Genomic DNA, 57,012 nt, shown 5'->3' with positions numbered 1-57,012 from the left:
CGCCGTCATCAAGTGGAACAGCGACGGACACGGACCCCTCGGCCTCCCCCACGAACAGCGCCGGGTCGTCCGTATCGGCCGGCCCGATGGCCTCGAACCCCAGCTGACCTGCCCCGCAGACCCACCCGTGGTCTCCGATCACCAGCTCGGGAAGGGGCCCGCCGGCCTCCGCGCAAGCGGCCAGTACGGTACGAACCGGGAGAGGTGAGTGCGTATGTGCGCCGGGCTCACAACCGGGGCGTTCCGCGCGGGGGGTCCGCACCAGCGCGACTCCTCGTACGTAGTCGAGGTTGTACGTGCGTAGGCCGAACCGGGTCGTTATGTCGACACGGCGACCCTGCGCGGGGGTGAGAACGTCACATCCCGCCGCCGACAGCGCGTCTGCCAGAGCGCCGTAGAAACCGAGCAGCCGGTGCGGGTGCCCGGTGCCGAGGAGCACGGGAGCCTTGCGCCGGGCGGCCTCGGCGAGGTGTTCCGCGAAGGCGTCCAGAGCCGCCAGGGTCCGCTCCGGATCGATCACGTCCTGGCCGGAAACCCGCCGGGAATCGGCCGAAACCCCACACCTGTCCGCCATCAGCTCGATCAACTCCCGCTGCCCCCAGGCACCTTCGGGATCGATACCGAGCAGCACCCGGGGGTCCCGGGCGGCGAAGAGCCGGTAACGGCGCAGGCTCTCCTCCCGCGAGGTCGCCACGGTCCCGGCGAGCCGCGCGCCCACCAGGTGCGCACGCAGGGCTTCGGTGGTCAGCACACGGAGATCGTGCGTGACCGGAACTCCCCCTGTCCCCAGAACCCGCGAACACCGCACGCTCGGCCTACACCCGGCGTCACTCCCTCACGCCGGCAGCCCTCGCAGCGGGAACACCGCCCGCCGCACCACGAACACCGCACCGCCCGCCCACACCCGCCGACACCCCCTCACGCCAGCCGCCCCCGCAGCGGGAACACCGCCCGCCGCACCACGAACACCGCACCGCCCGCCCACACCCGCCGCCCCCCCTCACGCCAGCAGCCCCCGCAGCGGGAACACCGCCCGCCGGGCCGCCAGCACCGCCTGGTCCAGCCGGTCCGCCGGGTCGTACCCCGCCTCCCAGCCGGACCACTCCACCGGCCAGCGCCCGTCCGTCATCCGCGCCGGAGCCAACTGCCGCGTCCTCGCGAACACTTCCTGCCGCCAGCCCTCGGGGATCATCGCCTCGGGCTCCACGGCCCGGCCCGCCGCGATCGCGACCAGATGCGTCCACGAGCGCGGCACGACATCGACCACCGCGTAGCCGCCCCCGCCCAGGGCCACCCACCGCCCGCCGGCGTGCTCGTGCGCCAGGTCGTGACAGGCCACCTGCACCGCCCGCTGCGCGTCCAGCGACACCGCCAGGTGCGCCAGCGGATCCTCGAAGTGCGTATCGGCCCCGTGCTGCGTCACCAGCACCTGCGGCCGGAAGTCCGCGATCAGCTCCGGCACGACCGCGTGGAACGCCCGCAGCCACCCCGCGTCCCCCGTCCCGGCCGGCAGCGCCACGTTCACCGCCGAGCCCTCCGCGCTGTCCGCCCCGGTCTCCTCCGGCCACCCGGTCTGCGGGAACAGCGTCCGGGGATGCTCGTGCAGCGAGATCGTCAGCACCCGCGGGTCCTCCCAGAACGCCGCCTGCACCCCGTCCCCGTGATGCACGTCGACGTCGATGTACGCGACCCGCTCCGCGCCGAGCTCCAGCAGCCGCGCGATCGCCAGCGACGCGTCGTTGTAGATGCAGAACCCGGACGCACCGCCCGGCATCGCGTGGTGCAGCCCGCCCGCGAAGTTCACCGCGTGCAGCGCCTCACCGCGCCACACCGCCTCCGCCGCCCCGACCGACTGCCCGGCGATCAGCGACGACACCTCGTGCATCCCGGCGAACGCCGGATCGTCCGTCGTCCCCAGCCCGTACGACTGGTCCGCCGCCGCCGGATCCGCCGACGCGGCCTTCACCGCCTCGATGTAGTCCTGCCGGTGGACGAGCCGCAGCGTCGACTCCCCGGCCGCCTTGGCGGCGACGACGTCCACCTCACGGTCCAGCCCGAAGGCGTCGACCAGTTTCCGGGTCAGGGCGAGCCGGACGGGGTCCATCGGATGCCCCGGACCGAAGTCATAGCCCGTTACTGCCTCGTCCCACATCAGCTGTGCGCGGCCGCTCATGCCCGCCACCGTATCGGTCCGGTTGAGGCGCGAACGACCGGGCGTACACCAGCGTCACCAGCACCAACACCATCGGCACCAGCATGGCCCCGCGATAACTCCACAGGTCCCCGAGCGCCCCGACCAGCGGCGAACCGATCAAAAACCCCACATAGTTGAAGACATTCAGCCGAGCGACGGCCGCGTCCGAGGCCCCCGGGAACAGCCGTCCGGCCGCCGCGAAGGTCTGCGGCACCAGCACGCACAGTCCCAGCCCCAGCAGCGTGAACCCCAGCATCCCGACCCACGCCCCCGGGGCCGCCGCCACCACGGCGAACCCGCCCGCCGCCACCAGCGCCCCGCCCCGCACCACCGCGACCGCCCCGAACCGCCGCACCCCGAGGTCCCCGAGCGCCCGACCCAGCAGCGTCGTGACCATGTACACGTTGTACGGCACCGTCGCCATCTGCTCCGAACTCCCGAGCACGTCCTGAAGGTACTTCGCACTCCAGTTGGAGACGGTCGAGTCCCCGATGTACGCGACCGTCATCACCAGACACAGCGGCAACAGCCACTTGAAGGCGACCGCCTGGCCCTCCCCGCCCTTCTCCTCCGCCACGGGTCCCGCATCCCGGTCGTCGACGTACCACCGGCTCCCCACCAGCACAGCCGGCAACAGCACCAGCACGACCGGCAGATACGACACCCACAACGCCAGATGCCAGTGCGCACCCACCCACGCCAACGAGGCCCCGACGATCCCGCCCAGGCTGTAGGCCGCGTGGAAACTGAGCATGATGCTGCGCCCGTACGACCGCTGCAGGCTCACCCCGAGCATGTTCATCGACGCGTCCAGCACCCCGACGGCGAGCCCGAACGCCGCCAGCGCGACCCCGAGCTCCACCATCCGCTCCCCGGCCCCGACCCCGAGCAGCGCCAGCAGCACCACGGGCTGGGACCACCGCAGCAGCCGGCTCGGCCGCACCCGCTTCACCAGCCGCTCGGTGGTCACGCTCCCGACCCCGGCGAGGATCGGCACGGCGGCCAGAAACGCCGGCAGCAGCGCGTCGGAGACCCCATACCGGTCCTGGATGGCCGGGATCCTCGTCACGAGCAGAGCGAAGGCGACACCCTGCACCAGGAAGCTGAACGCCAGCGAGCCCCTGCCGCGCCGCAGCACATGAGTCATGGCGGCGAGCGTAGGGCCCCTGCTTACCCGTGGGTAGATCCAGCCGAAGATGAATGTGATTCAGCTTCGGCCGGCCTTCGGGAGCGGCTCACACCAGCAGGTCGGCCAGCTCCCCCATATCGGAGAAGAGCCCGGTCGCCCCGGTGAGCTTCTCCGCCGGCGTCATGGCGGTGAACCCGTAGACGTCCATCCCCGCCGCGACGGCCGCCTGGACACCCAGCGGACTGTCCTCGACGACGACGCACCGCTCCGGCGAGACCCCCATCCGCTCGGCGGCGTACAGGAAGAGGTCGGGGGCCGGCTTACCCCGCCCGACGTCCTGTGAACTGAAGATCCGCCCCTGGTCGAACCACCGGTCGAGCCCGGTCGTCCGATGCCCCACCCGAATCCGCTCATGGCTCCCGGAGGACGCCACGCAGTACGGCACACCGTCCGCGGCCAGCTTCTCCAGGACTCCGGGCGCCCCGGCCACGGCCACCAGTTCCTGCTCGAACGCCGCGAACACCCGCGCGTGGAAGACGTCGTCGAAGCTCTCCGGCAACCGCTGCCCCGTCCGCTGGAGGACGAGCTCATGGATCCGGTGCATCGCCGATCCCATGTAGTCCCGAATGGACTCCTCGTACGAGGTGGGGTGCCCCAGTTCGGTGAGGTACGCCGCGAGCAGCCGGTTGGAGATGGGCTCACTGTCGACGAGCACACCGTCGTTGTCGAAGATCACGAGGTCATAGCGCATGGCTTTGAGCCTAAACGCAGAAAACCCCCGCATCCGAAGATGCGGGGGTTTCCCTAAGAATTGTTCGGCGGCGTCCTACTCTCCCACAGGGTCCCCCCTGCAGTACCATCGGCGCTGTAAGGCTTAGCTTCCGGGTTCGGAATGTAACCGGGCGTTTCCCCTACGCTATAACCACCGAAACACTATGAAACTGTCGAACCATGCCACACCATACCGTGACCATGGCATGGGGCTGTTCGTGGTTTCAGAACCAACACAGTGGACGCGAGCAACTGAGGACAAGCCCTCGGCCTATTAGTACCGGTCAACTCCACACGTTACCGTGCTTCCATATCCGGCCTATCAACCCAGTCGTCTACTGGGAGCCTTACCCTCTCAAGGAGGTGGGAATACTCATCTCGAAGCAGGCTTCCCGCTTAGATGCTTTCAGCGGTTATCCCTCCCGAACGTAGCCAACCAGCCATGCCCTTGGCAGGACAACTGGCACACCAGAGGTTCGTCCGTCCCGGTCCTCTCGTACTAGGGACAGCCCTTCTCAATATTCCTACGCGCACAGCGGATAGGGACCGAACTGTCTCACGACGTTCTAAACCCAGCTCGCGTACCGCTTTAATGGGCGAACAGCCCAACCCTTGGGACCGACTCCAGCCCCAGGATGCGACGAGCCGACATCGAGGTGCCAAACCATCCCGTCGATATGGACTCTTGGGGAAGATCAGCCTGTTATCCCCGGGGTACCTTTTATCCGTTGAGCGACGGCGCTTCCACAAGCCACCGCCGGATCACTAGTCCCGACTTTCGTCCCTGCTCGACCCGTCGGTCTCACAGTCAAGCTCCCTTGTGCACTTACACTCAACACCTGATTGCCAACCAGGCTGAGGGAACCTTTGGGCGCCTCCGTTACTCTTTAGGAGGCAACCGCCCCAGTTAAACTACCCATCAGACACTGTCCCTGATCCGGATCACGGACCCAGGTTAGACATCCAGCACGACCAGACTGGTATTTCAACGACGACTCCCCCTGAACTGGCGTCCAGAGTTCACAGTCTCCCAGCTATCCTACACAAGCCGAACCGAACACCAATATCAAACTGTAGTAAAGGTCCCGGGGTCTTTCCGTCCTGCTGCGCGAAACGAGCATCTTTACTCGTAGTGCAATTTCACCGGGCCTATGGTTGAGACAGTCGAGAAGTCGTTACGCCATTCGTGCAGGTCGGAACTTACCCGACAAGGAATTTCGCTACCTTAGGATGGTTATAGTTACCACCGCCGTTTACTGGCGCTTAAGTTCTCAGCTTCGCCCAGACGAATCTGAGCTAACCGGTCCCCTTAACGTTCCAGCACCGGGCAGGCGTCAGTCCGTATACATCGCCTTACGGCTTCGCACGGACCTGTGTTTTTAGTAAACAGTCGCTTCTCGCTGGTCTCTGCGGCCACCCCCAGCTCACCGTGTAAAACGGATCACCAGACGTGGCCCCCCTTCTCCCGAAGTTACGGGGGCATTTTGCCGAGTTCCTTAACCATAGTTCACCCGAACGCCTCGGTATTCTCTACCTGACCACCTGAGTCGGTTTAGGGTACGGGCCGCCATGAAACTCGCTAGAGGCTTTTCTCGACAGCATAGGATCATCCACTTCACCACAATCGGCTCGGCATCAGGTCTCAGCCTCATGTGATCCGGATTTACCTGGATCACGGCCTACACCCTTACCCCGGGACAACCACCGCCCGGGATGGACTACCTTCCTGCGTCACCCCATCACTCACCTACTAACCGCTTGGTTCAGCGGCTCCACCACTTTCCTTTCCCCGAAGGGTCCGGAACGGCTTCACGGCCTTAGCATCACGATGCTCGATGTTTGACGCTTCACAGCGGGTACCGGAATATCAACCGGTTATCCATCGACTACGCCTGTCGGCCTCGCCTTAGGTCCCGACTTACCCTGGGCAGATCAGCTTGACCCAGGAACCCTTAGTCAATCGGCGCACACGTTTCTCACGTGTGTATCGCTACTCATGCCTGCATTCTCACTCGTGAACCGTCCACAACTACCTTCCGGTGCTGCTTCACCCGGCACACGACGCTCCCCTACCCATCACGATCCCCGTTGGGGGTATATATCGCAATGACACGACTTCGGCGGTACGCTTGAGCCCCGCTACATTGTCGGCGCGGAATCACTAGACCAGTGAGCTATTACGCACTCTTTCAAGGGTGGCTGCTTCTAAGCCAACCTCCTGGTTGTCTCTGCGACTCCACATCCTTTCCCACTTAGCGTACGCTTAGGGGCCTTAGTCGATGCTCTGGGCTGTTTCCCTCTCGACCATGGAGCTTATCCCCCACAGTCTCACTGCCGCGCTCTCACTTACCGGCATTCGGAGTTTGGCTAAGGTCAGTAACCCGGTAGGGCCCATCGCCTATCCAGTGCTCTACCTCCGGCAAGAAACACACGACGCTGCACCTAAATGCATTTCGGGGAGAACCAGCTATCACGGAGTTTGATTGGCCTTTCACCCCTAACCACAGGTCATCCCCCAGGTTTTCAACCCTGGTGGGTTCGGTCCTCCACGAAGTCTTACCTCCGCTTCAACCTGCCCATGGCTAGATCACTCCGCTTCGGGTCTTGAGCGTGCTACTGAAACGCCCTATTCGGACTCGCTTTCGCTACGGCTTCCCCACACGGGTTAACCTCGCAACACACCGCAAACTCGCAGGCTCATTCTTCAAAAGGCACGCAGTCACGAGAACAAGGCAAGCCTTGTTCCGACGCTCCCACGGCTTGTAGGCACACGGTTTCAGGTACTATTTCACTCCGCTCCCGCGGTACTTTTCACCATTCCCTCACGGTACTATCCGCTATCGGTCACCAGGGAATATTTAGGCTTAGCGGGTGGTCCCGCCAGATTCACACGGGATTTCTCGGGCCCCGTGCTACTTGGGTGTCTCTCAAACGAGCCGCTGATGTTTCGACTACGGGGGTCTTACCCTCTACGCCGGACCTTTCGCATGTCCTTCGCCTACATCAACGGTTTCTGACTCGTCCTGTTGCCGGCAGACAACAGAAGAGAGATCCCACAACCCCGCATACGCAACCCCTGCCGGGTCTCACACGTAGACGGTTTAGCCTCATCCGGTTTCGCTCGCCACTACTCCCGGAATCACGGTTGTTTTCTCTTCCTGCGGGTACTGAGATGTTTCACTTCCCCGCGTTCCCTCCACACTGCCTATGTGTTCAGCAGCGGGTGACAGCCCATGACGACTGCCGGGTTTCCCCATTCGGAAACCCCCGGATCAAAGCCTGGTTGACGACTCCCCGGGGACTATCGTGGCCTCCCACGTCCTTCATCGGTTCCTGGTGCCAAGGCATCCACCGTGCGCCCTTAAAAACTTGGCCACAGATGCTCGCGTCCACTGTGCAGTTCTCAAACAACGACCAGCCACCCGTCACACACCACTTGCGCGATGCTTTACCGGGGCCGGCGACTGAGGAAGTTCATTCCCTCAGACACCCAACAGCGTGCCCGACACGATCAGCTGACCAGATCAGCGTTCCACACCCCGAAGAGCAGTACTAGCGCCTGGTCCATCCTGGACCGTGCCGAATAGTCAACGTTCCACCCATGAGCAACCAGCATCAGACATTCGCCGATGTACTGGCCTCTGACCTCACCCCGAAGGGATCGGTAAGAAGTGCTCCTTAGAAAGGAGGTGATCCAGCCGCACCTTCCGGTACGGCTACCTTGTTACGACTTCGTCCCAATCGCCAGTCCCACCTTCGACAGCTCCCTCCCACAAGGGGTTGGGCCACCGGCTTCGGGTGTTACCGACTTTCGTGACGTGACGGGCGGTGTGTACAAGGCCCGGGAACGTATTCACCGCAGCAATGCTGATCTGCGATTACTAGCAACTCCGACTTCATGGGGTCGAGTTGCAGACCCCAATCCGAACTGAGACCGGCTTTTTGAGATTCGCTCCACCTCGCGGTATCGCAGCTCATTGTACCGGCCATTGTAGCACGTGTGCAGCCCAAGACATAAGGGGCATGATGACTTGACGTCGTCCCCACCTTCCTCCGAGTTGACCCCGGCGGTCTCCTGTGAGTCCCCATCACCCCGAAGGGCATGCTGGCAACACAGAACAAGGGTTGCGCTCGTTGCGGGACTTAACCCAACATCTCACGACACGAGCTGACGACAGCCATGCACCACCTGTACACCGACCACAAGGGGGGCACTATCTCTAATGCTTTCCGGTGTATGTCAAGCCTTGGTAAGGTTCTTCGCGTTGCGTCGAATTAAGCCACATGCTCCGCTGCTTGTGCGGGCCCCCGTCAATTCCTTTGAGTTTTAGCCTTGCGGCCGTACTCCCCAGGCGGGGAACTTAATGCGTTAGCTGCGGCACCGACGACGTGGAATGTCGCCAACACCTAGTTCCCACCGTTTACGGCGTGGACTACCAGGGTATCTAATCCTGTTCGCTCCCCACGCTTTCGCTCCTCAGCGTCAGTAATGGCCCAGAGATCCGCCTTCGCCACCGGTGTTCCTCCTGATATCTGCGCATTTCACCGCTACACCAGGAATTCCGATCTCCCCTACCACACTCTAGCTAGCCCGTATCGAATGCAGACCCGGGGTTAAGCCCCGGGCTTTCACACCCGACGTGACAAGCCGCCTACGAGCTCTTTACGCCCAATAATTCCGGACAACGCTCGCGCCCTACGTATTACCGCGGCTGCTGGCACGTAGTTAGCCGGCGCTTCTTCTGCAGGTACCGTCACTTTCGCTTCTTCCCTGCTGAAAGAGGTTTACAACCCGAAGGCCGTCATCCCTCACGCGGCGTCGCTGCATCAGGCTTTCGCCCATTGTGCAATATTCCCCACTGCTGCCTCCCGTAGGAGTCTGGGCCGTGTCTCAGTCCCAGTGTGGCCGGTCGCCCTCTCAGGCCGGCTACCCGTCGTCGCCTTGGTGAGCCATTACCTCACCAACAAGCTGATAGGCCGCGGGCTCATCCTTCACCGCCGGAGCTTTTAACCTCCACCCAGGAGGATGGAAGTGTTATCCGGTATTAGACCCCGTTTCCAGGGCTTGTCCCAGAGTGAAGGGCAGATTGCCCACGTGTTACTCACCCGTTCGCCACTAATCCCCACCGAAGTGGTTCATCGTTCGACTTGCATGTGTTAAGCACGCCGCCAGCGTTCGTCCTGAGCCAGGATCAAACTCTCCGTGAATGTTTTCCCGTAATCGGGATGAACACCACGAGAGCGGAACAGTCAGGCGGAATAGGCCCGACCGTTCACAGCGTCCTCGCTGTGATTTCTTCAAAGGAACCTCGCCCCAGCCGTTATGGCCGGAGACGGGGTATCAACATATCTGGCGTTGACTTTTGGCACGCTGTTGAGTTCTCAAGGAACGGTCGCTTCCTTTGTACTCACCCTCTCGGGCTTTCCTCCGGGCGCTTCCCTTCGGTCTTGCGTTTCCGACTCTATCAGATCTTTCCGATCCGATTTCCTCGGTGCTTTCCAGGTTCCCGCTTCCGCGTTTCCCTTTCCGGCGGTTCCGACTCTATCAGATCCTTTCGGGCCTGATCCCCGGTCAGCGGGGGTTGTCTTTGCGGCTGTTGGGCCGTTCCGACGAGTGAGACTTTAGCGGATTCCCCGGCTCCCGAGCCAATCGGGCGCCTCGTCCATTCGAACGGGGATTCCTCATTCCGTAAATACACATACCAATGAAGCGACGACAGATGCACTGCACGTCGAATAGTGGTGAGTACCTGCGGATTGGCTGCCCGGGGACCGACCGGAGTCGGCGCTCACGTCGGGCAACTCGGAGAACACTACGTATGGGGGTAGGGCGTGTCAACTCGGGGGCGGGCCGCACTCCGGCGGCGTACTCTGAGCCGCATGACGACGCGTACGTGCACCCGACTGTGGTGGGCCGCCTGACGGCGGCCGTTCTCACGTATGCACTCAACGGCCGCCGCTTCGGCGGCCGTTTTCGTTTCTCCTCCCGGCACCACGGAGGGGCGGCCGCCGGGAGCGGCGGTCCCGACCAGGAGATGGAGGAGAGATGACACGGGTCTTCAGCGGGGTCAAGCCGACGGGGCATCTGACGCTGGGGAACTACCTGGGAGCCATGCGGCGGTGGGCCGCGGTCGACCAGCACGAGGCCGACGCCCTGTTCTGCGTCGTGGACCTGCATGCCCTGACCGTCGACCACGATCCCGCCCGGGTGCGCAGACTGAGCCGGCAGTCGGCGACGCTGCTGCTGGCGGCCGGGCTGGATCCGGAGCTCTGCACGGTGTTCGTGCAGAGCCACGTGGACGAGCACGCCCGGCTGTCGTACGTACTGGAGTGCGTGGCCACCGACGGTGAGATGCGGCGGATGATCCAGTACAAGGAGAAGGCCGCGCGGGAGCAGCGGCGGGGTGGGAGTGTGCGGCTGTCGCTGCTGACGTATCCGGTGCTGATGGCTGCGGACATCCTGGCGTACGGGGCCGGCGAGGTGCCGGTCGGGGACGATCAGCGGCAGCATGTGGAGCTGGCGCGGGATCTCGCCGTGCGGTTCAACCAGCGGTACGGGCACACGTTCGTGGTGCCCCGGGCGACGCGGCCGGGGGTCGCGGCTCGGGTGATGAATCTGCAGGATCCGGCGTCGAAGATGGGCAAGAGCGACGACGTCGGGCCGGGGATCGTCTATCTGCTGGACGAGCCGGACGTGGTGCGCAAGAAGATCATGCGGGCCGTGACCGACAGTGGGCGGGAGGTCGTGTACGACCCCGAGGCCCGGCCGGGGCTCGCCAATCTGCTGGAGATCCTCGCCGCGTGCACGGGTGGGGAGCCCGAGCTGTTGAGTGGTGCGTACACGTCGTACGGGGACGTGAAGAAGGACACCGCGGAGGCCGTGGTCGAGGTGCTCCGGCCCTTGTGGGAGAGGCACAAGGAGTTGTGTGCGGATCCCGCGTATGTGGAGGGGGTGCTGCGGGACGGGGCCGAGCGGGCTCGGGGGATGGCCCGGCCGACGGTGGATGCCGCGTATCGGGCGATCGGCTTGCTGCCGGCCGTGGCGGAGAAGGAACCGGCCGGGGCCGGGATGTGACGTGGCTGCGGGGGCGGGTGACGTGCCCGCCCCCGGTGGTCAGCTGTTGTTGCCGGAGGCCAGGGCGCGGCTGCGGTCGCGGGCGGCTTCGAGGGCGGCGATGAGGGCGGCCCGTACGCCGTGGTTCTCCAGTTCGCGGATGGCGTTGATCGTCGTGCCGGCGGGGGACGTGACGTTCTCGCGGAGCTTGACCGGGTGTTCGCCGCTGTCGCGGAGCATCGTCGCGGCGCCGATGGCGGACTGGACGATGAGGTCGTGGGCCTTGTCGCGGGGCAGGCCGAGGAGGATGCCGGCGTCGGTCATGGCTTCGACCAGGTAGAAGAAGTAGGCCGGGCCGGAGCCGGAGAGGGCGGTGCAGGCGTCCTGCTGGGACTCGGGGACGCGGAGCGTCTTGCCGACGGCGCCGAAGATCTCCTCGGTGTGGGCGAGGTGGTCGGAGGTGGCGTGGGTGCCGGCGGAGATGACGGACATCGCCTCGTCGACCAGGGCCGGGGTGTTCGTCATGACGCGGACGACCGGGGTGCCCGGGGCGAGGCGTTCCTCGAAGTAGGCCGTGGGGATGCCGGCGGCGCCGCTGATGACCAGGCGGTCGGCGGGGACGTGGGGGGCGAGCTCGTCGAGGAGGGTGCCCATGTCCTGCGGTTTGACCGTGAGGATCAGGGTGTCGGCGGTCTTGGCGGCTTCGGGGTTGGTGACCGGGGTGACGCCGTAGCGGGTGCGGAGCTCTTCGGCTCGGTCCTGGCGGCGGGCGGTGACCAGGAGGTCGGACGGGGTCCAGCCGGCGCGGATCATTCCGCTGAGCAGGGCTTCGCCGATCTTGCCGGTGCCGAGGACTGCGACTTTCTGGGTCATGGCGCGGGATGCCTCCGAAGGGTGCGTCGTCCGGGGTCCATCCTCGCACCGGGGAGTGCGGGACGGCTCGGGTGTCCGCTGGGCGGGATGTCGCACCGGGGTGGCCAGGCCCCTTCTGATGGATCTCCGCGGGAGAAGGAGCGGCGTTCGGTGCGTGCTCTCGGCGTGCCGCGTGGAAGCCCTCGATGGGGGCCCCGCTCGTGCGAAGCCGAGAGTGGGGGAGGAGACCTGGGCCTTCGCGCGGTGCGGCGAGAGTGCGTGCCGGGCGTCGCGACGCCGCGGAGATCCATCAGAAGGGGCTAGGACGTCCGGCGCCTGAGGGTCGCCGCGCCCAGGGTCAGGACGAGGAGTGCGCAGCCCGCGACGATGAGGACGTCACGGACGAACGTGGCCGTCATGTCCGTGTGGTGCAGGACCTCGTTCATGCCGTCGACGGCGTAGGACATGGGGAGGACGTCCGAGATGGCCTCCAGGGCGGGGTGCATGTCGTCGCGCGGGGTGAACAGGCCGCACAGGAGGAGCTGGGGGAAGATCACCGCCGGCATGAACTGGACCGCCTGGAATTCGGAGGCGGCGAAGGCCGAGACGAAGAGGCCGAGGGCGGTGCCGAGCAGGGCGTCGAGGAGGGCCACCAGGAGGAGGAGCCAGGGGCTGCCGGTGACGTCGAGGCCGAGGAACCAGAGCGCGAGGCCGGTGGCCAGGGCGGACTGGATGATCGCGAGGGTGCCGAAGGCGAGGGCGTAGCCGGCGATGAGGTCGCCCTTGCCGAGGGGCATGGCGAGGAGGCGTTCGAGGGTGCCGGAGGTGCGTTCGCGCAGGGTGGCGATGGACGTCACCAGGAACATCGTGATCAGCGGGAAGATCCCGAGGAGGGACGCGCCGATGCTGTCGAAGGTGCGCGGGCTGCCGTCGAAGACGTAGCGGAGCAGGAACAGCATCACGCAGGGGATCAGGATCAGCAGCGCGATGGTGCGGGGGTCGTGGGTGAGCTGGCGCAGGACCCGGGCTGCGGTGGCGGTGGTGCGGGAGGCGCTCAGGGCCCTCGGTGGGGTGGTCGGCCGGATGGCGGTGGTGGTCATCGGGTCGTCTCCTTCGCGCGGGCTGCCGCTTTCGCCTCGTCGACCAGGTGGAGGAAGGCCTCTTCGACCGTTTCCGCGCCGGTGCGGGTGCGCAGGGCGTCGGGTGTGTCTCCGCCGGCCTCCGGCCGGGAGGTGCCCCCAGCCAGGAGTTCGCCCTCGCGCATGAGGAGGAGGCGGTGGCAGCGCTCGGCTTCGTCCATGACGTGGGAGGAGACGAGGAGGGTGGCGCCGCGGCCGGTCGCGATGTCGTGGAAGAGGGCCCACAGGTCGCGGCGCAGGACCGGGTCGAGGCCGACGGTCGGTTCGTCGAGGACGAGGAGTTCCGGGGAGCCGAGGAGGGCGACGGCCAGGGAGACGCGGTTGCGCTGGCCGCCGGAGAGGTTGCCGGCGAGGGCGTCGGCGTGGGTGGTGAGGTCGACGTCGGCTATCGCGCGGGTGACGTCGGCGGCGCGGCGGTCGGCTGCCGGGCGGCCGGGGTCGAGGATCGCGGCGAAGTAGTCGAGGTTCTGGCGGACGGTCAGGTCGTCGTAGACGGACGGGGCCTGGGTGACGTAGCCGATGCGGGTGCGCAGGCTGGGGTGGCCGGCGGGGTGGCCGAGGACGTCGAGGGTGCCGGTGACCTTGGCCTGGGTGCCGACGAGGGCGCGCATGAGGGTCGACTTGCCGCAGCCGGAGGGGCCGAGGAGGCCGGTGATCTGTCCTCGGGGGACGGTGAAGCCGAGGTCGCGCAGGACGGTGCGGGGGCCGCGGGTGACGGTGAGGTTCTCGGCGTGGACGGCTGGGGCGGGCGGGTCCGGGAGGGGATCGGGGGCGGGTGCCGGGCCTGGGCGTGGAGACCCGGGAGCATTATTCATCACGTGATGAATAATGCTCCCGGGTGGGGGACGCGTCAAGCGGCCGGGGTGAGCGGGTGCGCGCGTCAGGCCGGGGTCCTGGCGAGGAGGAGGACCACCTCGTAGACCTCCTCCACGACGCCGTCCGGGAAGGCCCGGAGGAGGTGCTCGCGCTCTTCGGCCAGGAACGACGCGGTGCGGTCCGCGCCGCTTACGAGGAAGACGGAGTGGCTGCCGATGTTGGCGAGGTGGGTGTCGACCGGGACGCGGCGGCTCCAGCGGACCGTGCGGCGGGTGAAGTCGAGGCGGCCGCTGGGGTCGGCGGTGCGGTAGTCGACGTTGCGTTTCTCGGCGGAGACGTCGATGGCGAAGTGGCGCTCCATGCGGGCGGCGGCCTCGGCGATCCAGGGGACGTCGAGCGCGTCGGTGTTCCACCAGAGGGCGAGGGCGCCGCCGGGGCGCAGGACGCGCAGGACCTCCGGGACGGCGCGGGCGGGGTCGGTCCAGTGCCAGGCCTGGGCGTAGGTGACGAGGTCGACGGAGGCGTCGGAGAGGGGGAGGTCGTCGCCCGTGCCGCGGATGATCGGGATGCCGGGCAGGGTGCGGCGGAACTGGGCCGCCATGCCGTCGCCGGGTTCCACGGCGACGACGTCCGCGCCCCGGGCGTGCAGGAGGGCGGTGGCGATGCCGGTGCCGGCGCCGATGTCCGCGACGCGGGTGCCGGCGAGGGGGCGGCCCGTCAGGTCCTCCATCGCGACGAAGAGGGCCGGGGGGTAGGAGGGGCGGTTGGCGGCGTACTGGGCCGCGGCGGCGTTGAAGGAGTGGGCGCGTGCGGCTCGGGCGGGCCCGGCGGTGGGGTGTGCGGCTGGGGGGTCGGGGGTGAGGTCGGCTCCGGTGGGGTGGTGGGCGGAGGCAGGTGTGGTCATACCGCCATGGTGGCGGGGGGCGGGGTGGGGTGTGGTGAGAGTTCGGTGAGATCGGGTCGGGCCGGTGGCGGTGCGACGGCGGGCCTCAGCGGCGGGTGAGGTGCGTGAGGGTGACGCCGTTGGGGAAGGCGGTGCGCTCGGCGAGATCGAAGACGGTGGGGTCGAAGGCCCCGTCGAAGGCAGGGATACCGGCGCCGACGACCACCGGGTAGTGCTTGACGACCAGTTCGTCGATCTCGGGCAGGAGGGCACCGGCGAGCCTGCCGCCGCCGCAGAGCCAGATGTTCAAGCCGGCGTCCTGCTCCCGTTTCAGTTGGCGGACGAGGGCGAGCGGGTCGCCCGGAACGACGGTGACGGCCGGGTCGACGTCGTGCCCGAGCGTGCTCGACACCACGTACTGGCGCAGGTGTGCGTAGGGGCTGGTGACCCCCTGGTCGAGGGGGCCGCGGTAGGTGCCGGCGCCCATGACGACGGTGTCGAAGTACCGGTTGGGTGCGTCGGCGAGGCCCGCGGCGGCGCGGTAGGCGGTCGGGACGGTCTCGGGGTACAGGGTGTTGGCCCAGGCGCTGTAGGCGGCGCTCTGCTGTTCGGTACCGGTGGGGAAGAAGTCGTACTCGCCCTTGGGGCCGGCGATGCGGCCGTCGAGCGTGACTGCGATGTAGTACACGAGCTTTCGCATAGGAGACTCCAGACGTAGTACTCTCCTTGAAGTGGTTTGAAAGTAGTACTACAACTGGAGTGGTGTCAATGGTGAGACGGAACGACCAGCGCCGCGCCGCCCTCGTCGACGCGGCGATCGAGGTGCTGGCCAGGGAGGGTGCCCGGGGTATGACGTTCCGGGCGGTGGACGCCGAGGCCGCCGTACCGGTCGGGACCGCCTCGAACTACTTCGCCAGCCGGGACGATCTGTTCACCCAGGCCGGCGCCCGGGTCTATGAGCGGCTGCAACCCGACGAGGCGACGATCGCGCGCCGGCGGGCGGCGGGCCGCGACCGGGAGACGTACACGGCGCTGATGCGGGAACTCGTCGGTCGCGTCGCCGGTTTCCGCACCGGCTACCTGGCCCTGCTCGAACTGCGGCTGGAGGCCACCCGCCGACCGGACCTGCGCAAGGTCCTCACCGAGCGGGTCCGGGCCGATGTCGAGGCGAACGTCGCCCACCACGAAGCGTCCGGGCTCCCCGGCGACGCCATGGCCGTCAAGCTGCTGATGCTGACCCTGAACTGGCTGATCGTCGAGCAGCTCACGCTGCCGGACGTCTTCACCGAGGCCGAGCGCGAACAGCTGGTGACGGCTGCGGTCGAGCGCATCGTGGCGGCCGAGCAGGCGGCCGAGTAGGCGGCCGGGCTACGCGCGGCGGCGGTTCCTCGGGTTGCCGGAGCGGCGGGTCGTGCGGTTCTCGTACTGCTTGCGGGCCTCTTCGTACTCCTCGCGGTGGAGCCTCTCGCCGGGGGCCTCGGTGAGGGAGCGGAAGAAGTAGGCGAGCAGGGAGCCGACGAAGCCGACGGTCAGGAGGCCGCGCAGGGACGCCTGGCGGTCCGGGTCGTGGCGGCGGGTGAAGCCGTCCCAGGTGTGGCGGAAGGCGAGGGCGCTGCAGATCGCGAACATCGCGACCATGAGGACGGTGACGAAGTCGCCGATCGCGGCGATCCGGAGGCCCTGGTAGGCGAGGCGGAGCACGAGGCAGGAGGCGACGGCGGCGGTCAGGGAGCCGACGGTCACGGCTGCGCGGCGGGCCGCGTAGCCGTGGCCGTGGTCGACCCAAGTGGTGCCGAAGAGCAGGATCGGCTCTGGGCGGGGGCCGGTGGAGCCCGCGGGTGTCCTGTGGGTGCCGGTGTCGTCGCTCACGCGTCGATTATGGCTCCGGGGTGGCCGCGGGCTCCGGGCGGCTCAGCCGCAGCGCCGGCGACGTGGCCGTCGCTGCCGGTGTTCAGCAGGCATCCGAGACGTACGGGCATGTCCTGCGTGGTCCCGGCGTAATGGTGACCGGATCAGGAGCAGCGCGGGCGGATGTAGCCGTCGCTGCCGGTGTTCACATAGGCGTCCGAGACGTACTGGCCGGTGCTGATGCTGTCCCAGATGTTCGTCGTGCCGTACGGGCCCGTCACCGTGGTGCCCGGCGACTGGCAGTAGACGGGGACCTTCGCCCCCTCGGACAGGACCCGGACGACCGTGTAGTTGGTGCCGGGACCGCTGCGGACGTTGACACGGACGCCCGGGGCGACCGAGTAGTAGCGCACGGCCGTGGTGCCGGCCTCGGCGGTGACCGCTGCCGTCACCTGGCCGCCCACCGTCTCTTCGACACGGTCGACAGACATGAAAAACCTCCCCCGTTGAACCCCATGACCGGCATGGGGCCCCGTTGATTCCCCTGCATCACGCTGTGAAACACATGTGCGTGACTCGCACGCGGAGACTAGCAAGCCGCCTCTGTCCCGTACGACGCATCGACTAGGCTCCGTGCGTCGCGCGCGCGGACGAACAGCACGGGGGTGGTTCCATGGCGCCGCAGAGCAGCACCGGGGCTGGCGCGGAAGCGGAACTTCCCGAATACGCCGGTCACTACCGGCTGGATTCCTGCCTGGGCTCGGGCGGCATGGGCGTGGTGCACCTGGCCCGGAGCACCTCCGGGATGAAGCTCGCCGTGAAGGTCGTGCACGCGGAGTTCGCCAAGGACCCGGAGTTCAGGGGGCGTTTCCGGCAGGAGGTGGCAGCGGCCCGGCGGGTCAGCGGAGCCTTCACCGCGCCGGTCGTGGACGCTGATCCCGAGGCCGGGCGGCCCTGGATGGCCACGCTGTTCATCCCGGGTCCGACGCTCGCCCAGGAAGTGAAGCGGAACGGGCCGCTGGCCCCTGCCCAGTTGCGCCGGCTGATGGCCGGGCTCGCGGAGGCCCTCCGGGACATCCACCGGGTCGGGGTCGTGCACCGGGATCTGAAACCGAGCAACGTGCTGCTCGCCGAGGACGGGCCGAAGGTCATCGACTTCGGCATCTCCCGCCCGGCGGACAGCGAGTTGCGGACCGAGACCGGCAAGCTCATCGGTACCCCGCCCTTCATGGCGCCCGAGCAGTTCCGGCGGCCGAGGGAAGTGGGGCCCGCAGCCGACGTGTTCGCCCTCGGGTCCGTGATGGTGCACGCGGCGACCGGGCGGGGGCCGTTCGACTCCGACAGCCCGTACGTCGTCGCCTACCAGGTCGTGCACGACGAGCCCGAACTGACCGGCGTGCCGGAGGAGTTGGTGCCGCTCGTGCGGCGCTGTCTCGCCAAGGAGCCCGAGGACCGGCCTTCGCCCGACGCGTTGATGCGGAAACTGCGGTCGGTGGCCGCCTCGTACGACACACAGGCCTTCATACCGCAGCAGCGTGTGGAGGAGCAGCCGGTGGAGGAGGGGGCGGAGCGGGGCGGGTTGGCGGTGGCGGTGGCTGCCCCCGACGACACGGCTGAGGAGAAGCCCGCCCGGCGGTGGTTCGGCAGGCGAGGGGCTCTGGTCGCCGGGGCTGTCGGACTGGTCGTGGCCGGGGCGCTGGCGTCGGTGTCCCTGGCCGGGGGCGGCGGTCCGGCCCCGGTTACCTCGCCGCGGACGACGGCTGCCGCGTTCTCCGGCTGGGCGGCGGAGCCGGTGGGCCGGGAGGGCGTGCCGCAGTGCTCGTACGCGAAGGGCGCTCTGCTCTGCGCCCGGGACGGGGTGGTGTTCGCCCTCGATGCCGCGGACGGCCGGGTGCGGTGGCGGCACACGCTGGAGGGGGCCGCCGCCGTTGGGCCGCCGGCCGGTCCGCCGGTCGTGACGGACGGTCTGGTGCTGGCGGGGCTCGGGCAGGGGCGGGGGCTGACCGCCCTCGACATCGCCTCGGGCGACGTGGCCCGGGACGCGGAGCTGCCCGTCCACGGGGGGTTGCGGGCCGTGGACGGCATGGTGCTGCTCACCGCGTCCGACGGCACGGTCAGCGGGGTGGAGGCCGCCTCCGGTGAGGTGAAGTGGAGCCATCGTGTCGCGGGCCAGGACGTGCCGTACTTCGTGTCGTTCGCCGGTGATCCGCTGGCCTACGCGGCGAGTGTGTCCGGTGACGGAGGCAGCACCCGGGTCACGGCGGTGGATCCGCGTTCGGGCGACGTGCGGTGGGACGCGCGGCTCGACGGCGGTCTGGAACCGCTCGGAACGGTGGACGGGGCGGTCGTCTTCCTCTCGGTCGACGCGGTCACGCAGGAGGCCCGGGCGGTGGTGCGCTACGACCCGCGGAGCCGGAAGAGCACGCGGGTGCCGTTGCGGGTGCCGCTGCAGCAGGCGGTGGGCAGTGTGCGCGGGGACGTCGTGCACCTCATGGCGACGGGCGGTTCGCTGGTCGCGGTCGATCTGGCGGCGCGCGAGGAGCTCTGGCGGCTGGAGACGGGTGTGGTGCGGGGGTCCAGGCCGGTCACCGACGACCGGCATGTGTACGTCACCGCGCCGGACGGGCGGCTGCTCGGCGTCGACGCGCGGCGCGGAAAGCTCCTCGGGGTGACGCCGCCACGGCTGGGGACGCGGTCGGACCGGGTCCCGGCCGCCCTGCCCGAGCCGGTGGTGGTGGGTGACCGGGTCTACGGCAGCGCGCCCGACGGGACGGTCTTCGCCGTCAGCGGGCGCGCTCCGGCCGGCTGGTAGGACGTATGCGCGAGGGCCGACCCCCGGTGACGGGGACCGGCCCTCGGCCGTGCAGGGGATCAGCCCAGCTTCGACACGTCCCGCACCGCGCCCTTGTCCGCGCTGGTCGCCATCGCCGCGTAGGCCCGCAGCGCCGCCGAGACCTTGCGCTCGCGGTTCTTCGGGGCGTACACGCCGTTCAGCGCCTGGTCGCGGCGGGCCAGCTCGGCGTCGTCCACCAGCAGCTCGATGGAGCGGTTGGGGATGTCGATGCGGACGCGGTCGCCGTCCTCGACGAGGGCGATGGTGCCGCCCGCGGCCGCCTCGGGCGAGGCGTGGCCGATGGACAGGCCGGAGGTGCCGCCGGAGAAGCGGCCGTCCGTGACCAGCGCGCAGGTCTTCCCGAGGCCGCGGCCCTTGAGGTACGAGGTCGGGTAGAGCATCTCCTGCATGCCGGGGCCGCCCTTGGGGCCCTCGTAGCGGATGACGACGACGTCGCCGTCCTTGACCTGCTGGGTGAGGATCTTCTGGACGGCCTCCTCCTGCGACTCGCAGACGACCGCCGGGCCCTCGAAGGTCCAGATGGACTCGTCGACACCGGCCGTCTTCACGACGCAGCCGTCCACGGCCAGGTTGCCCTTGAGGACCGCGAGGCCGCCGTCCTTGGAGTAGGCGTGCTCGGCGGAGCGGATGCAGCCGCCCTCGGCGTCCTCGTCCAGGGCCTCCCAGCGCTCGGACTGGGAGAAGGCCTCGGCGGAGCGGACGCAGCCGGGAGCCGCGTGCCACATCTCGACGGCCTCGGCGGACGGGGAGCCGCCGCGCACGTCCCAGGTCTTCAGCCAGTCCCCGAGGGACGGGCTGTGCACCGAGTGCACGTCCTCGTTGAGCAGGCCCGCGCGGTGCAGCTCGCCGAGCAGGGCGGGGATGCCGCCGGCGCGGTGCACGTCCTCCATGTAGTACGTGCGGTCCTTGGCGACGTTCGGGGCGACCTTGGCCAGGCACGGCACCCGGCGCGAGACCGCGTTGATCTCGTCGAGGCCGAAGGGGACGCCCGCCTCCTGGGCGGCGGCCAGCAGGTGCAGGATCGTGTTGGTCGAGCCGCCCATGGCGATGTCGAGGGCCATGGCGTTCTCGAAGGCCGCGAAGGACGCCACGCTGCGGGGCAGGACCGTCTCGTCGTCCTGCTCGTAGTAGCGGCGGGTGATGTCCATGACCGTGTCGGCCGCGTTCACGTACAGCTGTTTGCGGGCCGTGTGGGTGGCGAGGACCGAGCCGTTGCCCGGGAGGGACAGGCCGATGGCCTCGGTCAGGCAGTTCATCGAGTTGGCGGTGAACATGCCGGAACAGGAGCCACAGGTCGGACAGGCGTTCTCCTCGATGCGGAGGATGTCCTCGTCCGAGATCTTGTCGTTCACGGCGTCGGAGATCGCGTCGACCAGGTCGAGGGTGCGGACCGTGCCGTCGACCAGGGTGGCGCGGCCGGACTCCATCGGGCCACCGGAGACGAAGACCGTCGGGATGTTCAGCCGCAGGGCGGCGTTCAGCATGCCCGGGGTGATCTTGTCGCAGTTGGAGATGCAGATCAGGGCGTCGGCGCAGTGCGCCTCGACCATGTACTCCACGCTGTCCGCGATCAGGTCGCGGGAGGGCAGGGAGTAGAGCATGCCGCCGTGGCCCATGGCGATGCCGTCGTCCACGGCGATCGTGTTGAACTCGCGCGGGATGCCGCCGGCCGCGACGACCGCCTCGCTGACGATCCGGCCGACCGGCGCCAGGTGCGTGTGCCCCGGCACGAACTCCGTGAAGCTGTTGGCGACCGCGATGATCGGCTTGCGGCCGATGTCCGCACCCGGTACACCGGAGGCGCGCATAAGGGCACGGGCGCCCGCCATGTTGCGGCCGTGGGTGACTGTGCGGGACCTCAGCTCGGGCATCGTCGCTCGCTCCTTCAGAGACGGCGTCAGAGGATTGGGGATTTCTGACTGCTACCGAGCGTACGCCGGTCATCCAGTGGGCGGGACGGTGCGTCCGGAATGCGGGACGCCTGTCTCGGGCGACGGCACCCGCAGCCCCTACGGTTGCGCCTCGCGGGCCCTTACGGCGGCGCCTCGCACGCCTTACGGATCGGTCAGATGTCCCTGTACGACGGGCGCGAGCCGTGCGATGACCTGCTCCGGGTCCGCCGAGGCCAGCGGCTCGATCTTGATGACGTAGCGCAGGACCGCGGTGCCGACGAGCTGGGCGGCGGCCAGTTCGGCGCGCAGCTCGGCGTCCGGCAGCTCCAGCCGTACGGCGATGCGACGCAGCACCTGGGTGGCGATGATCCGGCGGAAGACGGCGGCCGCGGTCTCGTTGGTGACGGCGGAGCGGACGACGGCGAGCAGGGGCGCGCGCGTCGCCGGGTTCTCCCAGACGCCGAAGAAGAAGCGGGCCAGGCGCTCCCCCACCCCGTCGAGCGGGCCCTCCTCGATGGCCTTCGGCGCTTGCAGGGCGGGTCCGAAGGACTGGGTGATCGCCGCCTCGAAGACCTGCTCCTTGGTGCCGAAGTAGTGGTGCACGAGGGCCGAGTCCACGCCGGCGGACTTGGCGATGCCGCGGACGGAGGTCTTCTCGTAGCCGTGCTCGGAGAACTCGTCGCGGGCGGCGGTCAGGATGCGGTCGCGGGTGTCCGCCGACTCCGTACGCGGCGGGCGGCCGCGGCGGCGGGCGGTGGTGCCGGACCCGCCGCCGGCCGGAGGCCCGCCGTTCATCGCCGCGGCACCTTCACCGCCGAGGCCAGATGGAGGCGGGTGAAGGCCAGGGCCTCCGCCAGATCGGCCTCGCGCTCCGCGCTCGACATGGCGCGGCGGGTGTTGACCTCGATGACGACGTGCCCGTCGAAGCCGGTCAGGGCGAGGCGCTCCAGCACCTCGGCGCAGGGCTGTGTGCCGCGGCCGGGCACCAGGTGCTCGTCCTTGGCGGAACCCCGGCCGTCGGCGAGGTGGACGTGGCCGAGCCGGTCCCCCATGCGGTCGACCATGTCCAGCGCGTCGGAGCGGGCCGTCGCGGTGTGGCTGAGATCGATCGTGAAGTGCCGGTAGTCGTCCTTCGTCACGTCCCAGTCGGGGGCGTACGCGAGCATCTCGCGGTCGCGGTAGCGCCAGGGGTACATGTTCTCGACGGCGAACCGCACGTCCGTCTCGTTCGCCATGCGCCAGATGCCGGAGACGAAGTCCCGGGCGTACTGGCGCTGCCAGCGGAACGGGGGGTGGACGACGACGGTGCTCGCGTCGAGCTTCTCGGCCGCCGCGCGGGCCCGCTGGAGCTTGGTCCACGGGTCGGTGGACCACACGCGCTGCGTGATGAGCAGGCAGGGGGCGTGGACGGCGAGGATCGGGATCCGGTGGTAGTCGCTGAGTCTGCGCAGGGCCTCGATGTCCTGGCTGACCGGGTCGGTCCAGACCATGACCTCGACTCCGTCGTAGCCGAGGCGCGCGGCGATCTCGAAGGCCGTGGCCGTCGACTCCGGGTAGACCGAGGCCGTCGACAGGGCGACCTTCGCGTCCGGGATCTTTACGGCTGGCTCTGCCATGCAGGACAGATTACGGGGTGTGGTCGGGGTGGGGTGGGGGGCCTCTTCGCCGTTGTGGTGTTTGCCATAGGCGGGCGGGCCCCTACACCGACTCCATGTGATCCAGGCGACGCAGGATCACGCCCTCGCGCAGCGCCCAGGGGCATATCTCCACGCGCTCCACGCCGAAGAGGTCCATCGCCGCCTCGGCCACCAGGGCGCCCGCCAGGAGCTGGCCGGCCCTGCCCTCCGAGACGCCCGGCAGCTCGGCGCGCTCCTGCTCGGTCATGGCGGCCAGGCGCGGGACCCAGCCCTCCAGGGACTCCCGCTTGAGCTCGCGCTGGACGTAGAGGCCCTCGGCGGAGCGGGCCGCACCGGCGATGCGGGCCAGCTGCTTGAAGGTCTTCGACGTGGCCACGACGTGGTCGGGGGTGCCGAAGCGGCTGAACTCCCCGACCGTGCGGGCGATCTCGGTCCGCACGTGACGGCGCAGGGCGCGGACGGCGTCCGGGTCGGGCGGGTCGCCGGGCAGCCAGCCGGCGGTGAGGCGGCCGGCGCCCAGTGGCAGCGAGGCGGCCGCGTCGGGCTCCTCGTCCATGCCGTAGGCGACCTCGAGGGAGCCGCCGCCGATGTCCAGGACCAGCAGCTTCCCGGCCGACCAGCCGAACCAGCGGCGGGCCGCGAGGAAGGTCAGCCGGGCCTCCTCGGCGCCGGTGAGGACCTGGAGCTCGACGCCGGTCTCGGCGCGCACGCGTTCGAGGACGTCATCGGCGTTGCGGGCCTCCCGTACGGCGGAGGTCGCGAACGGGAGGACCTCCTCGGCGCCCTTGTCCTCGGCGGCCTGGAGCGCCTCCTTGATGACCGAGACCAGCCGGTCGACGCCGTGGGGGCCGATCGCGCCGTCGTCGTCGAGGAGCTGGGCGAGGCGCAGTTCCGCCTTGTGCGAGTGGGCGGGGAGCGGGCACGCGCCGGGGTGCGCGTCCACCACGAGCAGATGCACCGTGTTCGATCCCACGTCGAGGACACCGAGTCTCATGTACCGAACGCTACTGCCCACCGGGCCGTCCGCCGTCCTCGGTGGGGGTACAAGGCCCGTACCGGGGCCCGTACCCTGGAGGCGTGCCAAAGACGAAAAAGGCGAAGCGCGACAAATCACCGGGCGTCGTGGAACCCGACGAGAAGGGCCTCGACTTCGCTCGCGCGTGGGTGGAGTTTCCCGATCCGGCGGACGACGAGCAGGTGTTCCGCTGCGATCTGACATGGCTGACCTCTCGCTGGAACTGCATCTTCGGCAGCGGCTGCCAGGGCATCCAGGCGGGCCGCGCGGATGACGGGTGCTGCACGTTGGGTGCCCACTTCTCCGACGAGGACGACGAGAAGCGTGTCGCCGAGCATGTGGCCAGGCTCACGCCGGACATCTGGCAGAACCATGCCGAGGGCACGCGGGGCGGCTGGGTCTCCGAGGACGAGGACGGGGAGCGGCAGACGCGGCCCTTCCAGGGCTCGTGCATCTTCCAGAACCGGCCCGGCTTCAAGGGCGGCATGGGCTGCTCGCTGCACATCCTCGCCGTGAAGGAGGGCCGCGAGCCGCTGGAGACCAAGCCGGACGTCTGCTGGCAGCTGCCGGTGCGGCGGACGTACGAGTGGATCGACCGGCCCGACGACACGCGCGTCCTGCAGGTGTCGATCGGTGAGTACGACCGCCGCGGCTGGGGCCCGGGCGGCCACGACCTGCACTGGTGGTGCACGTCGGCGACCTCGGCGCACGGCGCCGGCGATCCCGTGTACGTCTCCTACCGGCCCGAGCTGATCGAGCTGATGGGCAAGGCCGGCTACGACCGGCTGGTCGAGCTGTGCGAGGAGCGGCTGGCCTCGCAGTTGCCGCTGCTGGCACCGCATCCCGCGGACCCCGCGCCTCCGGTGGCCTGAGGCCGCTACGCCGTGGCCGGGCTCGGGTCACCGCTGTCGGAGGGCGGCGGCGTCGAGCCCGCCGGGTCGGTCGGGGCCGGGTCCGTGGGCGGGGGCGTGGGGTCCGGGTCCGTCGACGGGGGCGGGGTGGTGGGCGTCGGGTCCGGGTCCGGGGCGGAGGTCGTGGGCGTCGGGTCGGGCTGGGTCGGAGTCGGGTCGCCCGGACCGCCGGGCCGGGGGCCCGGGCCGGGGCCGGAGGGGCTGGGCGCGGCGCCGTAGCCCTCGATGTGCACGACGGCACCGACCGGTGCGACCGCCACCTGCGCGCGCCAGGGGCCGGCGGGCTCTCGCAGGTGGTCGACGTACACCTTGATCGTCAACGACTCGCCGGGCCGGAGCGTTCCCGAGGACTGGCTGAGGTAGAGCCAGTGGGCTCCCGTGGAAGCGGACCAGCGGACCGGGGCCGGGCCGGTGGCGGTGAGGGTGACGAGGGTGGTGTCGCCGCTGTTGTCGGCCGTGACCTCCAGGGCGGTCTCGCGGCCGGCGCCGGCGACGCCGATGACCTCGACGGAGACGTCGGCCTTGCCGTCCTTGCCGAAGCGGGGGCCGGGCCGGGTGCTCGCGTTGCCGGTGTTCTCGTAGCCGCCGCCCGCCATCTCGCCGTCCAGGCCGAACGGGTCGTCCGCCTCGCGCGCGGAGGCCGAGCGGCCGTCCTGGCCCTCGCCGACCGGGGTGCCGCGGTAGGCGGCCCACAGGGCCAGCACGGGGGCGGCCACGACGGTGGCGACGACGGTCGTGGTGACGGCACGCGCGCGCAGGCGGTCCCGGCGGGCGGCGTGGTCCTTGGGGTCCATCGGGAAGCCGCGCCGGTCGAAGCGGGGTGCGGCGCTCCGCGCGCGCGGGTGGTGGGTCATGGCGACGTACAGGGCCGCCCGGGGCGCCGGCAGGACGGGCAGTTCGGCGGGCGTGACGCTGGTGCCGGGCCAGCGGCCGGGGATGGCGCGCTCGGCGGTGCGGCGGCAGCGCGGGCAGTCGTCGACGTGCCGGACGAGTTCGGCCCGCAGGGCTGTGCCGAGCACGAGCCGGTCGTCGCCGGCGAGGTGCGCGACGCTCGGACACGCCCCGGTCTCCACCACGGCGAGGGCCGCACGCGTGCGTTCCACCTCGCAGGCGGCGGAGGCGAGCAGATCGCGGGCGGCGGCCGGGTCCATACCGAGGACGGCGGCGACCTCGGGGGCGGCGAGGTGGTGGCGCACCGCCAGTTCGAGCGCCTCCCGCTGCTCCGGAGTGGTCCCGGCGGCCTCCGGCCAGGCCAGCAGGGCCAGTTCGCGACGGCGCCGCTCCTGGACCTCCTCGGAGGGGGCCGGGGCGGCCGGACGGTCGGCGCGCTGCCGGTCGGCGCGGCCCGCGGCATGGCTGCTCTGACGTTTCTGCTTGGCCTCGGCCAGCTTGCGCAGGCACGCCCAGCGGGCCAGCGCGTACATCCAGGCTCTGCGGTCCGCTGGTGCCTGCGGGAGGTGCCGGCCACGGCGTTCGGCGAGGGCGAGGACGTCGCCCAGGGCGGCGGTCGCGGCCTCGTGGTCGCACAGCACGGACAGGCAGTAGGTGAACAGGCCGTCCAGGTAGGGCTCGTAGCGCGCGGGCGGCCGCTGCGCCAGCGTGCGCGCCGCCCCGCGGTCACGCGCTTCCCGGTGCGCCCGGTGCGCACCGGCCGTGCGGGTCGAGCGGGTCGAGATCTCCGGAGTACTGCTCATCATTCGGCGACCGTAGGGGGCCGGGAGTGGCACCTTCAGGCGGCTTGAGCACATTTAATCCGTACGGGTGAAACGATCCCTCAATCGGGGACATGAACCAGTGGTTCCGCCGCTGGCGCGGGGTGGCGGACCCCTGGCGCGCAGGTGGCCGCCGTCGGCCCGTCCGCGCGATGTCAGTGCCGGGGGCTACGGTTTCGTCCATGGCTGCCCGTACGAAGACCACCAAGGACCGCCCGTCCTACCGCTGCACTGAGTGCGGCTGGCAGACGGCGAAGTGGCTCGGCCGCTGCCCCGAGTGCCAGGCCTGGGGGACGGTCGAGGAGTACGGCGCGCCCGCGGTGCGGACGACGGCACCGGGCCGGGTCACGACCTCCGCCCTGCCCATCGGCCAGGTGGACGGCCGCCAGGCCACCGCCCGCCCCACCGGCGTGCCCGAGCTGGACCGCGTGCTCGGCGGCGGTCTGGTTCCCGGCGCGGTGGTGCTCGTCGCGGGCGAGCCGGGCGTCGGCAAGTCGACGCTCCTGCTCGACGTGGCGGCCAAGTCCGCGAGCGACGAACACCGCACCCTGTACGTCACGGGGGAGGAGTCGGCGAGCCAGGTCCGGCTGCGTGCCGACCGCATCGGCGCCATCGACGACCACCTGTACCTCGCGGCCGAGACGGATCTGGCCGCGGTGCTCGGCCACTTGGACGCGGTGAAGCCGTCGCTGCTGATCATGGACTCGGTGCAGACGGTGGCCTCCCCCGAGATCGACGGCGCACCCGGCGGCATGGCCCAGGTGCGGGAGGTCGCCGGGGCGCTCATCCGGGCCTCCAAGGAACGCGGCATGTCCACGCTGCTGGTGGGCCACGTCACCAAGGACGGCGCGATCGCGGGCCCGCGTCTGCTGGAGCACCTGGTGGACGTCGTCCTGAGCTTCGAGGGCGACCGGCACGCCCGCCTGCGCCTGGTGCGAGGCGTCAAGAACCGCTACGGCACCACCGACGAGGTCGGCTGCTTCGAACTGCACGACGAGGGCATCACGGGCCTCGCCGACCCGAGCGGACTCTTCCTGACCCGCCGGGCCGAACCGGTCCCGGGCACCTGCCTGACCGTCACCCTCGAAGGCCGCCGTCCGCTGGTCGCCGAGGTCCAGGCGCTCACGGTGGACTCGCAGATCCCCTCCCCTCGCCGCACCACCTCGGGGCTGGAGACCTCCCGCGTCTCGATGATGCTCGCGGTGCTGGAACAGCGCGGGCGGATCAGCGCCTTGGGCAAAAGGGACATCTACTCCGCGACGGTCGGCGGCGTGAAGCTCTCCGAGCCGGCCGCGGACCTGGCCGTCGCCCTCGCCCTGGCGAGCGCGGCGAGTGACACACCTCTCCCCAAGAACCTCGTCGCGATCGGCGAAGTGGGCCTGGCGGGCGAGGTGAGACGGGTCACCGGAGTGCAGCGCAGACTGGCCGAAGCCCACCGTCTGGGCTTCACACATGCCCTGGTGCCGGGCGACCCGGGCAAGGTCCCGGCGGGCATGAAGGTCCTGGAAGTCGCGGACATAGGGGACGCTCTGCGGGTCCTTCCCCGGTCCCGTCGCAGAGAGGCCCCACAGGACGAGGAGGGTCGCCGGTAGACTTTGCCCTGGTCTCGCCCGTCCGTGCGAACCGAGCGCGCGACACGGGGGCGCCCAGGACCTGCGACCGGAGGAGTGCAGTGGCAGCCAACGACCGGGCATCGGCTCCCGGAAAGTCCGGCGGGAGTGCCGGTACCGATGGCCTGATGCGCGCCTCCCTGAGCGCCGTGGCACCCGGCACCGCCCTGCGTGACGGCCTGGAGCGGGTGCTCCGCGGCAACACCGGCGGGCTCATCGTGCTCGGCTTCGACAAGACGGTCGAGACGCTGTGCAGCGGCGGATTCGTGCTGGACGTCGAGTTCACCGCGACCCGGCTGCGCGAGCTGTGCAAGCTGGACGGCGGCATCGTGCTGTCCTCGGACCTGTCGAAGATCCTGCGCGCCGGCGTGCAGCTGGTCCCGGACCCGACGATCCCGACGGAGGAGACGGGCACCCGGCACCGCACCGCGGACCGGGTCAGCAAGCAGGTCGGCTTCCCGGTGGTCTCCGTCTCCCAGTCGATGCGGCTGATCGCCCTGTACGTCGACGGCCAGCGCCGCGTCCTGGAGGACTCGGCGGCGATCCTGTCCCGCGCCAACCAGGCCCTCGCCACCCTGGAGCGCTACAAGCTCCGCCTCGACGAGGTCGCGGGTACGCTGTCGGCGCTGGAGATCGAGGACCTGGTGACCGTCCGGGACGTCTCGGCGGTCGCCCAGCGCCTGGAGATGGTGCGGCGCATCGCCACCGAGATCGCCGAATACGTGGTGGAGCTGGGCACGGACGGCCGGCTCCTGGCCCTCCAGCTCGACGAGCTGATCGCGGGCGTGGAGCCCGAGCGCGAGCTGGTCGTGCGGGACTACGTCCCCGAACCCACGGCCAAACGCTCCCGCACGGTCGACGAGGCCCTCGCCGAACTCGACGCCCTCACCCACGCCGAGCTCCTCGAACTGTCCACGGTGGCCCGGGCGTTGGGCTACACCGGCGCACCCGAGACGCTGGACTCGGCGGTCTCCCCGCGCGGTTTCCGCCTCCTCGCCAAGGTGCCCCGGCTCCCCGGCGCGATCATCGACCGCCTGGTCGAGCACTTCGGCGGACTGCAGAAGCTGCTCGCCGCGAGCGTCGACGACCTGCAGACGGTGGACGGCGTGGGCGAGGCCCGGGCGCGCAGCGTCCGCGAGGGGCTGTCGCGGCTGGCGGAGTCGTCGATCCTGGAGCGGTACGTCTAGCCTCCGGCATCCGCTCGACAGGGGTTGGGGGGTGTTCCCGGCCGGGAACACCCCCCAACCCCTGTCGATCCGTTCCCACCTGCGGAAACGGTCACCGTTCCCGTTCCGCAACACCCGTGCTTCGTGCAGCCTTGGTGCTCGTCCATCCGGAAGTGGAGGACAGCGACCGCGTTTCCTTCGGTCCCGTACCGGGCCGCGTCCCTCGGACACCCGGGGCACCACGGCCCTGGTCATGCTGTCCGTCGGCGCCGTCCGCCTCGGACCGGGGCAGGCCGGCTAGTCGGCCGAGAGCACGAACGACGTCTGCACCTTCGCGAAGCCCGGGGCCTTGGCCTCCACCAGGTAGGTGCCCGCCTTGGCCGAACCCGCCGGAGGGGTGGCGCACTCGGGGGCGCTCGGCTTGCGGTCCCACTTCACGGTGTAGGTGATGCCGCTGCCGGCGGCGACCCGGTACAGCTGGTGCGCGGCGGCCTTGGGGCAGTCCTCGGAGGACCAGTAGTCGTCGTCGCTGCTCGCCGGGGCGATCGTGAACACCGCGTTCTTCGGCCCGAGATCGATCTTGCAGTCGCTGCCGGAGACGTTCCGGGCGGTCAGCAGGAAGGTGGGCGTCTGCTCGGGGTCGTAGGTGTTGTGCCGGCTGCGCAGGCTGAACTTGACCGCGCTCGCGGTGCAGTTGGGCAGGGTGGAGCCGGCCGGCAGTGTGTCACCCGCGCCGACGCCGCCCGCGGTGGCACCGCTCCCCGAGCCGCCGGAGCCGCCCGAGCCCTCGGAACCGCCCGAGCCGGAACCGGTGCCGGAGCCCGAGCCGGAACCGTCTCCCGAGCCGTCACCCGATCCGTCGCCGGAGCCGTCACCGGACCCCGACGACGAGCCGCCGGACCCGCCGCCGCCCGACTCGTCGCGTCCGCCGGGCGCTTGGCTGATGGCCGGGCCCGAACTGGACGGGCCGGGCGTGATGGAGGGCGCGGGATTCTTGCCGTTGGCGCCGTTGTCGCGGTCCTTGCCGCCCCCGCCCATCGTCACGATCCAGGTGGTCAGGAGCGCCAACACGGCGACCACAGACACCAGTACGACCCTCCGACGCCAGTAGATGGAGGAGGGAAGCGGCCCGACCGGATTGCGCAGAGATCCCACGGCGCAAACCTTACGAGAGATCGGCGCGTTCGCCGGTCCCACCCGCCGCTCGGAGCCACAACTTTTCCGGATCATCATTCCGGAACCCCGGCCCCCACCCCTGTCTTTCGTCAGGTACGGAACCCGACGATCGCTGGGTGTGACGGTATGGGCCCGCCGCCTACCGTCTGTGACCATGAACTTCGAGGACACCGGGCTCTACCGCGACATCACCGACTTCGCCCACGACACCCCGAACTGGGTACAGCACGGCGCCGGGATATGGACGGAGGCCGGACTGCTGGTGTTCGCCGGGCTGTTCGCGACGGCCTGGTGGCGTGCCCGCCGGGGCAGCCCCCGAGCGTTCGCGATCGCGGCCCTTGCACCTCTGGCCACAGCAGTGGCGTACGTGTGCAGTGAGGTGCTCAAGTCCGCTGTCGCGGAGGAGCGTCCGTGCCGTGCGGTGGCCGGGGCGGCCGCGTCACTGGCCGCGTGCCCGCCGCACGGCGACTGGTCCTTTCCGTCCAACCACGCCACCATCGCGGGCGCCGCTGCGGTCTCCCTGGCCGTGGTGCGGCGCGCGCTGCTGTGGCTGACGGCCCCGCTCGCCCTGCTGATGGCGTTCTCCCGGGTCTTCGTCGGCGTGCACTATCCGCACGACGTCATAGCGGGGTTGGCGCTCGGTACGCTCGTCGCCCTCGTCGCCGCGCGGCTGGGCAGGAGCCCGATGACGCGGCTGGCAGGGGCGATGCGCACCTCGCCGGCACCGGCCGTGCGGTGGGTGCTGGGGCCGGGCCCAGCGTGCGTCCCGTCGTACGAGACGCACGCGCGCCGGTGAGCCGGGACGCGCGGCGCACCGCCGCGCTCAGCGCTCGTCCGCGGCGCACGGGCGCCGTCGCACCCTGCGGTCACGGCTCCACCAGCCCCGCCTCGTACGCGACGATCGCCGCCTGGACCCGGTTGCGGACGCCCAGCCGGTCCAGGACCGCGCTCACGTACGCCTTCACCGTGCCCTCGACGAGATGCAGGCGGGCGGCGATCTCCGGATTGGACAGGCCCGCGCCGACCAGGCCGAGCACCTCGCGCTCGCGGGGACTCAGGGCGGTCACCCGCGCGCGTGCCCGGGCCTCGCGGGTGAGGCGGCCACCGCCGAGGCCCTCGTCGATGACGTACCGGGCCACCTTGGGCGAGAGGAAGGCAGCGCCGGCGGCCACCGCCCGTACACCCGCGATGAGTTCGTACGGGTCCCCGGACTTCAGCAGGAACCCGGTGGCGCCGCCGCCCAGGGCGCGGGTCACATGGGCGCCCTCGGAGAAGGTGGTGAGCATCGCGACGGCCGTGCCGGGCACGGTCCGTACGATCTCCTCCGCCGCCGCGAGGCCGTCCAGGCGCGGCATGCGGATGTCCAGCAGGGCCACGTCCGGGCGGTGGGCGCGGCACAGTTCCACCGCCTCGCGCCCGTCCCCCGCCTCGGCGACGACCTCCGTCTCGCCGCCGCTGCCCAGGATGGCGCGCACCCCGGCGCGGACCATCGCCTCGTCGTCGGCCAGCAGCACGCGGATCGGAGCCCTGTTCGTATCCCCGGTACTCATCGTGTCCCCGGTACTCATCGTGTCCCCGGTACTCATCGTGCGAACTCCTCATACTCTTCCCGGCCTTCGCCGGACAGGCCGACGCCGGGGACCACGTCCTTGGCGACCAGCCGTCCGGCGTCGAAGCACAGTCTGAAGTGCGTGACGGAGACGAAGAGTTCGCCGCTCGCGCGGTAGTAGCGGCAGTCGGCTCCCTCGGGCGCGGCCGGAGCCCGCTCCTCGGGCGGGTCGTTCACGTCGCGTTCGGGCAGCACCCGCTCGACCTCGGCGGCCGGGGCGCCCAGGCGGAGCTTCGCGTACGCGGCGGGCCCGAGCACCGAGTGCGTCTCGGCATACGCGTACCAGCCGAAGGCGGCGCCGACGAGCACCACGCCCACGCCGGCCGCGGTGCCGAGGCCGGCGGCCACCCGGCGGCGGGCGAGCGTGAACGGGGCCCGCGCCGGGCGCGCGGACCTGACCGCGACCGGCTGCACCGGGACGGACGCCCGGACCCGGAAGCCCTCCCCGTGCGCACCGGCCTCGAACTCGCCGCCGACGGAGGTCACCGCCGCCCGCAGCCCGAGCAGGCCCGTACCGCCTCCCGAGGGCCGGGAGCCGTCCTGCGCCGGGCGGCCGTTGGTGACGGTGACGGAGGTGCCCGCCGCGCGTCCGGTGACCGCCACGACCACGGGGGCGCCCGGTGCGTGCCGTGCCGCGTTGGTCAGCGCCTCCCGGACCACGCGGTGCAGCAGCCGCTCGGCGACCTCGCCGGGACCGGCGGAGTGCGGATCCGCGGCCGGGTCCCGTTCCCCCGGCTCCCAGCGCACCGGGAGGCCCGACTCGGCGGCCCGGGCGACGAGTTGCTCCAGGGTCTCGTCGGCCGGGGACAGCGGCACCGGCTCGTCGTCGTCCTCGCGCAGGACGCCGATGATGCGGTGCAGCCGGTCCGTGGCGTCGGCGGCGGCCGCGCGCAGGTCGGCCGCCGCCGCCCGGTGTTCGTCGCCGAGGCCGGGAGCGACCTGGAGGGCGCCGGCGCGCAGGGCGATGAGGCTCAGCTCGTGGCCGAGGGAGTCGTGCATGTCCTGGGCGATCCGGGCGCGTTCGCGCAGCCGGGCGCGCTCCTCGGCGAGGCCGGCCTCGTCCTCCAGCCGGGCGGCGCGCAGCCATCCCGCCTCGGCCAGCTCGCGGCTCTGCCGCCAGTAGCGCCCGCCGAGCCAGGGGAAGACACAGCCGAAGAGCAGCGTGCCCGTCATGACGAGCCACTCGGGGGCCGGGTCGACGCCGGTGAGGACGATCCGTACGGTGCCCGCGCAGCCGACGGCGGCGAAGCACAGCACGGCGGGGCGCGCCCGGCCCGCCCGCAGCCCGAGCAGCAGCGCGCACATGCCGAGGGCGGGACCGTAGGAGACGGTGAACAGGGCCGGGGCGGCGGCCAGGCTCAGGGCTGCCACCAGCGCGAAGGCGACCGGCGGCAGCCGCCGGGACACGGCGACGGCCACGGCCAGCACGGCCACACCGGCCGCCTGCTGCCAGCCGGGCCGCGGCTCGTTCAACCCGATCCGGTCCGCCGTGAGCGCCGGGACGGCGAAGGCGGCCCAGAGGAGGGCGCCACGGGCGAGCGAGGCCGGGCCGGGAGGTTCCATGCGCCCGACGCTACAAGTGCCCGACCTGCCCGCACTGCTGTCGATCGTCAGGTACCCGCTCCGTTCAGGGGTGGCGGTGCGCCCGATCGGACGGCTCTGCGTGGCACCATCGATACGCCATGACTGCTCCCACGAAGCCCCCGCAGCCCATCCCCGCCCCCGCCGACACCCCATCCGGCCCGCCCCTCGGAGCGGACCTGCACTCCCCCGTCATCGACTGGTTCGGCGAACACGCCCGCGACCTGCCGTGGCGGCGCCCCGAGGCCGGGGCATGGGGGGTGATGGTCAGTGAGTTCATGCTGCAGCAGACGCCGGTGAGCCGCGTCCTGCCCGTCTACGAGCAGTGGCTGGAGCGCTGGCCGCGCCCCGCCGACCTGGCCAAGGAGGCGCCCGGCGAGGCCGTCCGCGCCTGGGGCCGGCTCGGCTACCCGCGCCGCGCGCTGCGGCTGCACGGAGCCGCCGTCGCCATAACGGAACGGCACGGCGGTGACGTGCCGGCCGACCACGCCCAGCTGCTGGCGCTGCCCGGCATCGGCGAGTACACGGCCGCCGCCGTCGCCTCCTTCGCCTACGGGCAGCGGCACCCGGTGCTGGACACCAACGTGCGCCGGGTCCTCGCCCGCGCGGTCACCGGCGTGCAGTACCCGCCGAACGCCACCACCGCCGCCGAGCGCAAGCTGGCCCGCGCGCTGCTGCCCGAGGACGAGCCGACGGCCGCCCGCTGGGCCGCCGCCTCCATGGAGCTGGGCGCGCTGGTGTGCACGGCGAAGAGCGAGTCGTGCCACCGCTGCCCGATCGCCGCGCAGTGCGCGTGGCGGCTGGCGGGCAAGCCGGAGCACGACGGTCCGCCGCGCAAGGGCCAGACCTACGCGGGCACCGACCGGCAGGTGCGCGGGCGGCTGCTCGCCGTGCTGCGGGAGGCGCACGGGCCCGTTCCGCAGGCGGCCCTGGACCGGGTGTGGCACGAGCCGGTGCAGCGGGCCCGTGCCCTCGACGGTCTCGTCTCCGATGGTCTGGTGGAGCCGATGGCGGGCGGTCTGTACCGGCTGCCGCTGACCTGACGTACAGGCACATCACAGCCGCGGGCCACCGTTCGTCACAGCAACCGGGGTGGACAAATCACCCCTAAACCGCATCAACACTCCCACGCCTCTACCCCGTTCGGATTTCCGTTACACAACCGACGGACAGCCGAGTGCTGGCCGCAGGCTGCCTCGGACAGCGCCGTGACAACGCCTCCGTACCTTCAGATGCGTTCCCGGAAGACACGGGACGACGGAAGACCACAGGCAGTGCACGGGCGGCGGGGAGCCGGCCCGAACGGGGACACGGGAGGCGGTTCACCATGGCGCAGGGCGAGGTGCTCGAGTTCGAGGAGTACGTCCGCACCCGGCAGGACGCGCTGCTGCGCAGTGCCCGCCGCCTGGTCCCGGACCCGACGGATGCGCAGGACCTGCTGCAGACGGCGCTGGTACGGACGTACGGCCGCTGGGAGACCATCGAGGACAAGCGGCTGGCCGACGCCTACCTGCGCCGGGTGATGATCAACACCCGCACGGAGTGGTGGCGGGCGCGGAAGCTGGAGGAGGTCCCGACCGAGCAGCTCCCGGACGCCTCGGTCGACGACGCCACCGAGCAGCACGCGGACCGCGCCCTGCTGATGGACATCCTGAAGGTGCTCGCCCCCAAGCAGCGCAGTGTCGTGGTGCTGCGACACTGGGAGCAGATGTCCACGGAGGAGACGGCCGCCGCCCTCGGCATGTCGGCCGGAACGGTCAAGAGCACGCTGCACCGGGCGCTCGCCCGGCTCCGCGAGGAGCTGGAGTCCCGCGATCTGGACGCACGCGCGCTGGAGCGTGAGGAGCGGGAGCGGTGCGCGGCCTGACCGGCGAGGGTTCTGCACGGACCCGGGGCAGTATCCAGGCGGTGAGCGCGGCACTGGCCGTGCCCACCGCCCTCGCCCTTTTGGTCTCCGGGTGCGGTGCCGGCGGGACCGGCGCCCGTGACGAGGGCCCGGCGCACGCCGACTCGGTGGCCGGCGCCGCCGCCACCCCGTCCGCCGCGCCGTCGAAGTCGCCCGACACCGTGAACGCGGTCAAGCTCATCAAGGACGACCCGAAGGTCGCGCCCGAGGTGAAGCGCGAGCTGAAGCCGTGCGTCGCCGACGAGTACCCGGTGGACGTCTCCTACGGCAACCTGACGAAGGGCTCGTCGGACGACGTCGTCGTCAACGTGCTGACCTGCGGTGACGCGGTGGGTGTGGGCAGTTACGTGTACCGCGAGCAGGACGGCTCGTACGAGAATGTGTTCAAGGCCGAGGAGCCGCCGGTCTACGCGGAGATCGACCGCGGGGACCTGGTGGTGACCAAGCAGGTGTACGAGAAGGGCGACCCGGTGTCGAGTCCCTCCGGGGAGAACGTGATCACGTACAGATGGACCTCCGGCCACTTCACCGAGAAGTACCGCACGCACAACGACTACGGGAAGGTCGCCGGCGACAGCGCGACGCCGGTGCCCGCCGGCTGACGCGGGCGGGCGGGCCGCGTGAACCGATCGGGCCGCTCGGACCGATCCCTCGGTGAACGCATCGCAGGGACCGTGCGTCCCAACAGGTGAACGCACCCCACGGACCACGAAGGACTGAGAGCACCGGGATGGCAGACCAGACCCATGTCCTGTTCGTCGAGGACGACGACGTCATCCGCGAGGCCACGCAGCTCGCCCTCGAACGGGACGGCTTCGCGGTCACCGCCATGCCCGACGGGCTCTCGGGCCTGGAGGCGTTCCGGGCGGACCGCCCCGACATCGCGCTGCTGGACGTCATGGTCCCCGGCCTCGACGGTGTCAGCCTGTGCCGCCGCATCCGCGACGAGTCGACCGTGCCGGTGATCATGCTGTCGGCGCGGGCCGACTCCATCGACGTCGTGCTGGGCCTGGAGGCGGGCGCCGACGACTATGTGACCAAGCCGTTCGACGGCGCGGTCCTGGTCGCCCGGATCCGCGCGGTGCTGCGGCGCTTCGGGCACGCGGGCGGCGGCCGGGGCGACGAGCCGGCCGCCCCGGCGAGCGGCGGGGTGCTGGCCTTCGGAGACCTGGAGGTCGACACCGAGGGCATGGAGGTCCGCCGCGCCGGACAGCCGGTGGCGCTGACACCGACCGAGATGCGGCTGCTGCTGGAGTTCTCCTCCGCGCCGGGCACGGTGCTCTCCCGCGACAAGCTGCTGGAGCGGGTCTGGGACTACGGCTGGGGCGGGGACACCCGCGTCGTCGACGTGCATGTGCAGCGGCTGCGGCAGAAGATCGGCCAGGACCGGATCGAGACGGTCCGCGGCTTCGGCTACAAGTTGAAGGCCTGAGCAGGGGCAGGGGTATGAGGGGGCACTTCCGGCGCCTGGTCGCCGCGGGCTTGGAGCGTGCGGGCATCCGTACGGGCCTCAGATGGAAGCTGAGCGCGGCCATCGCACTGGTGGGCGCACTGGTGGCGATCGCGCTGAGCCTCGTCGTGCACAACGCCGCCCGGGTCTCGATGCTGGACAACGCGCGCGACCTCGCCGACGAGCGGATCATGATCGCCCAGCGCAACTTCGAGCTGTCCGGGCGGATGAACTTCCCCAACACCAAGATCAACGACCCGGATCTGCCGCATGCGCTGCGGGAGCGGGTCGAGGCGGGCCAGCGGGCGACGTACGTGGCCGACCGGCCGGGTGCCGTGCCCGACATATGGGCCGCCGTGCCACTGAAGAACGGGCAGGTGATGTCCCTGCACTCGGGCTTCACCGACCGCAGCTCCGACATCCTCCAGGACCTCGACCAGGCTCTGCTCATCGGGTCCATCGCGGTCGTCCTCGGCGGCAGCGCGCTCGGGGTGCTCATCGGCGGGCATCTCTCGCGGCGGCTGCGCAAGGCGGCCGTCGCGGCGGGCCAGCTCGCGGGCGGCGAGACGGACGTGCGGGTGCGGGACGCCATGGGCGGGGTCGTGCGGGACGAGACGGACGACCTGGCGAGCGCGGTGGACGCCATGGCGGACGCGCTGCGGCAGCGCATCGAGGCCGAGCGGCGGGTCACCGCCGACATCGCGCACGAGCTGCGCACCCCGGTGACCGGGCTGCTCACCGCCGCGGAACTGCTGCCGCCCGGTCGCCCGACCGAGCTGGTGCTGGACCGGGCCAAGGCGATGCGCACGCTGGTCGAGGACGTGCTGGAGGTGGCCCGTCTCGACGGGGCTTCCGAGCGTGCGGAACTGCAGGACATCATGCTGGGCGAGTTCGTCGCCCGGCGGGTGGCGGCCAAGGATCGGGCCATCGAGGTGCGCATCGTGCACGAGTCGGAGGTCACCACCGACCCGCGCCGCCTGGAGCGCGTCCTGTTCAATCTCCTGGCCAACGCGGCCCGGCACGGCAAGCCGCCCGTCGAGGTCAGCGTCGAGGGCCGGGTCATCCGCGTGCGCGACCACGGCCCGGGCTTCCCCGAGGACCTGCTCGCCGAGGGGCCGAGCCGCTTCCGCACCGGCAGCAAGGACCGGGCCGGGCACGGCCACGGACTGGGCCTGACCATCGCGGCCGGGCAGGCCCGGGTGCTGGGCGCCCGGCTGACCTTCCGCAACGTCCGCACCCCGGGGGCACCCGAGCACCTGCCGGCCGAGGGCGCGGTCGCCGTGCTGTGGCTGCCGGAGCACGCACCGACGAACACGGGGAGCTACCCGATGCTGCCGGCGTCGTAGGGCCGGGGATCCCAGGTCCATGCGACCGATGGTGGCACGGGGGCCTGACAACGGCCCCCGGCTCGCGGCCCGGCCCGGACGCGACGGGCGGTGCGGCCTGCGGAGGCCGGGCACGACGAAGGCCCCCGGGCGGACACTCCCGGGGACCTCCTGCGGTGCGGTCAGACGGTCTCGGCCACGGGTGGCTGCGCCGCCGGGGCGTCCGGCTTGCCGTCCTCCTTCGGTCCCGCTCCCCGCAGCGGCACCTCCTTCACGAACACGGCCGCCGCGAGGGCGACCACCGCGACCACGGCGCCCAGCAGGAACGCCGAGTGGGTGCCGGAGGAGACCGCGTGCTGGTACGCCTCCCGGGCCAGCACCGGCAGCTTCTCCAAGCTCTTCGCGTCGAGCTGGGCCGACTGCTCGGTCACCTTGGAGCCCAGCGCCCCGGCCCGCTCGCTCATGACGTCCTGGACGCGGTTGTTGAACAGGGCGCCCATGATCGCGACGCCGAAGGAGGAGCCGAGCGTACGGAACAGAGTGGTCGACGAGGACGCGACGCCCATGTCCTTCATCTCCACGCTGTTCTGCGCGACCAGCATGGTGATCTGCATCAGGCAGCCCATGCCGAGCCCGACCACGGCCATGAAGACACCGGACGTCAGACGGGAGGTCCCGGTGTCCATCGTGGACAGCAGATAGAGCCCGACGATCATCAGCGCGCTGCCGAGGACCGGGAAGACCTTGTACTTGCCGGTGTTCGTGGTCACCCGCCCGGCGACCATCGAGGTCACCAGCATCGCGCCGAGCATCGGCAGGAGCAGCAGCCCGGAGTTCGTCGCGGAGGCCCCCTGCACGGACTGCTGGTACAGCGGCAGGAAGAGCGTGGCGCCGAACATCACGAAGCCGGTGATGAAGCCGATGACCGACATCAGCGTGAAGTTCAGGCTGCGGAAGATGTGCAGCGGAACCACCGGCTCGGCGGCCCTGGTCTGCCAGAACACGAATCCGACCAGGGCGGCGACCCCGATGCCGATCAGCTCCATGATCCGCGCGGAGCCCCAGGCGTACTCCGTGCCGCCCCAGGTCGTCACGAGCACGATCGCGGTGATGCCCACGGTCAGCAGCCCGGCGCCCAGGTAGTCGATCCGCGCCTTGGAACGCTTCTTCGGCAGGTGCAGCACGGCACTGACGGCGACCAGCGCGACCGCGCCGAGGGGGGGGTTGATGTAGAAGGCCCAGCGCCAGCCCCAGTTGTCGGTGATGGTGCCGCCGACCAGCGGACCGCCGATCATCGCCAGCGCCATGACGCCGGCCATCATGCCCTGGTACTTGCCGCGCTCCCGGGGCGGAATCAGGTCGCCGATGATCGCCATGACGCCGACCATCAGACCGCCGGCGCCGAGGCCCTGCACGGCGCGGAAGCCGATCAGTTCGCCCATGTTCTGGGCCATGCCGCTGAGCGCGGAGCCGATGAGGAAGAGGACGATGGACGACAGGAACGTGCCCTTGCGGCCGTACATGTCGCCGAGCTTGCCCCACAGCGGGGTGGAGGCCGCGGTCGCGAGCGTGTAGGCGGTGACGACCCAGGAGAGGTGTTCGAGCCCGCCCAGCTCACCGACGATCGTCGGCATCGCCGTACCGATGATCATGTTGTCGAGCATCGCGAGCATCATGGCGATCATCAGCGCGAGCAGGACCACCCGCACGCTCTTGGGCTGTTTCTCCCCGGCGTCGGCCGCCGGTGTGTCCGTCGTGTCCGTCATCGCTTCCCACTCCCCCACTACCGCTACTCACCACTGCTACTTACTTGCCGACCGGCTAGTGACTACACTCGGAAGCTAGACCTGGAACTAGCCGGGCGTCAAGTAAGTTTTATGGAAAGCGGGGGGGCGTAGGAGGATGGGCGGCACCATGGACGGCACCAGGCAGCGGCGCCGCGGGAACACCCGCCGGCGCATCCAGGACGTGGCCCTCGGACTCTTCGCGGAGCAGGGCTACGAGAAGACATCCCTGCGCGAGATCGCCGAGCACCTGGACGTCACCAAGGCGGCGCTCTACTACCACTTCAAGACGAAGGAAGAGATCCTCGTCAGCATCTTCGAGGACCTCACCCAGCCGATCGAGGACCTGATCGAGTGGGGCCGGCAGCAGCCGCACACCCTCGCGACCAAGCAGGAGATCATCCGCCGCTACGCCGACGCGCTCGCCGAGGCGGCGCCGCTGTTCCGCTTCATGCACGAGAACCAGGCGACGGTACGGGACCTGCGGATCGGCGACTCCTTCAAGGCGCGCATCCACAGCCTGCGCGACATCATCGTCGACCCGGACGCCGCCCTGGTAGACCAGGTCCGCTACGCCAGCGCGATCTTCACGCTGCACGCCGGCATGTTCCTGCTCCCGGACATGGGAGACGACCCCGAGGAGAAGAGCAAAGCCGTCCTCGAGGTCGCCACGGACCTGGTGACCCAGGCCCACCGGGGAGCCGGGGGCTCCTAGTGCCTGCCCCTCAAAGGCGGATCAGACCTTCACGCCCTTGGCGCGCAGGAACTTCACCGGGTCGACCGCCGAGCCGTAGTTCGGGGTCGTGCGGATCTCGAAGTGCAGGTGCGGACCGCTGGAGTTGCCGGTGTTGCCGGACTTGGCGATCTCCTGGCCGGTCTTGACGATCTGGCCGACCCGCACGGTGACCTTCGACAGGTGGGCGTACTGGGAGTACGTGCCGTTGCCGTGCTTGATCACGACGGCGTTGCCGTACGCGGGACCGTCACCGGCGCCGTTGCCGCCGGCCTTGACCACGGTGCCGCCGTGGGTGGCGACGACCTGGGTGCCGGTCGGCACGGCGAAGTCCTGACCGCTGTGGGTGGACTGCCACATGCCGCCGTTCTGGGCGAAGGACGCGGAGAGCTTGTACTTCTTCACCGGGTCGACCCAGGAGGGCGCGGCCTTCTTGGCGGCCGCCTTCGCGGCAGCGGCCTTCTTCGCGGCGGCCTTCTCGGCCTTCACGGCCTCGGCCTTGGCGGCCTTGGCCTGGGCGGCGGCCTGCGCCTGGACGGCACTGGCGGCACCGGACGCGGCCGTGGTGTCGGCGGCGGACGCGACCCCGGCTCCCAGTGCGACCGAGACACCAAGGCCGGCGGCCAGCACGGTCGCACGGGTGCGGAGCTGGGACGTACGGGAAGAACGGGACGTGACGCGCTGGGACATCGAAACCTCGTATGGAAGGGGACGGAGAAAACCACCCGGCGCACAGTCGCTCGCCGTGTGGCCATCCCTTGGTAACCCGGGGTCCGACAAACACCCAAAAGCGTGATCTACGACGCTAGTTAGTAATTTGGTTCAGTGTTCTACGTCTCTTGACACAGCAGTCATTCGGGACGAATCAGGGCATTAGCCCGCGCTTCGACACCTGCGATAGGGCAAGAATCCCTTTTCTCCCGTTCCGTTGTCCACTATTCCAGCTAGTAACGGACATATCGCCTGTGCGGCATGTCACCGGGGGCACTCTTCGGCCATTCCTGGAATGTGGCGCACGCCTCTAGGCACCTACCGTCCGGTAACCCTACGGTTCCCCTCACGCCACCCTCGCGCACAAGCATGCACACGACATGTTGGCAGCGTCACGGACGTGAGAGGACCCCCACGACATGCAGACCCGACGCCCCTGGTTGCGCCGCGCATCAGTGACCGCCGTATCGGCCGCAGCCCTCCTGGCGATGGCCGCACCGGCCGACGCCACCACCGCCACCCGGGCCTCCACGGCCGCCGCCGCAGCCGCAGACGTCGACTACGGCACCTGGCAGAAGGACTGCCAGGCTGTGATGGACCAGGCACTGCCCTATCTGAAGCAGCGGATCGCGGCCGCGAAGCCGGGCGAGAAGCAGGCGATCGTCCTCGACATCGACAACACCGCGCTGGAGACGGACTTCGGCTTCAGCTACCCGCAACCGGCCAACAAGCCGGTCCTGGCGGCCGCCAGATACGCGCAGGAACGCGGCGTCGCCCTCTTCTTCGTGACCGCCCGGCCGGACATCATCGCCTCGTTCACCCAGTACAACCTCAAGCAGACGGGCTACCAGGTCTCGGGGCTCTACGTCCGTAACTTCATCGACCTCTTCAAGAACGTCGCCGAGTACAAGACGGCCCAGCGCGTCGACATCGAGCGCAAGGGCTACACGATCATCGCGAACATCGGCAACAGCAGCACCGACCTCTCCGGCGGCCACGCCGAGAAGACGTACAAACTGCCCGACTACGACGGACAGCTGTCCTGACCCGCCTGGTCAACTGCTAGTAGTCTCACCCCCGTTCACGCGGTCACGGGGGTGAGGCGGTTGGATCCGACGGTACTCGGCGGCAAGCTGGCGTCCGCACTGGTGACCCCGCTGCTGAAGAAGCTCTTCCGCCCGGACGGACCGGGAGCGGGCCTGGTCGACAAGCCCGTGCGCCTGTCCGCTCTCGTGTCCTTCCGGGGCGAGAAACGCACCCTGGACGAGCGGGGCGTCCACAGGCTCGCCGCGCGACTCGTGGCGCAGGCGGTGGACTCCCCCGGCGAGCCGCCCTTCCCGCCCGACGAGCGGATCGCGGTCACCGACACCCTGGCCCGCAGGCTCCTCGCCCTCGGCGACCTCGACATGGACGACGTCCAGGCGGTCCGCCTGGGTCACCGCGAGCTGGCCATGAGACTGCACCGCGCAGGCCCCGCCCCCGACGGTCTGTCCACGGACGCCTGCCACTTCCTGGACTACGCGACCGAGTGGGCGTGCCTGAACATCCTGGAGTTCTTCACCCGCCGCTCCACGTTTGTCGCGCGCACCCTCATCGAACAGACCCGTGCCCAGGCGGAACTGATCGCCAAGGTCGACGAGCTGATCACCCGCACGCCCCGCCCGGACGGCCGGGACGCCGCCTTCGAACGCCGGTATCTGCCCTACGTCGCCGAACGCCACAACCACATCACCATCTACGGCATCGACCTGCGCGACTCCCCCGACCGCTGGCCCCTGGAGGTCGCCTACCTCAGCCTGGAGGCGACGAGCGGCGAGCAGACCGGCGTGTCCGACACGCCGCCGGGCGAGCACACGGGCGCCGCCACCGCCGCCGCCCGGCTGCCCGCCGAGGAGGCCCTCAGCAGCCACGACCTCGTCATGCTGCGCGGCGACGCCGGCTCCGGCAAAACCACGCTCGTCCAGTGGCTGGCGGTGACCGCCGCCCGGGACGCGACCCGCGTCCCGTTCGTCCTCCCCCTGCGCACCCTGGTCCGCTCGGGCGCGCTCCCCGCGCCAGCGGCCTTCCTCACGGCGGCGGGCTGCCCCCTCACCCCGCCGGAGGGCTGGGCGGATCGCGTCCTGACGGCCGGGCGCGGGCTGGTCCTGGTCGACGGCCTGGACGAGATCCCCGCCGCCGACCGGCACCGCACCCGCGACTGGCTGCTCGCCCTGATCCACGCCTTCCCCGGCAACCACTGGCTGCTGACCTCACGCCCCACCGCCGTACGCCCGGACTGGCTGGCCACCGAGGGCTTCAGCGAACTGACCCTCACCCCGATGCGCCGCGCCGACGTGGCCACGTTCGTGCACCGCTGGCACGCGGCCGCGCAGGCGCCCGAGTACGAGACACAGCTCCTGGACTCCCTGCGCACCAAACGGGACCTGGCCCGCCTCGCCACCAACCCCCTGATGTGCGGCCTGATCTGCGCCCTCCACCGGGAGCGGCGGGGCTACCTGCCCACCGGCCGCAAGGAGCTGTACGACGCCGCCCTCGCCATGCTGCTCGCACGCCGTGACCGGGAGCGGGGCATGGGCGCGGTGGACGGCGTCGAGCTGGGCGAGGAGGCCCAGCTGGAGGTGCTCCAGCGCCTGGCCTACGCGCTGGTGCTGAGCGGCAACACGGAGATGGACCTGGAGACGGCCGAGGGCATCGTGGCCCGCTGTCTGCCGGTCGTCGCGCCGGGGTCGGGCCAGGGTGACGCCGAGGCGGTGCTGCGCACGCTCCTGCTCCGCAGCGGCCTGCTCCGCCGGCCCGGCGAGGGCGTCGTCGACTTCGTCCACCGCACCTTCCAGGACTACCTGGGCGCCCGCTACGCCGTCGAGGAGGGCCACCTGGACGTCCTCGCCGGGCACGCGGGCGACAGCCTCTGGGAGGACGTGATCCGCATGGCGGTCGCGCACGCCCGTCCCCGGGAACGGGCGACCCTGCTGCGCCGGCTGCTGGCCGAGGGCGCCCCGCGGCTGACCCTCCTCGCCCTGGCCTGCCTCGAACACGCCGCAGCCCTGGATCCCGGGGTGCGGGCGGAGGTGGAGGAACGGGCCGGGGCGCTCGTTCCGCCACGTACGACGGAGGAGGCGAAGGCCCTCGCGGAGGCGGGCCTGCTGGTCCTGGAGCTGCTGCCCGGGCCGGAGGGACTGACCGCCGAGGAAGCCCACGGCGTCGCCGTCACCGCGTCACTCCTCGGGGCGGAGGAGGACGAGGGCGCCCTGGCGGTGCTGCGCCGGTTCCGGCACCATCCGGATCTCGACGTACGGCGCCAGCTGGCCGGCACCTGGAGCCGCTTCGACACGCGCGAGTACGCGATCGAGGTGCTCGACCACCTGGAGCGGGACGGCCTCTCCCTGGTCTGCGAGTCGGCCGAGCAGCGAGCGGCGCTCCGCTTGATGCGCCCCTGGCACCGGCTGCGGTTCGACGGCCCGCTCACCGCGGCCGCGCTCATCGACTGCGTCCCCGACCCCTGCGAGGTCCGCTTGCTGCACCTGCGGAACAACCCGGGCCTCGGTCATCTGGGGGAGCTCCGGGCGTTACGGTCCCTGACCTCCCTGTGGCTCCAGCGCTGCCCGGACGCCGTGGGCCTGTCGAGCCTGGCGGACCTGCCGCTCACCGACCTGTCGGTCTTCGACCGCGGGGCGGACCTCACCGGGCTGGGCTCGCTGACGCGGCTCACGCGGCTCTCCATCGCCCAGAGTCTTCCGGGGGACGTCCTCACCGACGTCCTCCCCGTCGAGGCGCCCCTGCTGAGTCTCTTCCTGGGGATGGGGTCCATCCGCTCGACGGGGCTGCGCGGTCTGACCCGGTGGCCCACGCTCCAGTCCCTCGCGTTCGGCGTGTCCGGCGTGCAGCGCCTCGGTGCCGAGGACTGGTCCGAGGTGGCCGGCCTCCCGGCGCTCACGACGCTGTCGCTCTACGGGCAGCCCGAGGCCTACGCGCACGACGCCATGCCGGAACTGCCCGGCGTCCGGGACCTTCAGTTCCTCGCCGATCCACCGCCGCCGGAGGCGCTGCGGGTTCTCGCCTCGCGCCTGCCCGGACTGCGCACCGTGGGCGTCGCCACCCCGCTCAGCAGTACGGAGTCCCTCGACCCCTACGCCGAGCTCTTCCCCACCGCCGAGATCTTCCGTATCTGACCCCGGGCACGGGAAAGGGGCCGGTGCCCCGGAAGGCACCGGCCCCTTTCACTCGGCCGTGACGCTTACGCGTCCTTGCTCAGGTTCGGACCCGTGCCACCGGCCGCCTGCTCGATCGGCGGGACGTCCGGGAGGGCCGCCTTCTCCTCGCCGCGGAAGGTGAAGGTCTTGGTCTCACCCTCGCCCTCCGTGTCGACGACCACGATGTGACCCGGGCGCAGCTCGCCGAAGAGGATCTTCTCCGACAGCGAGTCCTCGATCTCGCGCTGGATGGTGCGACGCAGCGGACGCGCACCCAGCACCGGGTCGTAACCCTTCTTGGACAGCAGCTCCTTGGCGGACTGGGAGAGCTCGATGCCCATGTCCCGGTCCTTCAGGCGCTCGTCCACCTTGTCGATCATCAGGTCGACGATCTTGAGGATGTCGTCCTGGCTGAGCTGCGGGAAGACGACCACGTCGTCGACTCGGTTGAGGAACTCGGGCCGGAAGTGCTGCTTGAGCTCGTCCGAGACCTTGTTCTTCATGCGCTCGTAGTTGGACTTGGTGTCGCCCTGGGCGGCGAAGCCCAGGTTGAAGCCCTTGGAGATGTCCCGGGTGCCGAGGTTGGTCGTCATGATGATGACCGTGTTCTTGAAGTCCACGACCCGGCCCTGGGAGTCGGTCAGGCGACCGTCCTCCAGGATCTGCAGCAGCGAGTTGAAGATGTCCGGGTGGGCCTTCTCGACCTCGTCGAACAGGACGACCGAGAACGGCTTGCGGCGGACCTTCTCCGTCAGCTGGCCGCCCTCCTCGTAGCCCACGTAGCCGGGGGGCGAACCGAAGAGACGCGAGACCGTGTGCTTCTCGCTGAACTCCGACATGTCGAGGGAGATCAGCGCGTCCTCGTCGCCGAAGAGGAACTCCGCGAGCGCCTTGGACAGCTCCGTCTTACCCACACCGGACGGGCCGGCGAAGATGAACGAGCCACCGGGGCGCTTGGGGTCCTTCAGACCGGCACGCGTACGGCGGATAGCCTTCGACAGCGCCTTGACGGCGTCGACCTGGCCGATGACCCGCTTGTGGAGCTCGTCCTCCATGCGGAGCAGGCGGCTGGACTCCTCCTCGGTCAGCTTGAAGACCGGGATGCCGGTGGCCGTCGCGAGGACCTCGGCGATCAGCTCGCCGTCGACCTCGGCGACGACGTCCATGTCGCCGGCCTTCCACTCCTTCTCACGCTTGGCCTTGGCGGCCAGGAGCTGCTTCTCCTTGTCGCGCAGGGAGGCGGCCTTCTCGAAGTCCTGCGAGTCGATCGCGGACTCCTTGTCGCGGCGGACGCCGGCGATCTTCTCGTCGAACTCGCGCAGGTCCGGCGGCGCGGTCATCCGGCGGATGCGCATCCGGGAACCGGCCTCGTCGATCAGGTCGATCGCCTTGTCCGGCAGGAAGCGGTCCGAGATGTACCGGTCGGCCAGCGTGGCGGCCTGGACCAGCGCCTCGTCGGTGATGGAGACCCGGTGGTGGGCCTCGTACCGGTCGCGCAGACCCTTGAGGATCTCGATCGTGTGCGGCAGGGACGGCTCCGCGACCTGGATGGGCTGGAAGCGGCGCTCCAGGGCCGCGTCCTTCTCCAGGTGCTTGCGGTACTCGTCCAGCGTGGTGGCACCGATGGTCTGCAGCTCACCGCGGGCCAGCATCGGCTTCAGGATGGAAGCCGCGTCGATGGCGCCCTCGGCGGCACCCGCACCGACCAGCGTGTGCAGCTCGTCGATGAACAGGATGATGTCGCCGCGGGTGCGGATCTCCTTGAGGACCTTCTTCAGGCGCTCCTCGAAGTCACCGCGGTAGCGGGAGCCGGCGACCAGGGCGCCGAGGTCCAGGGTGTAGAGGTGCTTGTCCTTGAGGGTCTCGGGCACCTCGCCCTTGACGATGGCCTGGGCGAGGCCCTCGACGACGGCGGTCTTGCCGACGCCGGGCTCACCGATCAGGACCGGGTTGTTCTTGGTACGGCGGGACAGCACCTGCATGACCCGCTCGATCTCCTTCTCGCGCCCGATGACCGGGTCGAGCTTGGACTCACGAGCGGCCTGGGTGAGGTTCCGGCCGAACTGGTCGAGGACCAGGGACGTGGAGGGGGTGCCCTCTGCAGGGCCGCCGGCGGCGGCGGTCTCCTTGCCCTGGTAACCGGAGAGCAGCTGGATGACCTGCTGCCGCACCCGGTTGAGATCTGCGCCCAGCTTGACGAGGACCTGGGCGGCGACGCCCTCGCCCTCGCGGATCAGGCCGAGCAGGATGTGCTCCGTGCCGATGTAGTTGTGGCCCAGCTGAAGGGCCTCGCGGAGCGACAGCTCCAGGACCTTCTTGGCACGGGGGGTGAAGGGGATGTGGCCGGACGGGGCCTGCTGGCCCTGGCCGATGATCTCCTCCACCTGCTGGCGGACCGCCTCGAGCGAAATCCCGAGGCTCTCAAGGGCCTTGGCGGCGACACCTTCACCCTCGTGGATCAGGCCCAGGAGGATGTGCTCAGTGCCGATGTAGTTGTGGTTGAGCATCCGGGCTTCTTCCTGAGCCAGGACGACAACCCGCCGCGCGCGGTCGGTGAACCTCTCGAACATCGTTAATCGCTCCTCAGAGCGGTCAGGCAGTGGGGGGAACTTCCCCTCCCTGTCCTTCCGCAGCTTAGTCCCGCAAGCGGGGACCGCTCATTCCAACTGCCGACACCGTCCTTGGCCTCCTGACCCCGAACGCCGACATCTGCTCCAACCCGATGGTGCGAGACGATGTTCCCGCAGGCCAGGCAGATACCCCACTCGCCAGTACGCCGATGGCGAACGTGAGACGGCCTTTCCTGCGTGTCGCCCCCTCCCACTAGGGATGTCTTACCCGTGGGGACCGGAAGTCCATGCCGAGCGCCCCCGTTCCCTCCGCTACGGGCGAACAACCTTGCGCCTCCCCGCACCCCCCGCACGCCCCCAGTTCGCCACTCTGTGCACTTGCGGCGCCACCCAGCGTAACTCGCACGGCCTTCCGGCTGTTGCACTTGGCATGTTCGGCGCCCCGCACCCCGTGACCGCGTCCGCATCCCGGCTCCTTCCGCTCCCCCGCCGGCCGCTCGACGCGGCCGGCGCGAGCGGTCAGGTCCGGCGGTGGTACGAGAACGAACTGGGGTGGCCGACGGTGCCCGGCGATCCACTGCGGCTGGCGGTGGGGGTGCGCTACGACGTCCTGGACGTCCCTGCGGAGGCGGGGCACGCCGCGCTGCGGCGCCTGGCGCCGTGCTCTCCCGTCGCCCTGCACGGCGACCGGATGCTGCTCCTGGTGGCCGTGGGCGGCGCGGAGGAGCTTCCCGGGTTGCTGGAGTGGCTGGACTGGGGATCGCTGCCGCTGGATCTCGGGGCGATCGGGGAGGGCGGTGTCATGGAGGCGCCGTCGCGCCCGGTGCCACGCGAGGAGGGGGACGCACCGCTCAGGGGCGCGCCACTGCCGCCCGGCCGCCCGGGCCGGGCCGGTTCCCAGGGGGCCGCCGTGTGGCTGCGGCCCCCCGAGCCGGGATGCGAGGTCGAGGCCTCGCTGCCGACACTGTCGGCGCTGGGGGGCGGTGGGAATGCCCCCGATCTCGTGCGGCTGGTGAACACGGTGGCCACCCAGTGTCACCGGGTCCGGCTGCGGCGCGCGGGCGCCCAGCCACCGGCCTTGCCTGCGCAGGGTCGGTAGTGCCGCTGATCAGCCGTTGGCCTTCTCGTAAGCCTCGCGGATGGTCGCGGGAACACGGCCGCGGTCGTTGACCTCGTAGCCGTTCTCCTTCGCCCAGGCGCGGATCGCCGCGGTGTCCTGGCTGCCGCTCGACGCGGCGCGCGCCTTTCCGCGCCCGCCCGAAGCGCGGCCTCCGGTACGCCGACCGCCCTTCACGTAAGGCTCGAGAAGGCCACGGAGCTTGTCCGCATTGGCAGTGGTGAGATCGATCTCGTACGTCTTGCCGTCCAGCGCGAACGTCACGGTCTCGTCCGCCTCGCCACCGTCGAGGTCGTCGACAAGAAGGACCTGAACCTTCTGTGCCACCGGATTTCCTTTCATCGATATCTTCAAGGGCCGGGGGAGTGCCGGCGTCCGCCGTATCGCCGTCCCCTGTTATATGCAGTACTGCAGTACCTCGGAAAGCAAACCGCTTTTGCCGGGAAAACACAAACCCCCGGCAGAGACCGGCAGCCCGGGCTCGGTCCGGAAACGTGCGCGTTTCGGACATAGGGCACCGGGGCAGGGGCGGGCGTCGCGGAATATGCCTTGACGAACCGGCCGGACGCTCTTGCGGCCCACTAGCGGCCGGCGATCACAGATGCAGAAGCATCCGGCTGTTGCCCAAGGTGTTCGGTTTCACTCGTTCGAGTCCGAGGAACTCCGCGACACCCTCGTCATAGGAACGCAGCAGCTCCGCGTAGACATCCGTGTCGACGGGCGTCTCGCCGATCTCCACGAAGCCGTGCTTGGTGAAGAAGTCGACTTCGAAGGTCAGGCAGAAAACACGGCGAACACCGAGCCAGCGGGCGGTCTGCAGCAACTTCCCCAGCACATGGTGTCCGACACCCGCCCCCTTCAGGCCGGGCTTCACCGCGAGAGTGCGGACTTCCGCGAGGTCTTCCCACATCACGTGCAGCGCGCCGCAGCCGACGACCTCGGCGTTGTCGTCCCGTTCCGCGACCCAGAACTCCTGGATGTCCTCGTAAAGCGTCACCGTCGCTTTGTCGAGCAGGATGCCGCCGCGGACGTAGGCGTCAAGGAGGCGGCGCACGGCCGGGACATCGCTGGTGCGGGCCCGTCGGACGGTGATGGCTTTTGCGGTGGCTTCGGGGCTCTTCGCGGACATGACCGGACGCTATCGCCCACCGTCGTCCTGAGCGGAGGCGGGGTTCTCCGGGGGGCCTTCCCCGGGTTCCGCTCGTTCGGCCGGTTCTGCGGATTCCGACGGTTCGGTCGGTTCCTGGGTTTCCGGGCCCTGGACGATGCGTACGGCATCGCTGAGTGACCGGCGCTGTTCCTCGCTCATCATGCCGAAGAAGGCCACGAGAGCGGCTGCGGGGTTGTCGCTCTGCGACCAGGCGTCGTTCATCAGGGCGGCTGCGTAGGCGGCGCGGGTGGAGACGGCCTCATATCGATAGGCACGGCCTTCCGCCTCGCGGCGCACCCAGCCCTTCTGATGGAGATTGTCCAAAACGGTCATCACGGTGGTGTACGCGATGGACCGCTCCTTCTGAAGATCTTCCAGGACTTCTCGAACGGTCACCGGGCGGTTCCACTTCCACACCCGCGACATGACCGCGTCTTCGAGTTCTCCCAATGGGCGAGGCACAGCTCAGAACAATAGTGGGAGATCCCGGTTATGGCGTGGCGGACGTGCGCTTCACCGGCGAACGGGAACAAAAAGGGCGTACGACTCGAAAGTGCGGGCGCCGCGAGGTGCGGGTCCGCCGAGTCGTACGCCCTCGGAGGGAGTGAGGTCAGGCGTCGGCCTTGGGGGGTGTCGCGGTGGGCCGACGGGCGCCTTCCACGCGCGCCAGGGCGGCGTCCACGGCCGCGTCCTCCTTGGCCTTGTTGGCGCCGCCCTGTGTCTTCACGATCACCCGGATCACGCCGATGAAGAAGACGGCCATGACGGCCGGGGGCAGGAGCGCGGAGACGTAGTCCATGGATCCAGGGTAGCCACGTCAGCCCACGGCGAGCTGCTGGGGGCTGCCCGGGGGCGGCGGTGTCGGTTTGCGGCGCGGGAAGACCTCGCCCGGGGTGGGGATCGGGCGGGAGGGTTTCGGGGTGCCCGGGGCGGGGGCCGGGGCGGGCTTGGGCGCGGGCGGCTTGCGTACGGGCTTCTTCTCGGGCTGCTTCTCCGGGCCGTCCCCCGCGGAGCCGCCGGTGGAGGCGCAACGGCCTCCGGGGAGCGCCAGCAGGCGGGTGCGGGAGCCGGGGACGGTGGCCGCGGGGAGAGGGGCGGTGGTGAGGGGGGTGACCGTGCAGCGGTCCAGGAGGGCCGCTGCGGCGGGGTTGCCGCGCAGGGCGCGCAGGGCGGCGAAGTCGTCGGACAGGGGGCGGTAACCGGCACCCAGCGCCTCGTCGAGGAGTGCGAGGTAGCCGGCGGCGGTGCCGGGGAGGGCGGCGCGGTACCGGCCCAGGTCGGCCACGAGGAAGGCGCGCAGCCTGGCCCCTTCCCGCAGCGCCTCGTCGAGCGACTCTGCGAGACGGAGACAGTCCTGGACGTCGTCGGCCGAGGCAGGGGTGGGGTGGAGGGCAAGGGCGAGAGCGCGGCGGAGCACACGCAGCTCCTCCGCGCCGAACGCCAGGCCGCCGCGGGATCCGTATGGCGTGGGCATGCGGCGACGATACGCGCTAATCAGACAAATCTCGCATAGGGGGCGGGTGTGGCGTGGGGGACCACTCGTCCCGCCCAGCGCGTCGTGGACGCGGCTGCCGACGCCTTCGAACGGATGCACTCACTTGCCGCCGTGGACCGCGCGCGGCCGGGCCCCGCGACCCGACCGCCGGGCGCCCCGCCGCCGGACGCGGCCTCGCCTGCCGGGGCGGGGTGCAGGACCGCGACCTGGTCCTCGCCACGCGCTCCCGCCCGCCCCGGCAGACCTCACATGCGCGACACGTTCCGCTCGTAGACCAGCCGCAGCCCGATCAGCGTCAGCCACGGTTCGTGCTCGTCGATCACCGACGACTCGCCCAGGACCATCGGCGCAAGACCGCCCGTCGCGATGACGGTGACGTCGTCGGCGTCCTGTGACAGCTCGCGGGCCATGCGGTTGACCACGCCGTCGACCTGGCCGGCGAAGCCGTAGATGATGCCCGACTGCATCGCCTCGACCGTGTTCTTGCCGATGACGCTGCGCGGCCGGGCCACCTCGATCTTGCGGAGCTGGGCGCCTCGGACGCCGAGGGCCTCGACGGAGATCTCGATGCCGGGGGCGATGACCCCGCCGACGTACTCGCCGCGCGCGCTGACCGCGTCGAACGTCGTCGCCGTGCCGAAGTCGACGACGATCGCGGGGCCGCCGTAGAGCTCGACCGCGGCGACCGCGTTGATGATGCGGTCCGCGCCGACCTCCTTGGGGTTGTCGGTCAGGATCGGGACGCCCGTCTTGACGCCCGGTTCGACGAGGACCGCCGGGACGTCGCCGTAGTAGCGGCGCGTCACTTCGCGGAGTTCGTGCAGGACCGAGGGGACGGTGGCGCAGATGGCGATGCCGTCGATGCCGTCGCCCAGTTCGTCGCCGAGGAGCGGGTGCATGCCCATCAGGCCCTGGAGGAGGACCGCCAGCTCGTCGGCCGTGCGGCGCGCGTCGGTGGAGATGCGCCAGTGTTCGACGATCTCGTCGCCGTCGAACAGTCCGAGCACCGTGTGGGTGTTTCCTACGTCGATCGTCAGCAGCATGGCCCGTACCCGCTCCCTACTCCGCCGGCCGCAGGTCGAGGCCGATGTCCAGGATCGGCGAGGAGTGGGTGAGGGCCCCCACCGCCAGGTAGTCGACGCCGGTGTCCGCGTAGGCCTTGGCGTTGCCCAGGGTGAGGCGGCCCGAGGCCTCCAGGGCGGCGCGGCCCGAGACGACGGCGACGGCCTCCTCGCACTCGCCCGGCGTGAAGTTGTCCAGCAGGATCAGGTCGGCGCCGGCGTCCAGGACCTCGCGGAGCTGGTCCAGGGTGTCGACCTCGACCTCGATGGGGACGTCGGGGAAGCGTTCGCGGACCGCCTGGAAGGCCTGGGCGACGCCGCCCGCCGCGACCACGTGGTTGTCCTTGACCAGCGCCGCGTCCGAGAGGGACATGCGGTGGTTGACGCCGCCGCCGCAGCGGACCGCGTACTTCTCCAGGGAGCGCAGGCCCGGCGTGGTCTTGCGGGTGTCGCGGACCTTGGCCTTGGTGCCGTCCAGGACGTCCGCCCACGCGCGCGTGGCCGTCGCGATGCCCGACAGGCGGCACAGGATGTTCAGCGCGCTGCGCTCGGCCGTGAGCAGGTCGCGGGTGCGGGTGGTGACGGACAGGAGCTTCTGCCCCGCCTCGACGCGGTCGCCGTCCTCGGCGTGGCGCTCGATCTCCAGCTCCGGCTCGCAGACCACCGAGATGACCGCCTCGGCGACGCGCAGCCCGGCCACGGTGCCGGCCTCGCGGGCGGTGAAGTCGGCCGTGGCCACCGCGTCCTCGGGGATGGTCGCCACCGTCGTCACGTCCACGCCGTGGGCCAGGTCCTCCTGGAGGGCGACGTTGGCGATGTCCTCGACCTCGACGGGGTCGAGGCCGGCGTCGGCCAGGAGCTGGGCGAGTGCGGGGTCCAGGCCGCACTCCAGGTATGCCTCGTCGTCCGCGCCGCAGGCGCAGCCGTCTCCGCAGCCTCCGGAGGAGGCGAGGGGAAGGTCGGGGGTGCTCACGTCGGTCACTGCTCCTGGGGGGCCTGGGGCGGGAAAGCCGTCGGGGGGAAGTCTGTGGTGTCCGTGGTGTGCACGGCCAGCGTGCGGTCCGGGTTCAGGGTCACGACGATGTGGCGGCGCCAGGCGCTGTCGTCGCGCTCGGGGCGGTCCTCGCGCCAGTGGCAGCCCCGGGTCTCCTCACGCAGCAGGGCGGCGGCGACCAGGACGCGGGCCACGCACAGGAGGTTGGTGGCCTCCCAGGTGTCCACGCCGGCCTCGGCCGTCTTGCCGTTCTCGGCGAGGGCCTCCTTGGCGTCGGTGTGCAGGCGCTGGAGCTGGTCGGCGGCCTTGGTGAGGGAGCCCGCCGAGCGCAGGACGCCCGCCCCGGCCGTCATGATCCGCTGGATCGTGAAGCGGGCTTCGGGGGTCTGCAGGGGGTGCTCGGGGACCTCCGGGTGCGGGAGCGGCTGGGGCACGCGCGCGTGCAGGCCGTTCGCCGCGATGTCGTCCGCGATGCGCTCGGCGTAGACGAGGCCTTCGAGCAGGGAGTTGGACGCCAGGCGGTTGGCGCCGTGCACGCCGGTACAGGCCACCTCGCCGCACGCGTACAGGCCGGGGACGGTCGTACGGCCGTGGGAGTCGGTGCGGACGCCGCCGGAGGCGTAGTGGGCGGCCGGGGCGACCGGGATGGGGGCGGTGACCGGGTCGATGCCGTGGGCGCGGCAGGCGGCCAGGATCGTCGGGAAGCGGTGCTCCCACATCTCGGCGCCGAAGTGCCGGGCGTCGAGGAACATGTGCTCGGCGTCCTGCTCCAGCATGCGCCGCGTGATGCCCTTGGCGACGATGTCGCGGGGGGCCAGCTCGGCGAGTTCGTGCTGTCCGACCATGAAGCGGACGCCGTCGGCGTCGATCAGGTGGGCGCCCTCGCCGCGCACGGCCTCGGAGACCAGGGGCTGCTGGCCCTCCGCGTCCGGGCCCAGGAACAGCACGGTCGGGTGGAACTGGACGAACTCCAGGTCACTGACCTCCGCGCCGGCCCGCAGCGCGAGCGCCACACCGTCGCCCGTCGACACCGAGGGGTTGGTGGTGGCGGAGAAGACCTGGCCCATGCCGCCGGTGGCGAGGACCACCGCGGGGGCGTGGACGGCCCCCACGCCGTCGTGCTGGCCCTCCCCCATCACATGCAGGGTGACACCGGCGGTGCGGCCCTCGGCGTCCGTGAGGAGGTCCAGGACGAGCGCGTTCTCGACGGTGCGCATGCCCCGCGCGCGGACGGCCTCGACCAGGGCGCGGGAGATCTCGGCGCCGGTGGCGTCGCCGCCGGCGTGGGCGATGCGGCGACGGTGGTGGCCGCCCTCGCGGGTCAGTGCCAGCTCGCCCTCGGACTCGTCGAACCGGGCGCCGGTCTCGATCAGGCGGCGTACGGCGTCGGGGCCCTCGGTGACGAGGAGGCGGACCGCTTCCTCGTCGCACAGGCCCGCGCCGGCGACCAGGGTGTCGTCGAGGTGCTGCTCGGGGGTGTCGCCCTCGCCGAGGGCGGCGGCGATGCCGCCCTGGGCCCAGCGGGTGGAGCCGTCGTCGAGACGGGCCTTGGTGACGACGACCGTGCGCAGGCCGGCGGCCTCGCAGCGCAGGGCCGCGGTCAGCCCGGCGACGCCGGAGCCGACGACGACCACGTCCGCGGCGATGGACCACCCGGCGGCGGGCGCGTGCAGTCGTATGCCTGTGGTGGTCACGAGGCGGCTCCGAAGCTTCCGAAGGTGAGGGGGATGTTGTCGATCAGCCGGGTCGCCCCGACCCGGGCGGCGACGGCGAGGACCGCGTCGCCCGTGAAGTCGTCCCCGATCTCCGTGAAGTCGGACGGGTCGACCAGGGCGAGGTAGTCCAGCGCGAGCGGCGGGTCGAGGCGCGCGGCCTCGTCGAGGACCTGGCGGGCGGCCGCGCGGACCGCCGCCGGGCCGCCCGGGACGGCCGTCGCCACGGCGTGCGTGTCGGCGGCCGCGCGGGACTCCCCTATGGCGCTGAGCGCCTCGGCTCGCGCGCGCGTGGCGGGCACTTCACGGGCCCGGGCGCGCAGCGCCTCCTGCGCGGCGTGCCGGTCCTGGCCCGCGAACAGCGCCCCGGACAGGGCGAGGGCGGTGCGCCGCTCCCGAGCCGACAGGTAGCGGTTGCGGCTGGACAGGGCCAGGCCGTCCTCCTCGCGGACGGTGGGCACACCGACGATCTCCACGCCGAAGTTCAGGTCCCGCACCATGCGGCGGATCAGCGCGAGCTGCTGGGCGTCCTTCTGGCCGTACAGGGCGACATCGGGGCGGGTGAGGTGCAGCAGCTTGGCGACGACGGTGAGCATGCCGTCGAAGTGGCCGGGGCGGGAGGCGCCCTCCAGGCGCTCGCCCATCGGGCCGGCGGTGATGCGCACCTGGGGCTCGCCGCCGGGGTAGACCTCGTCCACGGAGGGCGCGAACACGGCGTCCGCGCCCGACTGTCCGGCGAGCTCGATGTCGGCGTCCAGGGTCCGCGGGTAGCGGTCGAGGTCCTCGCCCTTGCCGAACTGGAGCGGGTTGACGAAGACGGTGACGACGACCTCGCCGTCCGGCCCGGCGATGCCGCGCGCGGTGCGGATCAGCGTGGCGTGGCCCTCGTGCAGCGCGCCCATGGTCATCACCACGGCCCGGCGCCCCGCACGCGCGCGTGCGTGCAGTTCCCCGGCGGTGCGCAG

Annotated in this window: 47 protein-coding genes, 3 rRNA genes and 1 pseudogene (2 of these 51 only partly in view); 17 read left to right on the top strand and 34 right to left on the bottom strand. The window is 70.6% G+C overall.

Going from position 1 to position 57,012, the window contains the following annotated elements; genetic code table 11:
* The 7 genes from A4E84_RS23030 to A4E84_RS23000 form a co-directional block, all read right to left on the bottom strand.
* Positions 1-751 carry the 5' portion of a phosphatase gene (locus A4E84_RS23030; protein WP_062928402.1) on the bottom strand. Its footprint begins 65 nt before the window's first position, so only the first 751 of its 816 coding nucleotides appear in the window; the start codon lies at positions 749-751; its stop codon lies off the left edge, out of view.
* 249 nt (positions 752-1,000) lie between these two features.
* Positions 1,001-2,173, bottom strand: a complete 1,173-nt coding sequence (locus A4E84_RS23025) for an acetoin utilization protein AcuC (RefSeq protein ID WP_062928401.1) — start codon at positions 2,171-2,173, stop codon at positions 1,001-1,003.
* Positions 2,124-3,341, bottom strand: a complete 1,218-nt coding sequence (locus tag A4E84_RS23020) for an MFS transporter (RefSeq protein ID WP_062928400.1) — start codon at positions 3,339-3,341, stop codon at positions 2,124-2,126. Before A4E84_RS23020 ends, A4E84_RS23025 begins: the two co-directional genes overlap by 50 nt.
* 88 nt (positions 3,342-3,429) lie before the next feature.
* Positions 3,430-4,074 carry an HAD family hydrolase gene (locus A4E84_RS23015; RefSeq protein ID WP_062931566.1) on the bottom strand — a complete coding sequence of 215 codons (645 nt, stop codon included), beginning with the start codon at positions 4,072-4,074 and terminating at the stop codon, positions 3,430-3,432.
* 62 nt (positions 4,075-4,136) lie between these two features.
* Positions 4,137-4,253: ribosomal RNA gene (gene rrf / locus A4E84_RS23010) — 5S ribosomal RNA — on the bottom strand.
* Between the two features lie 95 nt (positions 4,254-4,348).
* Positions 4,349-7,469: ribosomal RNA gene (locus A4E84_RS23005) — 23S ribosomal RNA — on the bottom strand.
* A gap of 307 nt (positions 7,470-7,776) precedes the next feature.
* A 16S ribosomal RNA gene (locus A4E84_RS23000) occupies positions 7,777-9,302 on the bottom strand.
* The 16S, 23S and 5S rRNA genes sit together here, the layout of an rRNA operon.
* Before the next feature lie 838 nt (positions 9,303-10,140).
* On the opposite strand from A4E84_RS23000, the gene trpS reads away from it, so the two are divergent.
* Positions 10,141-11,169: a tryptophan--tRNA ligase gene (gene trpS, locus A4E84_RS22990; protein WP_062928399.1), complete on the top strand. Its 1,029-nt coding sequence runs from the start codon at positions 10,141-10,143 to the stop codon at positions 11,167-11,169.
* Positions 11,170-11,208: 39 nt separating this feature from the next.
* Here trpS and proC read toward each other — a convergent pair whose 3' ends face one another.
* The 5 genes from proC to A4E84_RS22965 form a co-directional block, all read right to left on the bottom strand.
* Positions 11,209-12,021, bottom strand: a complete 813-nt coding sequence (gene proC, locus A4E84_RS22985; RefSeq protein WP_062928398.1) for a pyrroline-5-carboxylate reductase — start codon at positions 12,019-12,021, stop codon at positions 11,209-11,211.
* Between the two features lie 299 nt (positions 12,022-12,320).
* The gene (locus A4E84_RS22980; protein ID WP_062928397.1) at positions 12,321-13,100 is read right to left on the bottom strand and encodes an ABC transporter permease; all 780 of its coding nucleotides are present in this window, start codon (positions 13,098-13,100) and stop codon (positions 12,321-12,323) included.
* A complete protein-coding gene (locus tag A4E84_RS22975; RefSeq protein ID WP_062928396.1) occupies positions 13,097-13,954 on the bottom strand; it encodes an ABC transporter ATP-binding protein in 858 nt (285 codons plus the stop codon). Before A4E84_RS22975 ends, A4E84_RS22980 begins: the two co-directional genes overlap by 4 nt.
* Positions 13,955-14,019: 65 nt before the next feature.
* A complete protein-coding gene (locus A4E84_RS22970) occupies positions 14,020-14,859 on the bottom strand; it encodes a class I SAM-dependent methyltransferase (RefSeq protein ID WP_062928395.1) in 840 nt (279 codons plus the stop codon).
* A gap of 85 nt (positions 14,860-14,944) precedes the next feature.
* Positions 14,945-15,538: a dihydrofolate reductase family protein gene (locus A4E84_RS22965; protein WP_062928394.1), complete on the bottom strand. Its 594-nt coding sequence runs from the start codon at positions 15,536-15,538 to the stop codon at positions 14,945-14,947.
* A 68-nt stretch (positions 15,539-15,606) separates the two neighbouring features.
* Here A4E84_RS22965 and A4E84_RS22960 point away from each other — a divergent pair, with 68 nt between their 5' ends.
* Positions 15,607-16,197: a TetR/AcrR family transcriptional regulator gene (locus A4E84_RS22960; protein ID WP_062928393.1), complete on the top strand. Its 591-nt coding sequence runs from the start codon at positions 15,607-15,609 to the stop codon at positions 16,195-16,197.
* Between the two features lie 9 nt (positions 16,198-16,206).
* Here the strand turns inward: A4E84_RS22960 and A4E84_RS22955 are convergent, their stop codons facing one another.
* Complete coding sequence (locus A4E84_RS22955; RefSeq protein ID WP_062928392.1) at positions 16,207-16,707, bottom strand: hypothetical protein; 501 nt, start codon at positions 16,705-16,707, stop codon at positions 16,207-16,209.
* 143 nt (positions 16,708-16,850) lie between these two features.
* Positions 16,851-17,177, bottom strand: coding sequence for an SH3 domain-containing protein (locus A4E84_RS22950; protein ID WP_062928391.1), 327 nt, complete (start codon positions 17,175-17,177; stop codon positions 16,851-16,853).
* A 182-nt stretch (positions 17,178-17,359) separates the two neighbouring features.
* On the opposite strand from A4E84_RS22950, the gene A4E84_RS22945 reads away from it, so the two are divergent.
* The gene (locus tag A4E84_RS22945) at positions 17,360-19,498 is read left to right on the top strand and encodes a protein kinase domain-containing protein (RefSeq protein ID WP_062928390.1); all 2,139 of its coding nucleotides are present in this window, start codon (positions 17,360-17,362) and stop codon (positions 19,496-19,498) included.
* A gap of 59 nt (positions 19,499-19,557) precedes the next feature.
* On the opposite strand, the gene ilvD is transcribed toward A4E84_RS22945, so the two are convergent.
* The 4 genes from ilvD to A4E84_RS22925 all read right to left on the bottom strand — a co-directional run bounded on the left by ilvD (position 19,558) and on the right by A4E84_RS22925 (position 24,063).
* Entirely contained in the window at positions 19,558-21,411 is a 1,854-nt protein-coding gene (ilvD, locus tag A4E84_RS22940; protein WP_062928389.1) for a dihydroxy-acid dehydratase, read from the bottom strand.
* Between the two features lie 183 nt (positions 21,412-21,594).
* Complete coding sequence (locus A4E84_RS22935; protein WP_062928388.1) at positions 21,595-22,227, bottom strand: TetR/AcrR family transcriptional regulator; 633 nt, start codon at positions 22,225-22,227, stop codon at positions 21,595-21,597.
* A complete protein-coding gene (locus A4E84_RS22930) occupies positions 22,224-23,048 on the bottom strand; it encodes a sugar phosphate isomerase/epimerase family protein (RefSeq protein ID WP_062928387.1) in 825 nt (274 codons plus the stop codon). The genes A4E84_RS22935 and A4E84_RS22930 overlap by 4 nt, the downstream gene beginning before the upstream one ends.
* 82 nt (positions 23,049-23,130) lie before the next feature.
* Positions 23,131-24,063, bottom strand: a complete 933-nt coding sequence (locus A4E84_RS22925; RefSeq protein WP_062928386.1) for a Ppx/GppA family phosphatase — start codon at positions 24,061-24,063, stop codon at positions 23,131-23,133.
* 83 nt (positions 24,064-24,146) lie between these two features.
* On the opposite strand from A4E84_RS22925, the gene A4E84_RS22920 reads away from it, so the two are divergent.
* Positions 24,147-24,956, top strand: coding sequence for a DUF3109 family protein (locus A4E84_RS22920; protein ID WP_062928385.1), 810 nt, complete (start codon positions 24,147-24,149; stop codon positions 24,954-24,956).
* Between the two features lie 5 nt (positions 24,957-24,961).
* Here the strand turns inward: A4E84_RS22920 and A4E84_RS22915 are convergent, their stop codons facing one another.
* The gene (locus A4E84_RS22915; protein WP_062928384.1) at positions 24,962-26,692 is read right to left on the bottom strand and encodes a BACON domain-containing protein; all 1,731 of its coding nucleotides are present in this window, start codon (positions 26,690-26,692) and stop codon (positions 24,962-24,964) included.
* A 197-nt stretch (positions 26,693-26,889) separates the two neighbouring features.
* Here A4E84_RS22915 and radA point away from each other — a divergent pair, with 197 nt between their 5' ends.
* Positions 26,890-28,299 (top strand): DNA repair protein RadA, encoded by a 1,410-nt coding sequence (gene radA, locus A4E84_RS22910; RefSeq protein ID WP_062928383.1) that lies wholly within the window; start codon positions 26,890-26,892, stop codon positions 28,297-28,299.
* Between the two features lie 80 nt (positions 28,300-28,379).
* Positions 28,380-29,504 carry a DNA integrity scanning diadenylate cyclase DisA gene (gene disA, locus A4E84_RS22905; protein ID WP_062928382.1) on the top strand — a complete coding sequence of 375 codons (1,125 nt, stop codon included), beginning with the start codon at positions 28,380-28,382 and terminating at the stop codon, positions 29,502-29,504.
* Positions 29,505-29,780: 276 nt separating this feature from the next.
* Here disA and A4E84_RS22900 read toward each other — a convergent pair whose 3' ends face one another.
* Positions 29,781-30,638 (bottom strand): hypothetical protein, encoded by an 858-nt coding sequence (locus tag A4E84_RS22900; protein ID WP_079129080.1) that lies wholly within the window; start codon positions 30,636-30,638, stop codon positions 29,781-29,783.
* Between the two features lie 175 nt (positions 30,639-30,813).
* On the opposite strand from A4E84_RS22900, the gene A4E84_RS22895 reads away from it, so the two are divergent.
* Complete coding sequence (locus tag A4E84_RS22895) at positions 30,814-31,455, top strand: phosphatase PAP2 family protein (protein ID WP_174569451.1); 642 nt, start codon at positions 30,814-30,816, stop codon at positions 31,453-31,455.
* A 70-nt stretch (positions 31,456-31,525) separates the two neighbouring features.
* Here the strand turns inward: A4E84_RS22895 and A4E84_RS22890 are convergent, their stop codons facing one another.
* Both A4E84_RS22890 and A4E84_RS22885 read right to left on the bottom strand, forming a co-directional pair.
* Positions 31,526-32,209 (bottom strand): response regulator transcription factor, encoded by a 684-nt coding sequence (locus A4E84_RS22890; protein WP_062931565.1) that lies wholly within the window; start codon positions 32,207-32,209, stop codon positions 31,526-31,528.
* 32 nt (positions 32,210-32,241) lie between these two features.
* On the bottom strand, positions 32,242-33,831 hold the full coding sequence (locus tag A4E84_RS22885; protein ID WP_062928379.1) for a sensor histidine kinase: 1,590 nt from the start codon (positions 33,829-33,831) through the stop codon (positions 32,242-32,244).
* A 119-nt stretch (positions 33,832-33,950) separates the two neighbouring features.
* On the opposite strand from A4E84_RS22885, the gene A4E84_RS22880 reads away from it, so the two are divergent.
* The 5 genes from A4E84_RS22880 (at position 33,951) to cseC (ending at position 38,551) form a co-directional block, all read left to right on the top strand.
* Complete coding sequence (locus tag A4E84_RS22880; protein ID WP_062928378.1) at positions 33,951-34,892, top strand: HhH-GPD family protein; 942 nt, start codon at positions 33,951-33,953, stop codon at positions 34,890-34,892.
* A 284-nt stretch (positions 34,893-35,176) separates the two neighbouring features.
* Positions 35,177-35,716 (top strand): SigE family RNA polymerase sigma factor, encoded by a 540-nt coding sequence (locus A4E84_RS22875; protein ID WP_030251439.1) that lies wholly within the window; start codon positions 35,177-35,179, stop codon positions 35,714-35,716.
* Positions 35,704-36,357 carry a hypothetical protein gene (locus A4E84_RS22870; protein WP_167455415.1) on the top strand — a complete coding sequence of 218 codons (654 nt, stop codon included), beginning with the start codon at positions 35,704-35,706 and terminating at the stop codon, positions 36,355-36,357. Before A4E84_RS22875 ends, A4E84_RS22870 begins: the two co-directional genes overlap by 13 nt.
* A 128-nt stretch (positions 36,358-36,485) precedes the next feature.
* A complete protein-coding gene (cseB, locus tag A4E84_RS22865) occupies positions 36,486-37,187 on the top strand; it encodes a two-component system response regulator CseB (RefSeq protein ID WP_062928377.1) in 702 nt (233 codons plus the stop codon).
* A gap of 14 nt (positions 37,188-37,201) precedes the next feature.
* Positions 37,202-38,551, top strand: a complete 1,350-nt coding sequence (gene cseC, locus A4E84_RS22860; RefSeq protein WP_062928376.1) for a two-component system sensor histidine kinase CseC — start codon at positions 37,202-37,204, stop codon at positions 38,549-38,551.
* A gap of 161 nt (positions 38,552-38,712) precedes the next feature.
* On the opposite strand, the gene A4E84_RS22855 is transcribed toward cseC, so the two are convergent.
* Positions 38,713-40,296, bottom strand: a complete 1,584-nt coding sequence (locus A4E84_RS22855) for an MDR family MFS transporter (RefSeq protein ID WP_062928375.1) — start codon at positions 40,294-40,296, stop codon at positions 38,713-38,715.
* A 136-nt stretch (positions 40,297-40,432) separates the two neighbouring features.
* On the opposite strand from A4E84_RS22855, the gene A4E84_RS22850 reads away from it, so the two are divergent.
* The gene (locus A4E84_RS22850; protein ID WP_062928374.1) at positions 40,433-41,029 is read left to right on the top strand and encodes a TetR/AcrR family transcriptional regulator; all 597 of its coding nucleotides are present in this window, start codon (positions 40,433-40,435) and stop codon (positions 41,027-41,029) included.
* Between the two features lie 21 nt (positions 41,030-41,050).
* Here the strand turns inward: A4E84_RS22850 and A4E84_RS22845 are convergent, their stop codons facing one another.
* The gene (locus A4E84_RS22845; RefSeq protein ID WP_062928373.1) at positions 41,051-41,737 is read right to left on the bottom strand and encodes a M23 family metallopeptidase; all 687 of its coding nucleotides are present in this window, start codon (positions 41,735-41,737) and stop codon (positions 41,051-41,053) included.
* Between the two features lie 440 nt (positions 41,738-42,177).
* Between A4E84_RS22845 and A4E84_RS22840 the strand changes: the two genes are divergently transcribed.
* Together A4E84_RS22840 and A4E84_RS22835 are read left to right on the top strand one after the other, a co-directional pair.
* Positions 42,178-42,804: an HAD family acid phosphatase gene (locus A4E84_RS22840; RefSeq protein ID WP_062928372.1), complete on the top strand. Its 627-nt coding sequence runs from the start codon at positions 42,178-42,180 to the stop codon at positions 42,802-42,804.
* Between the two features lie 60 nt (positions 42,805-42,864).
* On the top strand, positions 42,865-45,927 hold the full coding sequence (locus A4E84_RS22835; RefSeq protein WP_062928371.1) for an NACHT domain-containing protein: 3,063 nt from the start codon (positions 42,865-42,867) through the stop codon (positions 45,925-45,927).
* Between the two features lie 65 nt (positions 45,928-45,992).
* On the opposite strand, the gene A4E84_RS22830 is transcribed toward A4E84_RS22835, so the two are convergent.
* The gene (locus A4E84_RS22830; protein WP_062928370.1) at positions 45,993-48,518 is read right to left on the bottom strand and encodes an ATP-dependent Clp protease ATP-binding subunit; all 2,526 of its coding nucleotides are present in this window, start codon (positions 48,516-48,518) and stop codon (positions 45,993-45,995) included.
* Positions 48,519-48,948: 430 nt separating this feature from the next.
* On the opposite strand from A4E84_RS22830, the gene A4E84_RS22825 reads away from it, so the two are divergent.
* Positions 48,949-49,617, top strand: a complete 669-nt coding sequence (locus A4E84_RS22825) for an SCO3374 family protein (protein WP_062928369.1) — start codon at positions 48,949-48,951, stop codon at positions 49,615-49,617.
* Positions 49,618-49,626: 9 nt separating this feature from the next.
* Here the strand turns inward: A4E84_RS22825 and A4E84_RS22820 are convergent, their stop codons facing one another.
* The 5 genes from A4E84_RS22820 to A4E84_RS22800 form a co-directional block, all read right to left on the bottom strand.
* On the bottom strand, positions 49,627-49,962 hold the full coding sequence (locus tag A4E84_RS22820) for a histone-like nucleoid-structuring protein Lsr2 (RefSeq protein ID WP_010048839.1): 336 nt from the start codon (positions 49,960-49,962) through the stop codon (positions 49,627-49,629).
* Positions 49,963-50,230: 268 nt separating this feature from the next.
* Positions 50,231-50,764: an amino-acid N-acetyltransferase gene (locus A4E84_RS22815; RefSeq protein WP_062928368.1), complete on the bottom strand. Its 534-nt coding sequence runs from the start codon at positions 50,762-50,764 to the stop codon at positions 50,231-50,233.
* Positions 50,765-50,773: 9 nt separating this feature from the next.
* Positions 50,774-51,211: a BlaI/MecI/CopY family transcriptional regulator gene (locus A4E84_RS22810; RefSeq protein WP_062928367.1), complete on the bottom strand. Its 438-nt coding sequence runs from the start codon at positions 51,209-51,211 to the stop codon at positions 50,774-50,776.
* A gap of 184 nt (positions 51,212-51,395) precedes the next feature.
* On the bottom strand, positions 51,396-51,584 hold the full coding sequence (locus A4E84_RS22805; protein ID WP_062928366.1) for a hypothetical protein: 189 nt from the start codon (positions 51,582-51,584) through the stop codon (positions 51,396-51,398).
* Positions 51,585-51,602: 18 nt separating this feature from the next.
* Positions 51,603-52,259, bottom strand: a complete 657-nt coding sequence (locus A4E84_RS22800; protein ID WP_107308365.1) for a hypothetical protein — start codon at positions 52,257-52,259, stop codon at positions 51,603-51,605.
* Positions 52,260-52,340: 81 nt separating this feature from the next.
* Between A4E84_RS22800 and A4E84_RS45805 the strand changes: the two are divergent.
* Positions 52,341-52,495, top strand: a pseudogene (locus A4E84_RS45805) (HEAT repeat domain-containing protein); the annotation flags it as partial.
* A 30-nt stretch (positions 52,496-52,525) separates the two neighbouring features.
* Here the strand turns inward: A4E84_RS45805 and A4E84_RS22795 are convergent.
* The 4 genes in view from A4E84_RS22795 to panC are tightly spaced (at most 16 nt apart) and all read right to left on the bottom strand, a layout consistent with a single transcriptional unit that may run on beyond the window.
* On the bottom strand, positions 52,526-53,323 hold the full coding sequence (locus tag A4E84_RS22795) for a type III pantothenate kinase (RefSeq protein WP_033310333.1): 798 nt from the start codon (positions 53,321-53,323) through the stop codon (positions 52,526-52,528).
* Positions 53,324-53,339: 16 nt separating this feature from the next.
* Positions 53,340-54,314, bottom strand: coding sequence for a carboxylating nicotinate-nucleotide diphosphorylase (gene nadC / locus A4E84_RS22790; protein WP_062931562.1), 975 nt, complete (start codon positions 54,312-54,314; stop codon positions 53,340-53,342).
* 5 nt (positions 54,315-54,319) lie between these two features.
* The gene (locus A4E84_RS22785; protein ID WP_062928365.1) at positions 54,320-56,029 is read right to left on the bottom strand and encodes an L-aspartate oxidase; all 1,710 of its coding nucleotides are present in this window, start codon (positions 56,027-56,029) and stop codon (positions 54,320-54,322) included.
* Positions 56,026-57,012, bottom strand: the 3' portion of a protein-coding gene (gene panC / locus A4E84_RS22780) for a pantoate--beta-alanine ligase (RefSeq protein ID WP_062928364.1). Its footprint extends 15 nt past the window's final position; only the last 987 of its 1,002 coding nucleotides appear in the window; its start codon lies off the right edge, out of view; its stop codon occupies positions 56,026-56,028. Before panC ends, A4E84_RS22785 begins: the two co-directional genes overlap by 4 nt.

The sequence above is a fragment of the Streptomyces qaidamensis genome, from assembly GCF_001611795.1.
Classification (GTDB): domain Bacteria; phylum Actinomycetota; class Actinomycetes; order Streptomycetales; family Streptomycetaceae; genus Streptomyces; species Streptomyces qaidamensis.
Note: the sequence above shows the minus strand (reverse complement) of the source record. Positions and strands in the feature narration are given on the sequence as shown.

Coding starts and splice junctions, on each gene's coding strand:
- A4E84_RS22950 (WP_062928391.1), bottom strand. CDS start 17,177: ATGTCTGTCGACCGTGTCGAAGAGACGGTGGGCGGCCAGGTGACGGCA.
- A4E84_RS22880 (WP_062928378.1), top strand. CDS start 33,951: ATGACTGCTCCCACGAAGCCCCCGCAGCCCATCCCCGCCCCCGCCGAC.
- A4E84_RS22810 (WP_062928367.1), bottom strand. CDS start 51,211: ATGTCGCGGGTGTGGAAGTGGAACCGCCCGGTGACCGTTCGAGAAGTC.
- A4E84_RS22970 (WP_062928395.1), bottom strand. CDS start 14,859: ATGACCACACCTGCCTCCGCCCACCACCCCACCGGAGCCGACCTCACC.
- A4E84_RS22830 (WP_062928370.1), bottom strand. CDS start 48,518: ATGTTCGAGAGGTTCACCGACCGCGCGCGGCGGGTTGTCGTCCTGGCT.
- A4E84_RS22915 (WP_062928384.1), bottom strand. CDS start 26,692: ATGATGAGCAGTACTCCGGAGATCTCGACCCGCTCGACCCGCACGGCC.
- ilvD (WP_062928389.1), bottom strand. CDS start 21,411: ATGCCCGAGCTGAGGTCCCGCACAGTCACCCACGGCCGCAACATGGCG.
- A4E84_RS22805 (WP_062928366.1), bottom strand. CDS start 51,584: ATGGACTACGTCTCCGCGCTCCTGCCCCCGGCCGTCATGGCCGTCTTC.
- A4E84_RS22845 (WP_062928373.1), bottom strand. CDS start 41,737: ATGTCCCAGCGCGTCACGTCCCGTTCTTCCCGTACGTCCCAGCTCCGC.
- A4E84_RS22795 (WP_033310333.1), bottom strand. CDS start 53,323: ATGCTGCTGACGATCGACGTAGGAAACACCCACACGGTGCTCGGACTG.
- A4E84_RS22945 (WP_062928390.1), top strand. CDS start 17,360: ATGGCGCCGCAGAGCAGCACCGGGGCTGGCGCGGAAGCGGAACTTCCC.
- proC (WP_062928398.1), bottom strand. CDS start 12,021: ATGACCCAGAAAGTCGCAGTCCTCGGCACCGGCAAGATCGGCGAAGCC.
- A4E84_RS22815 (WP_062928368.1), bottom strand. CDS start 50,764: ATGTCCGCGAAGAGCCCCGAAGCCACCGCAAAAGCCATCACCGTCCGA.
- A4E84_RS22885 (WP_062928379.1), bottom strand. CDS start 33,831: ATGGAACCTCCCGGCCCGGCCTCGCTCGCCCGTGGCGCCCTCCTCTGG.
- A4E84_RS23020 (WP_062928400.1), bottom strand. CDS start 3,341: ATGACTCATGTGCTGCGGCGCGGCAGGGGCTCGCTGGCGTTCAGCTTC.
- A4E84_RS22840 (WP_062928372.1), top strand. CDS start 42,178: ATGCAGACCCGACGCCCCTGGTTGCGCCGCGCATCAGTGACCGCCGTA.
- cseB (WP_062928377.1), top strand. CDS start 36,486: ATGGCAGACCAGACCCATGTCCTGTTCGTCGAGGACGACGACGTCATC.
- A4E84_RS22850 (WP_062928374.1), top strand. CDS start 40,433: ATGGGCGGCACCATGGACGGCACCAGGCAGCGGCGCCGCGGGAACACC.
- A4E84_RS22875 (WP_030251439.1), top strand. CDS start 35,177: ATGGCGCAGGGCGAGGTGCTCGAGTTCGAGGAGTACGTCCGCACCCGG.
- A4E84_RS22825 (WP_062928369.1), top strand. CDS start 48,949: ATGTTCGGCGCCCCGCACCCCGTGACCGCGTCCGCATCCCGGCTCCTT.
- radA (WP_062928383.1), top strand. CDS start 26,890: ATGGCTGCCCGTACGAAGACCACCAAGGACCGCCCGTCCTACCGCTGC.
- A4E84_RS22980 (WP_062928397.1), bottom strand. CDS start 13,100: ATGACCACCACCGCCATCCGGCCGACCACCCCACCGAGGGCCCTGAGC.
- cseC (WP_062928376.1), top strand. CDS start 37,202: ATGAGGGGGCACTTCCGGCGCCTGGTCGCCGCGGGCTTGGAGCGTGCG.
- A4E84_RS22935 (WP_062928388.1), bottom strand. CDS start 22,227: ATGAACGGCGGGCCTCCGGCCGGCGGCGGGTCCGGCACCACCGCCCGC.
- A4E84_RS22960 (WP_062928393.1), top strand. CDS start 15,607: ATGGTGAGACGGAACGACCAGCGCCGCGCCGCCCTCGTCGACGCGGCG.
- A4E84_RS22895 (WP_174569451.1), top strand. CDS start 30,814: ATGAACTTCGAGGACACCGGGCTCTACCGCGACATCACCGACTTCGCC.
- A4E84_RS23015 (WP_062931566.1), bottom strand. CDS start 4,074: ATGCGCTATGACCTCGTGATCTTCGACAACGACGGTGTGCTCGTCGAC.
- A4E84_RS23025 (WP_062928401.1), bottom strand. CDS start 2,173: ATGAGCGGCCGCGCACAGCTGATGTGGGACGAGGCAGTAACGGGCTAT.
- trpS (WP_062928399.1), top strand. CDS start 10,141: ATGACACGGGTCTTCAGCGGGGTCAAGCCGACGGGGCATCTGACGCTG.
- A4E84_RS22855 (WP_062928375.1), bottom strand. CDS start 40,296: ATGACGGACACGACGGACACACCGGCGGCCGACGCCGGGGAGAAACAG.
- A4E84_RS22975 (WP_062928396.1), bottom strand. CDS start 13,954: ATGAATAATGCTCCCGGGTCTCCACGCCCAGGCCCGGCACCCGCCCCC.
- A4E84_RS22800 (WP_107308365.1), bottom strand. CDS start 52,259: ATGCCCACGCCATACGGATCCCGCGGCGGCCTGGCGTTCGGCGCGGAG.
- A4E84_RS22930 (WP_062928387.1), bottom strand. CDS start 23,048: ATGGCAGAGCCAGCCGTAAAGATCCCGGACGCGAAGGTCGCCCTGTCG.
- A4E84_RS22890 (WP_062931565.1), bottom strand. CDS start 32,209: ATGAGTACCGGGGATACGAACAGGGCTCCGATCCGCGTGCTGCTGGCC.
- A4E84_RS22965 (WP_062928394.1), bottom strand. CDS start 15,538: ATGCGAAAGCTCGTGTACTACATCGCAGTCACGCTCGACGGCCGCATC.
- A4E84_RS22925 (WP_062928386.1), bottom strand. CDS start 24,063: ATGAGACTCGGTGTCCTCGACGTGGGATCGAACACGGTGCATCTGCTC.